We start from the raw sequence: 57671 nt of genomic DNA, 5'->3' as shown, positions 1-57671 counted from the left end.
TGGGAGCGGTCGGCGCAGCTCCCCTTCGGCTGACCGCCGTGGCCGCCGCGCACCGGCGCGGCGCCGCCCGTGGTGGCCACCGCTGTGACGGCGGCCAGGGCCACGGCGCCTAACAGGGTGGACCGTCTGCGGGTCTTCGCGGTGGGGTGCCCCATGGCTTCTCCACTCGGGTAGGGGTTTCTCAGGTATGTCCCGCGAGCGACGCGCTCAGAGGCAGCAGCACGGCACCCTAGAGCAGCGGCGGCGTCTCCACCAGACCTGCGGCGGCACGGGCCGTCCCCCGCCCGGCCACCGTCCGGTCACCGCCCGGCCGGCGACCGGGCCGGGCCGCGCCGCCGAGAGGTGCCGGGCCGTGGAGCCGGTGAACACTGCCGTTCCGGACCGGCTGTCAGTCCCGGCCACTATGGTCGGTCCGGGACATGAGGTTCCGTGTGATCCGCCTTCCCACCCATGACGGGGGTCCTGTGTGAAACGCTCTCTGACGGCCGTTCTGCTGGCGGCCCTCCTTACGGCTGCGGTGCCGACGAGCGCCCTGGCCACGCCGGCCGCCACGAGCGGAGCAGCGGTGGCGCCCAGCTGCACCGCGACCGGCGACTCCATATCCCCGAAGGACGCCTTCGGCAGTCGGCCGGGGGCCCGGGGCGTGGTGATGCTGCACGCGCCGACGACACTGCTTCCGCCGGACGTGCTGCGGATCAGGCCGTACAACACAGCGCTGCCGTACCTCGTCGTGCCCGTGACGTGGGTTCCCGGTGAGGACGCCGAGACCTGGTACACCAGCGAGCCGGTCCAGCTCGACGCCCTGGGCAGATACGAGGTCTACGCCGCGCTGCCCTTCCCGAGCCACCCGGGGACCGCGGTCTCCGCGACCGGGGTTCTGGACTACACCGTCCAGCCGGTGGTCACGGTGGCCCGCACCGACCGGGCCACGGTCGACGCCGACCACAAGGCGGTGACCGTCTCGGGCACGGTCCTGGGCCGGGACCCCCGCGACGGGCAACTCCAGCCCTTCGTGGGCACGGTGACGGTGGCGCGGACGCAGCAGAACAGCGCCGACACCGCGACCGTCGAGGTGCCGATCTCCGACGACGGCTCCTTCCGCCAGAGCCTGACCGTGGCCGGCGGAGCCACCTTCCGGATCACCGCGCACGACGGGTCCGACCCGGCGGCGCAGGTCGTCGGCACCGCCGCCTGCAACCTGTCGGTCGGCCTGGTCGACGGCACCGTGGCACTCACCGCCAAGACGTCCGCCACCCGGGTGCTCTCCGGCGCGACGGTGACCGTCTCCGGGGTCGCCGACTGGCAGGAGAACGCCGCCCCCGGCACCCGGCACCCGCTGGCGGGCCGCACGGTGACGCTGACCTACGACGACGGTGGTGACCTCCCGGCCGCGAAGGCCACCGCCGTCACCGGCGCGGACGGCTCGTTCAGCGCCCGGTTCACCGTCCGGCGGCCCGGCAACTTCAGTGTCAGCACCGCCGCCGAGCAGCCCTATCTGAGCAACGCGTGGGCGTCGGTCCCGCTCCAGGTCCAGCTGCCGGTCGCGGTCACCGGATTCCACGCCGTGCTGGGCGCCGACCACAGGGTCACCGCCACCGGCAAGCTCGCCGCGACGGTGGCCGGCTCGCCCAGGGTGACCGGCCAGAGCGTCGACCTGGAGTACTCGGCCACGGGGAAGACCGGCTGGAAGCGCCTGGCCACCGCCTCGGTGGGCGCCACCGGTTCCTTCAAGGTCTCCGCCACGACCACCCACCTCTCCGGCTGGTACCGCGTCCACCACCGCGCCGGCGCCGCTTTCCAGGACCGGGCCTCGGGCGGCGTCAGACTCGCCCGCACCAACGCCCGCGTGGTCAGCGTGAAGATCTCCCCGCAGCCGGTGGCCAAGGGGAAGAAGGTCACCGTGAAGGGCGTGCTCCAACAGGGCACCACGGCCTGGCGGGCTTACGGCAAGCAGCGGGTGGCGGTGGTCTTCCGGGCCCAGGGCTCCACCGCCTGGCGGACCGTGGCCAAGGCCGTCACGGACCGCAAGGGCCGCTTCAGCGTCAAGGTCAAGGCCACGAAGGACGGCACCTGGGCGGTCTCCTTCGCGGGGGACGCCGGCCATTTCGCGGCCCGCTCGGCGCTCGACTTCGTCGACGTGCGGTGACGGTACGCCAGGTGCGCGGGGCGGGGCCCCGCGCACCTGGTCGTCCGGGTGGGCCTGTTCAGTCGCGGGGCAGCTTGGCGGCGGTGTCGAGGTAGAACGCGTCGATGCTGTGGACGGCCCGGATGAAGTCGTCGAGGTTCACCGGCTTGGTGACGTACGCGTTGGCGTGGCGCTGGTAGGCGCCGGAGACGTCGTCCGGGGCGGAGGAGGTGGTGAGCACGACCACCGGGATGGCCCGCAGCCGCTCGTCCACCTTCAGCACCGAGAGGAACTCGCGGCCGTTCATGCGGGGCATGTTGAGGTCCAGCACGATCAGGTCGGGCCGGGAGGTGGCCGGGTCGCGGAGGTAGTCCAGCGCGGCGACACCGTCCTGCACCTGGGTCAGGCTGCGAGCCGCGCCGCGCTCCAGCAGGGCGTCCTCGATGAGCATGGCATCGGCCGGGTCGTCCTCGACCAGCAGGACGTCATAGGGGCGGGTGGGGGCTGCCATCATGATCTATCGGCTCCGGTCGGTGTGCGTCGTAGGGCGGCTGGGTTGTGCGGTGACCAACCCGGGCCAGCGGCGCCGGGCGCCCTGGCGGCTGATGTTGCAGGCCCGCCCCAGTTGGGGGTATCCGGCGCCGGCCTCGGCGGCCTGCTCGGCCGCCCGGTCGGCGAGGCGCTCCACCGCCTGCTGGAGGTGCACCAGCATATGGAGGTGTGCCAGGGCCTCGGTCGGGCCGCCGTCATGGCCGTCGAGCGGCTGGCAGGCGCGGTCGGCCGCGCGTCGGGTGAGGTCGTCAACCGCCCGCTCCAGGAGCGCGGCGATCTCGACTTCGCTCAGCGAGAGGGAGAAGTGCGTGCCGGGCATGGGCCCACCCTATGGCCCACCCGGAGGTGAGACAACCAGTGTTGTCGGCCGGGCTGTACTGTGAGGCTCTTGCCGCGCCGACGCGGGTCGGCCGGACGGGTTGCTCCCGCTCCCCGGTGGGGCGGGCACGGAGAGGCAGAGACGTGGCGATCGAGACCGCCCCGGCACCGCGCGAGACCGCTGGGGGCGTACGGGTCGAAGACGCGTCCGGCGGCATGCACCGCTGGTCCGGCTGGACGACCAGGCGGTGGCTCCAGACCGGGGTCAGCGCCTCGCTGGCCGTGCTGGCGCTGCTCAGCGGACTCGGGATCTGGACGCTGTCGCGGACCGCGTCGGCCACCAACCAGCTGGTGGACGTCGGCTCGCCGGCGCTCACCTCGGCGGTGCGCCTGGAGGCCGCGCTGGTCGACCAGGAGACCGGCATCCGGGGCTACGGCCTGACCGGACAGCGGGACTTCCTCCAGCCCTACACCCAGGGCCTCCTCGACGAGACGGCCGCCGTCGACCGGCTGCGGCCACTGGTCGGCTCCGCTCCGGCGGCGCGCGCCGATCTGGAGCTGGTGCTGTCCCGGGCCAGGGCCTGGCAGACCAGGATCGCCGAGCCGATCGCCGCCGCACCCGGCGGCGGCCCGATCCCGCTGGCCACCGAGCGCGCCGACGAAGGCCGGGCCGCCTTCGACGCGCTGCGCCAGGCCACCGGCGGCCAGCAGCAGCACCTCCAGGAATCGCGGGCCCGAGCCAGGGCCGACCTCGACCACTCACTGACGCTGCGCAACTGGATCTTCTCCGCCATCGCCGGGGTCATCCTGCTGCTCGCGGTCCTGGTCTTCGAAGGGCTGCGCCGGGGTGTCACCACCCCGCTGGAGCGGCTCTCCACCGACGCCCGTCTGGTGGCGGCCGGCCAGTTCGGGCACGCCATCGCCGGCACCGGCCCCGCCGACCTGCGCCGGCTCGCCGAGGACGTGGAGGCGATGCGGCAGCGGCTGGCCGATGAGCTGGCCTTCACCGAGCACGCCCGGCACCAGCTGGATGAGCAGGCCGCCGACCTGCGCCGCTCCAACGCGGAGCTGGAGCAGTTCGCCTATGTGGCCTCGCACGACCTCCAGGAGCCGCTGCGCAAGGTCGCCAGCTTCTGCCAGCTGCTCCAGCGCCGCTACGCCGGGCAGCTCGACCAGCGCGCCGACCAGTACATCGCCTTCGCGGTGGACGGCGCCAACCGCATGCAGACGCTGATCCACGACCTGCTCGCCTTCTCCCGGGTCGGCCGGGTCCACAACCAGCACACCACCGTCGACCTGGAGGAGACCCTGACCGCCACCCTGGACGCGCTCAGCGTGGCCATCGAGGAGGCGGGCGCCGAGGTCACCCATGACCCGCTCCCCACCGTCGCCGGGGACGGCACCCAACTGGGCATGCTCTGGCAGAACCTGCTGTCCAACGCGGTGAAGTTCCGCAGCCCGGAGCGGCCGCTGCGCATCCGCATCGAGGCCGTCCGGGACGGCGGGTCGTGGCGGTTCGCGGTGACCGACAACGGCATCGGCATCGACCCGCAGTACGCCGAGAAGGTCTTCGTCATCTTCCAGCGCCTGCACACCAAGGACGCCTACCCGGGCAACGGCATCGGCCTGGCCATGTGCCGCAAGGTCGTGGAGTTCCACGGCGGCACCATCGGCATCGACACCGGCCACTCCCCCGGGACCCGCGCCACCTTCACCCTGCCCGCGGCCGAGGAGCCACCGCAGCCCTGAACCCGGCAGCCCTGAACCCGGCAGCCCTGAACCCGGCGGCCCGGGGCCCGTCCGGAGCCCGTACGGCCCTCCGGACGGCCTCGCAGCCACCCCCGCCGGGCTCCGCCCGTGCGGCGTACGGCGGCGGCCGGCACGCCGGTCAGCCCACTGCCGGTGGCGGCCATGGCGGCCTGTCGCGGTGCGGGCTGTCCGGCCCCGCGCCTCACCATGCCTGAGCAACGGTCAGCGCCGCACCCACGGGCCGACCGCCGATGTGATCCCCGTCACGCCGAAGCTCGCGGGTGGTGCGGTGCGCCGGGGCGCCGCCGTCCCGCCGCGCCGTCCAGCGGGGTGCGGGGCGGCCCGGGAGCCGGCCGGGCGGACGCCGCTCCGGAAAGCCGAGCCGGGCCGTCAAGTCTTTTCCGTTCCACGGGCAGACGCCCGACGAGAAACCCCAGGATTCCGTTGCTCATTCAACTTCCCAGCCGACCGGCCATGCCGCCCCCGGCGCCCGATTTCCGGTACCGCGCCATCGGCCGCCACGCCCGCGATACCGCCCGGGAGTTCGGCGCGACGGGCAGCCCGGACGAGATGGACGACACCGGATCGGACCGTCGGCATCCGCCCCGGCGGAACCGTGACCGCTCGATTACCGACCGCTGTGACCTGCGCCACCGCCCACCCCACTGCGGCACTCGCACCAGCGCCCGGCCTGCCGCCGCTCTATGGATATTGTGTGCAGTTCACCAAGAGAGCGTCACATCACATTCAAGGGCTCACCACAGGAACCCTGGCCCGATGAACAGACGGTGCGATAAGCGCCATTGGGCAAAGCCCTGGAAAAGCGGACGCACCCGGAATCGGCGCCCTCCCGCGCATCTCCGGCAGTTGCTGCCATTGCCGACCGGGGCGCGAGGTGCGGAGAACGGCCGGCGCGGCGATGTCGGCCGGGCGTTTCAGAGCAGTTCGCAGCCGATTCGCCAGGCCGTTCCGCCCCTGGTGCCAACGGGTGCACCAAGGGCCCCGAGAGGGGGTTGACCAGCGGCGGACCGGCAACGGAGGCTCGTTTGGGCATGTACCGGTCCGTCAGGTTTGCAGGGGGTTGCGGGGGTCGGTGTTGCGGTAGGCTGCCGCGCAGTCGTCGGCGGCCGCTCGCTTCGGAGCGGGGGTGCTTGGGGGGGCATACGACGTGACCGTGCAGAAGAGGCGTACGGGGCGTCGGCGACACGGGGGATGGTGAAGGACCTTCACGCGGGTGTCACGCCGGTCGGCGTGGTGCTCCGCAACCACACACATCAAGCGCGCACGATGTGCGCGCCTGTGCTCCGAGGGGGGACGCATGGGTCAAAGAACCCGTTTTGCCGCGGCTTGCGCAGCTGCCGGCCTGATCATGGCGCTCGCGCCGACGACCGCCGCCCAGGCGGTCACCGACCAGCCGCGGATCGACCTGCGACTGCTGGTCGTCGACGACGGTGGCGAGGCCACCGGTGCCATCAGGGCCGAACTGGACAGCGCCGGTACGCCCTACACCCGGGTGGACCTGAACGCCGCCGGCCGGCCGACCATCGACGCCGCGTTCCTGAGCGACACGGTGAACGGTGAGGACCGGGCCAAGTTCCAGGCCGTCGTCCTGCCGAACGACAACCCGTTCGGCGCCGGCTCCGCCGAGATGACCGCACTGGCCGGCTACGAGGCGGAGTTCGGCATCCGCCAGATCGACGCCTACACCTACTCGCAGCCCGCGGTCGGCCTGAACTGGGCCCAGGACCCCGGCTACATAGGCTCGCTGGACGGCATAGCGGCCGAGGTCACCACCGCCGGCAAGAGCAACGCGTTCGGCTATCTCAAGGGCAGCGTGCCGTTCGAGGACAACGACCCGACCGTCAGCGAGAGCTACGGCTACCTGGCGACCCCGCTGGCCGGCGCCGCGTTCACCCCGCTGGTGGACGCGCCGATCCCCGGCACCTCCGCGCGCGGCTCGCTGGTCGGCCAGTACGACCACGACGGCCGCAGCGAGCTGGTCGTCAGCTTCGTCTACAACGAGTACCAGCAGCAGTTCCGGCTGCTGGCCCGGGGCATGGTGGAGTGGGCGACCCAGGGCATCCACCTGGGCCAGGACCGCAACTACTTCTCGGTGACCGTCGACGACCTCTTCCTGGCCGACGACCGCTGGAGCACCACGCTCAAGTGCACGCCCGGCGACGTCACCTGCCCGCCCGGCAGCAACACGGACAGCAACCCGATCCGGATGTCGGTCGCGGACGAGCAGTACGCCAAGCAGTGGACGGCCGACCACGACTTCCCGATCACCTTCGCCTACAACGGCGGCGGCAGCGAGGACTACAAGGCGGAGAACGGCGGCAGCGACCCGCTGGCGCAGCAGTTCATCGCCGACCAGACCTCCTTCGGCTGGATCAACCACACCATGAACCACGAGTTCCTGGGCTGCGTCCAGAACGTGACCGTGGTTCCGTGGCAGTGCACCCTGAACGCCTCGGGCAACCCGGTGTGGACCAGCCAGTCCGTCATCACCTCGCAGATCAGCGACAACCTGACCTGGGCGGCCACCAACGGCCTGACCGTGGACGGGTCGGTCCTGGTCACCGGCGAGCACTCGGGCCTGGTGACCACCCCGCAGCAGCCGGCCGACAACCCCTACCTGGCGCCCGCGCTGACCGCCACCGGTGTGAAGTGGCTGGCCAGCGACGCTTCGCGTGAGACGCAGCAGCGCGCGCTGGGCTCGGCGCTGACCGTGCCCCGCCACCCGATGAATATCTTCTACAACGCGGGCACCGCCGAGGAGGAGGTGGACGAGTACAACTGGATCTACACCAGCAGCGCCCAGGGCGGCAGCGGTTCCTGCGAGGGCTCGGCCATCTCCACCTGCCTGCCGGCCCCGCTGAACACCAGCACCGGCTACCAGGACTACATCGTGCCGCTGGAGGCCCGGATCGACCTCGGCCATGTGCTGAAGAACGACCTGGACCCGCACTTCATCCACCAGTCCAACCTGGCTGAGGACCGGATCGCCTACCCGGTGCTGGAGAAGATCCTCGGCGACTACGCCGACCTGTTCGACGCCAACACCCCGGTGGTCTCGCCGACCCAGAAGGAGGCCGGCATCGAGATGCAGCGGCGCGCCGCCTGGGCCGCCGCCGTCGCCGCCGACCAGGTGACCGCGTACCGCGTCGGCGGTGCGATCACGGTCAGCGCCCCCACCGGCGTCGAGGTGCCGTTCACGGCTCCGGCCGAGACCGTGCAGCTGCTGCGCTCCGGCAGCACCGCCTTCGGAACCGCGTACGCCGGCCAGCTGTCCGGCTGGACCCTCCCGGGTCAGCGGCAGACCAGCGTCACCCTGGTGCTCGACCCGGACGCCACGCCGGCCGGTCAGCCGAGCTCCGAGGCGGTCGTCGCGGCCAAGGTCGCCAAGGCCACCGCTGCCGCCAAGACGGCTCCGGCGGCGCGCAGCCTCCCGGTGCCGAGCGGTGTGAGCACCCCGGTGCCGGTCGGCCCCGCCGACCAGGACCGCGTCACCGCCGGCAAGGGCCACGCCGGTTCCGGCAAGGCCCACGGCGCCACCGCCAAGGCCAAGCCGGCCAAGGGCCACGCCCAGGCCAAGGCGTCCAAGGCGTCCAAGGCGTCCAAGGCCAAGCCGGCCCAGGGCCACGGCGCCGCGCAGCACCGCACCGTCAAGAGGTAGCAGGGCCGTACGGCCGGACGGAGTCCGCAGGCTGCGGGGGCAGCCGGGGCCGGGGTGGGAGGGCGCTGAGCCGCCCGACCACCCCGGTGCCCGGCACCCGTGGCGCGCCCTGTCCCACCGGGCGCGCCCGCATCGAACCCCCCCGCCCTCAGGGGAGGAAGAGCTCACCATCATGAACAGACCCCTGCAGAAGCTCGGCAACACCGCTGCCGCCGCCTGGAGCGGCCCCGTAACGATGCTCAGCGAAGGCACCTACCCGCACAGCCACGGCGGTGTCAGCGTCTGGTGCGACCAGTTGGTCCAGGGCATGCCCGAGTTCGACTTCCGAGTGATCGCCGTGACCGGCACCGGCCGCGAGGACCTCGCCTGGGAGCTCCCCCGCAATGTCACCCAGGTGACCTCGGTGCCGCTGTGGGGCCCGGCGCCGACCCGGGGCGCCCCTCGGGGCCGGCAGCTGCGCCGCTTCCTCAAGGACTACGAGCTGTTCCTGCTCTCCCTGCTCGACCCGGAGTCGGAGCCTCACTTCGGCCCGCAGCTGTACGCGCTGGCGGAGTACGGCCGCGCCGGCGAGCTGGGCCCCGCCGTCCGCACCGAGGGCGCGCTCCAGATGCTGACCGACGTCTGGAACCGGCCGCAGCTGGCGACCGCCGCGTCCCGGCCGACCCTGCACGACGCCCTCACCGCCACCGACCTGCTGGAACACGCGCTGCGCCCGCTGAACGCGGAGCCGCCGTCGGAGGGCATCACCCACGCGGTCAGCGGCGGTCTGAGCACGCTGCCCGGTCTGGTCGCCAACCACGCGTACGGCACGCCGTTCCTGCTCACCGAGCACGGCATCTACCTGCGGGAGCGCTATCTGGGCTACGGCGGCGACGGCCACCGCTGGCCGGTGAAGGCGCTGCTGCTGGGCTTCTACCGGATGCTGGCGGCCGAGGGCTACCGCCGGGCCGCCCTGGTGACGCCGGGCAACCGGTACAACCGGCGCTGGGAGGAACGGGGCGGTACGCCGCCGGAGCGCATCCGCACCGTGTACAACGGCGTCGACCCGGCGGCCTTCCCGCCGGCCGGCCCGGAACCGGAGGTGCCGACCCTCAGCTGGGCCGGCCGGGTCGACCCGATCAAGGACCTGGAGACGCTGATCCGCGCCTTCGCCGTGGTCCGGGCGCGAATACCCGACGCCCGGCTGCGGATCTTCGGCGGTGTGCCGCGCGGCGGCGAGGCGTACCGGACGTCGTGCGAGGCGCTGGCCGCCGAGCTGGGGGTGGCGCAGGGCGTCGTCTTCGAGGGCCGGGTGGAGGACATCCGGGACGCCTACGCGGCGGGGAACGTGGTGATGCTGTCCAGCATCAGCGAGGGTTTCCCCTTCACCCTGATCGAGGCGATGTCCTGCGGCCGCGCCACCGTCTCCACCGATGTCGGCGGGGTGCGGGAGGCGGTCGGGCACGCGGGCCTGGTGGTGCCGCCCCGCGAGCCGGAGGCGATGGGCCGCGCCGCGCTGGAGCTGCTGAGCGACCCGGCGCGCCGCGCCCGGCTCGGTGAGCAGGCCCGGCTGCGGATCATCGAGCAGTTCACGCTCCGCCAGACGATCGACGGCTTCCGCGACATCTACACCGATCTGCTGCGGCAGCGGTCGCGCCCGGCCGAGGAGCTGCCCCGGCACCGGGGCGAGACGCCGGTCCTGCCCTGGTGGGCCATCACCGGCGACCAGGTCGACCAGGACGGCCTGGCCGACGGGGAGGCGCAGGCGGCGGGGGGCGGCTGGTGAGCGGCCACCTGCGACTGGTACCGGACGAGCCCGATCCGCTCCCGGACGAGGAGCCGGCGCTGCGGATCCCCCGGGGGCATCTGCACCGCGAGCACCCCCGGCACGACGAGACCCTGGCGCTGCGCATCCCGCGCGGCCTGACCCGCCCCGAAGAGGCCCGCCCTCAGGAGGCCCGTCCCCAAGCGGGCCGTTCGAGCGAGGCCGCCCCGGGCGGCGGCAGCGGGGACGTCCGGCACGACCAGACCCTCGGGCTGCGCATCCCCCGCGAGGCCCTGCACCGCGAACACCCCCGGCACGACGAGACGCTGGCGCTGCGGGTGCTGCGCCCGCCGGGCCGCCCCCAGTGGGTCCCGGAGGACCCGCTGGACGAGCTGGCGGAGCGGCTGGGCGTGATCTGCGCCGCCGCCGTGCACCCGTACGAGATCGCGGCCGTGCTGGAGTCGGACGGCCTGACGGACGAGCAGGCCGCGCTGCGCTACGGCCGGCCCGACTCCTTCGCGCTGGCCGAGGACCTGTTCAACCGGGTGGAGCGCGTCCATCCCGAACCCAAGGCCCCGGCGGTGGACCCCTGGCGCGGCAGCCTGTGGCACTGCCTGCTGCGCGGGGTGGTCTTCGCGCTGCCCGGACTGGCCTATCTGCTCGGCGCCCCGCTGCTGGGCTCCGACAGCGGCGGCGGCGCGCGCAGCACCTCGCCGGGCACCCTGGCGCTGGCCGCCTCGGTGCTCGTCGGGTGGGCCTGGAACCAGGCGCTGTCCCATCGCGCCTACCAGTGGCTGGGCCTGCGGGCCCGGTCCGAGGCGGCCGGCTGCCTGGCGGTCGGCGGGCTGGCGGGGGCCGTGCTGGGCGCGGTCGCGGCCGCGCCGTGGGGGGCGCCGGGCGCCGTGGTCGCCTTCGCGGCCGGGCAGTCGGCGTATCTGTCGGCGGCGACGCTGCTGATGGTGCTGGGCCGGCAGCGGTATCTGCTGGCCGCCCTGGCGCCGACCGGCATCGGTGCGGCGCTGACGCTGGTGGTCGATCTGCCCTCGGTGGCGCGCGCCGCGTTCCTGCTGACCTCGCTCGCCCTCGCGGTGGCGCTGGCCGGCGGCCGGGTGGTCCGGTTCCGGCGGTCCGGGCCGCAGGCCGACGTGGTGCGGCCGACCCGGGCGGCGTCGCTGCCGCACGGGGTGTTCGGGCTGGCCGTGGGCGTGCTGGTGCTGCTGGCGTCGCTGGGCGACAGCTGGCACTACGGTGCCGGCGGTACCGTCAACGGTCCCTCAGCGGTGGCGCTCACCCTCAGCATGGGTGCGGCCGAATGGCTGCTGTATCGTTTTCGCAGCCGCTCCCTGGCGGGCCTTCGGGTCAGCAGGACCAGCGCCGAGTTCCTGGCCCACACCGGCCGCACGCTGCTGATCACCCTCGGCGGCTTCCTCGCCGCGCTCGCCGGGCTGGGCCTGGCCGTCGCACTCCTGTGGCCGCACGCCCCGCTCCCCAACCCGCTGCGGATGGCTGCCCTGCTGCTGCTGGGCGCGGTGCTGTGGACGGCCCTGCTGCTTCAGGCGTTCGGTACGGCCTGGCCGCCCGCGGTGGTCTGCGCCACGGCGGCCCTCTTCGAGGTGGCCGGCTCCGCCGAGCACCTGGCGGGCACCGCGGCGCTCCAGCTCATCGCCTGCGGCTTCGCCGCGCTGCTGCTGGCGGCGGTGGCCCGCTCCCAGCTGAGCCAAGTCACCGCGCACCGCTGACCGGGCCGCCCCGGACCCGCCACCTCTCCCGGCCGGCCGCACCGGCCGCTGCCGCCACGACCGATCACGCCGAGAACCGATCACGCCGAGAAAGGCACCCCATGTCGACCGCCACCACCGGAACCCCGCCGACCGTCGCCGTCACCGGAGCGGAGGGCTTCATCGGCTCGCACCTCGTGGAGGCGCTCGTCGCCCGCGGCCACCGGGTGCGCGCCATGGTGCAGTACAACTCCTTCTCCTCCTTCGGCTGGCTGGAGACCCTGGACGCCGACGTGCTGGACAGCGTCGAGATCGTCCTCGGCGACGTCCGCGACCCCGGGTCGGTGACCGGCCTGGTCAAGGGCGCCGAGGCGGTGTACCACCTGGCCGCGCTGATCGCGATCCCGTACTCCTACCAGGCCCCGCACTCATATGTGGAGACCAATGTCACCGGCACCCTGAACGTGCTGGAGGCCGTGCGGCACCTGGAGATCCCCCGGCTGGTGCACACCTCCACCAGCGAGACCTACGGCACCGCGCAGACCGTGCCGATCAGCGAGGACCACCCGATCAACACCCAGTCCCCGTACGCCGCCTCCAAGGCCGGCGGCGACCGGCTGGCGGACAGCTACCACGCCAGCTTCGGGACGCCGGTGGTGACGCTGCGTCCGTTCAACACCTTCGGCCCCCGGCAGTCGATGCGGGCGGTCATCCCCACGGTGATCGGCCAGGTGGCGGCGGGCGAGCGGGTCATCACCCTCGGCGACCTGCGCCCCACCCGCGACTTCACCTTCGTCAAGGACACCGCCGCGGCCTTCGCCACGGTCGGCACCGCGCCGGCCGAGCAGGTCGTCGGCCGCACCTTCAACGCCGGCACCGGCGGCGAGATCTCGGTCGGGGACCTGGTCGCCCTGGTCGGCAAGCTGATGGGCGCCGACCTGGAGGTCCGCGAGGACGCGGCCCGGCTGCGCCCGGCCAACTCCGAGGTGATGCGGCTGGTCTGCGACGCGTCCCGGCTGCGCGCCGCCACCGGCTGGGAGCCCGGCCACAGCCTGGAGGAGGGGCTGCTGCGGACCATCGAGTTCTTCCGCGACCCGGCGAACCTGGCCCGCTACAAAACCGGCCTGTACAACGTCTGACGTACCATCAAGGAGGGGGTATCACCATGCACGCAGTGATTCTGGCAGGGGGCAAGGGAGTGCGCCTGCGCCCGTACACCACCGCGCTGCCCAAGCCGCTGGTCCCGATCGGTGACCAGCACGCGATCCTGGAGATCGTGATGCGGCAGCTCGCCGCCTCGGGCTTCACCACCTGCACCCTGGCCATCGGCCATCTGGGGCACATCATCCGCGCCTACGTCGGCGACGGCTCGCAGTGGGGGCTGCGGGTCGGCTACGCCGTCGAGGACAGCCCGCTGGGCACCATGGGCCCGCTGCTGACCATGATGGAGCGGCTGCCCGATCACTTCCTGGTGATGAACGGCGACGTCCTCACCGACCTGGACTACGGCGCGGTGCTCAGGCAGCACGCGGAGTCCGGCGCCCCGCTGACGATCGCCACCTACTCCCGCAAGGTCTCCATCGACTTCGGCGTGCTCACCACCACCGACGGCATGGTCACCGGCTTCCGGGAGAAGCCGAGCCTGGACTACAGCGTCTCGATGGGCGTGTACGGGCTCTCCCGGGACACCCTCTCCCGCTACACCCCCGGTCTGCCGCTGGGCTTCGACGACCTGGTGCTCGACCTGCTGAAGGCGGACACCCCGCCGGCCGCCTACGACTTCGACGGCTACTGGCTGGACATCGGCCGGCCGGACGACTACGACCGGGCCAACGCCGAGTTCGCCGGCAACCGCAGCCTGCTGCTCAAGGACGCGTGAGGCGGTGCGCATCCTGCTCCTGGGAGCCACCGGCTTCCTCGGCCGCCACGCCGCCCGGCAGCTGGGCGTCCTGCCCGACGCCCGGCTGTTCACCGGCGGCCGCTCGGCCGACTGCGACCTGCGGGCCGACCTGGCGTCGGCCGACGTCCGCGAGCTGACCGCCGGGCTGCGGCGGCTGCGCCCCGACGCCGTGGTCAACTGCGCCGGGGCGACCTCCGGCGGCGCCCTGCACCTGACCGAGCTCAACGCCCGCTACCCGGCGGTGCTCTGCGAGGCGCTCGGCGCGGCCGCGCCGGAGGCCCGGCTGGTGCACCTGGGCTCGGCCGGCGAGTACGGGCCGTGCGCGCCCGGCTCCTCGCTGGCGGAGTCCGCCCCGGCCCGGCCCGGCGGCGTCTACGGCGCCACCAAGCTGGCCGGTACCGCGATCGTCGCGGACAGCCCGCTGGACGCCGTGGTGCTGCGGGTCTTCAACCCGGTCGGCCCGGGTGCCCCCGCCGCCTCGCTGGCCGGCCGGCTGGCGGCCGAGCTGCGCCGGGCCCACCCGGGCGGCACCGTCCGGGTGGGCGACCTCTCCGCGCACCGCGACTTCGTGGACGTCCGCGACGTGGCCCGCGCGGTGGTGCTGGCCGTGGTCCGGCCGGGCGCGCTGCCCCGGGTGCTGAACGTCGCGGGCGGCGTCGCGCGGCCGGTCCGGGAGGTCGCCCGGGGGCTGGTGGCGGCGGCGGGCTTCGGCGGCCGGATCGACGAGAGCGGCCCCGGCTCCGAGCGCTCGGCGGCCGTCTCCTGGCAGCAGGCCGACATCACGGCCGCCGCCGAGGCGCTGGACTGGCGGCCGCAGCGGTCGCTGGCCGTGTCGCTGGCCGACCTGTGGGCCGAGTACTCCCCCGTCGAATCGGCGGCCTGATGGCGAAGGTGGGAACGACCTGGTGGAAGGGACGGCGGTGACCGCGAACCTGGCGGGGGACCTGCTGGTTCCGATGTATGTGCACCCGGCGGTGGACGGCGAGGCGTGGCGGGCCCTGGTCCGCTGTGCCGACCGGCTGTACGGCGTCGTGCTCAACGCCGCCGACGGCCCCGGCGACGCCCCCGACCACGTCCTCGCGGCGGCGGCCGAGGAGCTGCGCGGGGCCGGGGTGCGGGTCCTGGGGTACGTGGACACCGGCTACGGCAGCCGTCCGCACAGCGCCGCCGTCCAGGACCTGGTGCGCTACCGGGACTGGTACCGGACCGACGGCGTCTACTTCGACCAGGCCGCCACCGAACCGGAGCTGCTGCCCTACCACCGGCGGCTCACCGTGGCGGCCCGCGCGCTGGGCGCCGCCACGGTGGTGCTCGGCCACGGCACCCACCCCGACCCCGGCTACGCCGACCCCGACCTGGGAGACCTGCTGGTGACATTCGAAGGCGACTGGGCGGCGTACCAGGAGGCCGGGGTACCGCGCTGGACCGCCGACCACCCCCCGGCGCGCTTCTGCCACCTGGTGCACGGGGTGCCGGCCGGGCACGGCGGGCTGGTCGCCCGCACCTCCCGGCTGCGCGGGGCCGGGGTGCACTGCGCGGTGCCGGGCAGCGGCGCCAATCCCTGGCAGAGCCCGCCGGACTCGCTGCGGCCGGGCGTGCCGGTGCCGCTGGGAGCGGACCGATGACCGCCCGCCGCCGGACGGCGGCGGTCTCGGTGGCGGCCGGCCTCGCGCTGCTGGCCGTATCCGGCTGCGGCAGCGGCACCGGCGGCACCCCGCCGGACGCCGCCGCGCGCCCGGCCGGGGGCCCGACGGCCACCAGCGCCGGGCACCGGGCGTCCGCTGAGCCGGGCCGGGGGTCCGCCACCCCGGCGCCGACCCGGTCCGGCGCCTCCGGGAGCGCCACGCCCACCGGTGGGCCGTCCAGCGGTGTGCCCTCCACCGGTGCGCCCTCCACCGGTACGTCAGGGGCGGCCAAGCCCCGGGCCACCGAGGGCCCGGCCACCGCGTCCCCGGCCACGGCGCCCGCCGCTCCCCCGGCCGGCGGGCGGTGGCAGCCACGGCCCGGCACCAGCTGGCAGTGGCAGCTCAGCGGCCGGATCGACACCTCGGTGGACGCGCAGGTGTACGACATCGACGGCTTCGAGAACAGTGCCGCCACCGTCGCCACACTGCACGCCCAGGGCCGCCGGGTGATCTGCTACATCAACACCGGGGCCTGGGAGGACTACCGGCCGGACGCCGGGTCCTTCCCGGCGTCGGTCCTCGGCAAGGGCAACGGCTGGGGCGGCGAGAAGTCGCTGGACATCCGCCGCACCGACGTCCTGCTGCCGCTGATGGCCAAGCGCTTCGACATGTGCCGCGCCAAGGGCTTCGACGCGGTGGAGCCGGACCTGGCGGAGAACTACCACGAGGACACCGGTTTCCCGCTCACCGCCGCCGACCAGCTCGCCTACAACCGGGCGATCGCCGCACTGGCCCACCGGCGCGGTCTGGCCGTCGGTCTGAAGAACGACCTCGACCAGATCCCGCAGCTGGTCGGTGACTTCGACTTCGCGGTGAACGAGCAGTGCGCCGAGTACGAGGAGTGCGACGGCCTCACCCCGTTCATCCGGGCGGGCAAGGCCGTCTTCAACGCCGAGTACAACGTGTCGACCGACCACTTCTGCGCGAACGCCCGCCGACTGCGCATCAGCGCGACGGCGAAGCGGCTGGAACTGGGCGCCTGGCGCAAGACCTGCTGATCACCGCCGTGGGCCGCCCCCGCCGGGGGGGGGGCCCGGCGGGGGGGGGGCCGGGCGCCGAGCCCCCCGCCGGCGGGTGGTCCGACGCAGGATCCGTGTATGGAACGCGCCCCCCACGCCCACCCCCCCGACCCCGGCCCCGCCCGCCGGGCGGGGGGGGGGCCGGGCCGGCCCCCCCCCCCCCCCCCGCCGCCCCCGCCCCCCCCCCCGGGGGGGGGGCCCCCCCACGGCGGCGTCGGCGCCGTGCTCAGAGCACGGTCATCCGGTTGTACGGACTCATGATCCTTTTCTGTACCGAGCCGAAGTCGACAAGCACCGCGACCTCGTCCTCGACGGCGATGATCCGGCCGAGGCCGTGCTCATCGTGGGTGACCCGGTCACCTACGGCCACCTGCTTGGGAGGTGGCACGACCGGGCGTGGGAAGGGGCTGGTGGGCAGATGGCGTACCGCTGACTTCCTCATTGACTCCAGTATGCGGCCCCCGGGCCCGATCGTCCCCGCCGCGTCCGCCCACCGCTGCCGGCCGGCCGCCGATGGCGGGGCCGACCGCTCGGTCCTCAAGCAGTACGGGCTCTGCCGGATGCTCTCACATCGGCCTGGCAGCACGGCGCGGGCGGCGCCCGAGCGCGTGCAGAAACCGTGTACAGCCCGGCATTCGCCCACCCAGCCCGGCCGGCCACTGTTAGCATCGACCTCAGCACAGTCCGTGACGGCTGCCGGGGGTGAGGGTGCACCGGTTCCACGACGACGGCTGGGCCCGGCACCGCCCGGGTCCGCCGCACCGGCCGAGCGACACACATGACGCGAGCCAGTGAGGGGAGCACGGTGTGAAGATCGAGAAATGGGTGGTCCGAGAGCATCTCGAGGGCGTCCCGGACGCGGAGCGGATCTACCGGAAGGTCGTGGAGGAGGTCGACGTCCGGCTGGGTGAGGAGGAGATGCTGCTGCGGACCAGGTACGTCTCCGTCGACCCCTACCTCCAGGGCATCGCCCTGGACACCCCGATCGGCGACCACATGGGTGCCGACTCGGTCATGGAGGTGCTGGACGCCGGACCCCGCGCCCCCTTCCGGCCCGGCGACCTGGTGCAGGGCTTCGGCGGCTGGCGCAGCCATGTGATCAGCAACGGCAGGCCGGCGCTCTGGCAGACCGGGACCTTCCCGATGGTCTTCCCCGCCTACCGCAAGCTGGACCGGGCGCACTACGACGACGCGCTGCCGCTCTCCACCGCACTGAGCGTGATGGGCGGCCCGGGGATGACGGCCTGGGGCGCGATGACCAAGTTCCTGACGGTGCGCCCCGGCGACACGGTGGTGGTCAGCGGCGCCTCCGGGTCGGTCGGGACGCTGGTCGGCCAGCTCGCCAAGCGGGCCGGGGCCCGGGTGGTGGGCACCACGGGCTCACCGAGGAAGGCCGAGTACCTGATCGGCTTAGGCTTCGACCAGATCGTCGACTACCGGCAGGGCGACGACGCCGACGCCGTGGCGGACGCGCTGCGCAAGGCCGCCCCGGACGGCGTCGACAAGTACTTCGACAGTCTGGGTGGCGCCATCACCGACGCGGTCTTCACCATGCTCAACGTCGGCAGCCAGGTCGCGGTCTGCTGGCAGTTCGCCAGCCAGGTCGGCTCCGACCATGTGGGGCCGCGCCTGCTGCCGTACATCATGTTCCCGCGCGCCACCATCCGCGGCATCTTCTCCCTGGAGTGGTTCACCCCGGAGAACTGGGCTGCCCTGCACCGCGATCTGGGCGACCTGGTCCGCACCGGGGAGGTGGCCTACCACCACACCGTCCACCAGGGGTTCGACGCCATCCCGGCCGCGTACCAGAGCCTCTACACCGACCGGGACGCCAGCCGGGGCAAGGTGCTGGTCGAGCTCTGACACCGCGTCACGGGTGAGTCGCCCGCGCGGTCGCGGTCAGCGGGCCGCGCCGCGCGGGTGGCGGCGGGTGAAGTCGGCGGCGATCTCCGCGAAGGTCGCCCAGCGCACCCCGTGGTGGCCGCCGATGTACTCGATGAGCCGCTCGTGCATCAGCAGCACCTGGGGGCGGCCGGAGACGTCGGGGTGGACGGTCATGGTGAAGACGGCGTAGTCGTGCTCCCGGTAGACCCAGTCGAACTGGTCGCGCCAGAGCTGCTCCAGGTCGCGCGGGCTGACGAAGCCGTGGCTGTTGGGGCTGGCCTTGATGAACATCATCGGCGGCAGGTCGTCCAGGTACCAGTTGGCCGGGATCTCGACCAGGCCGGTCTCCGCGCCGCGCACCAGCGGCTGCATCCAGGAGTCCGGGGGCCGGTCGTAGTCGATCGGGGTCCAGCTGTCGCCGACCCGGACGTAGTACGGCTCGAAGTCGCGGTGCATCAGCGAGTGGTCGTAGCCGATGCCGCGCTCCAGCAGCAGTTCGGCGGTGACCGGGCTCAGCTCCCACCAGGGGGCGACATATCCGGTGGGCGCGGTGCCGGCCCGGCGGGTGAGCAGGTCAATGCAGCGGTCGAGGACGGCGGCCTCCTGCTCCCGGCTCATGGCGATCGGGTTCTCATGGCTGTAGCCGTGCACGCCCACCTCGTGCCCGGCCGCCACGCAGGCGTCGAACTGCTCGGGGAAGGTCTCGACCGAGTGCCCCGGCCAGAAGAACGTCTGGCGCAGCCCGGCCCGCCGGAACAGCTCCAGCAGCCGGGGGACGCCGACCTCCCCGGCGAACATGCCCCGGGAGATGTCGTTGGGCGACTTCTCACCGCCGTAGGACCCCAGCCAGCCGCCGACCGCGTCGACATCGACGCCGTAGGCCACCAGGATCTCCTTGCCCATGGTCTCCACTCCTCCACGGCTCGCGGCCCGGCCCCGGTGCGGGGCACACCCTCCCGATGGTCCGCCCGGGTAGGGCCGGGCGCGACTCGGGGCGGCCGGCGCGGCTCAGGCCCCCGGGAGCGGCGGGCGGTCGTACGGGTCGTGCGGCTCGGCGGCGACGGCGGCGGCCACCTCCTGGCCGGTCATCGCCAGCCGCACCGCCACGCCGTAGACCAGCAGGCTGTAGCCGACCACGACGGCCAGGTCCCACCAGTCGGGCAGCTGTCCCCCGCCGCCGTAGCGGCCGAACCGGGCGATCAGCACCAGGCCGCCGAGCCATGGCCAGACCCAGCCGGCCGACCGGGCGTGCAGCGCGGAGCGGCCGGCCCGGGGGGCGGCGGCGCGGGTGGCCGCGAAGACGGCGAGGCCGACCAGCAGGGCGGCGCCGAGTTTCCAGTCGGCCTGGTAGCCGGACCAGTAGATGATCAGGTTGGCCGAGACGAAGGCCACCGGGCAGAGCAGCCGCCAAGCCGGCAGCCGGTAGGGGCGCGGCCGGTCGGGGTCCCGCAGCCGCAGGGCGTGCAGCGCGACCGGTGCGTAGCCGTACATGATCGCGGTCGCGGAGGTGACCAGGCCCACCAGCGACTGCCAGCTGGGAAACGGCAGGAAGGCGATCTCCCCGACCACGAAGGCCAGCGCGATCGAGGCCGGCGGGACGCCGCGCCGGCCGACCCACGCCAGGACGCGGGGCAGCGCCCGCTCCCGGCCCAGGGCGTAGGAGAGCCGCGAGGAGGCGGCCACATAGACCAGGCCGGTGCCGGCCGGGGAGATCACGGCGTCGAGGTAGAGGACGGTGGCCAGCCAGCCGGCCCCGGCGGCGGTCGCCAGGGTCGCGTACGGGCCGAAGTCGCCCTTGCCGACCGGGTTGGCCCAGCCGTGCAGCAGCGAGCCGGGGGCGAGGGCGGTGATGAAGGCGACCTCCAGCAGCAGGTAGACCAGCGTGCCGACCACCATGGCGGCGATCACCGCGCGGGAGACGTCCCGCTGCGGGTCGCGGGCCTCGCCCGCCAGCTGGATGGCCTGTTCGAAGCCCTGGAGGGCGAAGACCACGCCGGCGGGCAGCGCCGCGAAGACGCCGTGCGCGCCGTGCGGTGCGAAGCCGCCGCCCGCCGTGAAGTTGGAGCCGTGGAAGCTCAGGGTCAGCAGGACGGCCACGGTGAGCAGCGGGACGGCCGTCTTCCAGACCACGGCGGCGGCGTTGGTGTCCGCGAGGAGTTTGACGCCGACGACATTGACGGCGGTGAAGAGCAGCATGAAGCCGGTGGCGGCGGTCAGCCCGGTGCCGGTGAGGGTGCCGTCGGGGTGCAGCAGGGCGGCGTCGCGCCGTACCCAGTCGATGTGGTCGGAGTAGGAGAGGGTGGCCTCGACCTCGATGGGGGCGATGGTGACGGCCTGCACCCAGGCCATCCAGCCGGCGGTGAAGCCGGCCAGCGGTCCGAAGGCGAAGAACGGGAAGCGGGCGGTGCCGCCGGCGACCGGGTAGGCGGCGCCCAGCTCGGCGTGCACCAGGGCCAGCACGGCGAGCATCACGGCCGCCAGCACCCAGGAGATCAGCGAGGCGGGCCCGGCGATGGTGGCGGCGGTCAGGGCGCCCAGCAGCCAGCCGGAGCCGATGATCGATCCCAGTGAGACGAACAGCAGCCCCCAGAAGCCGACGGACCGGTGGAGCTGCCCGGTGCCGGTGCCCTCGGTCCCGGCGGTGCTCATCCGCTGCCTTCCGCGCCTGCCGCTTTGCCGCTTTCGCCGTGATTCTCCCCCGCCGGGGCCGGTTGCGCCCCGCCGCCTCGCCGTGCTTCCCGCCGCCTCGCCGTGCTTCCCGCCGCCTCGCCGTGCTTCCCGCTGCCTCGCCGTGCTTCGCGCCGCCCTCGCCGTGCTTCGCGCCGCCAGGTCAGCGCGGGGTGGCGGCGCCGGTCAGCCGGGCGCTGATCCAGGGCAGCAGGGTGGCGTACATCTGCTGCCAGGTGCCGAAGTTGTGGCCGCCGGTGGGCAGCACCAGTGTGCTGACCCGGGTCGGCCCGCGGGCGGCGCGCTGGAAGCGCCGGAGGTCGGCCGGCCGGCTGTTCCGGTCCTGGTCGGTGGTGGCCAGGTAGAGCGCCACCGGTGGGTGGCTGCGGCGGATCAGCTCCTGGGGGCTGTTGCGGGCCCGCACCGGCGGGTCGGGCAGCACGTCGGGGTCGCCGTCGAGCGGGTCGGGGGACATCGCCGCGCCGGTGGCGTAGACGCCCGGGTACTGCAGGGGCAGCTTGACGGCGCAGAATCCGCCGGTGGAGTAGCCCAGCAAGGCCCGGCTCCGGGCGGTGGTCAGGGTGCGGAAGTGCCGGTCGACCAGGGTGGGGACGTCATGGGTGAGCCAGGTCGCCGTCCGGGTGCTGCCGACGTCGCTGCAGTCGGTGTTGACGCCGCCGGGGTCGATGGTCGGCATCACCAGGATGAAGGGGCGGATGCGGCCCGCGCTGAGCAGCTGCTGGACGGCCTGGGGCATGCCGCCGACGTCGGTCCAGGTCTCCGGGGAGCCGGGCACCCCGTGCAGCAGGGTGAGCACCGGGAAGCGGGTGTGCCGGTAGCGGGCCTGGCCGTACTCGGGGGGCGTCCACACCAGGACCTGTCCGGCCAGCTTGGAGGCGTCGCCGCGCACATAGGTCTGGAGGACGCCGCCGGCCGGGCCCGGGGAGAAGGTGGCGGTGCGCTCCGGCGGTCCGGCCATCGGGCCGGTGGCGGTCTGGGCGCCGGTGCCCAGCAGGTCCGACCAGGAGGTGTAGAGGCCGAAGCTGTTGTTGATCCACACCGCGACGGTGGCGACCGCGACCAGCTGGCAGAACGCGACCAGCACCACCCGCCCCAGCACCGCCACCGGGCGCGGGCCCGGAATCCGCGGCGCCAGCAGCACGGTCGCCGCCACGGCGAGCACGCAGAGCGCGATCAGGGTGCTGAGGAACGCGCCCCCGGTCAGGCTCATCCGGCGTCCGCTCGCCGGGCGGCGGTCCGGGCGTCCCCCGGGCACTGTGGCGGCATGGCTCCATCGAACCCCGAGCCGCCGTCGGCCGCATCAGCACGGCGGGTTCGCCTGCTCAGCCGTACGGCGCGAGCGACCAGGCCGGATGGGTGGGGGCCGGGCCCCGGGCCCGGTCCGCGGCGTCGGCGGTGCGGCCGGCGGCGTACTGCGCGGCCGGCCGTACCGTGAAGCGGTGGATGACCTCATCGGTCGCCATCTCCAGGACGTAGGTGGAGCCGTCGCGGAGGGCGGTGAGGGCGCGGAGGTACTCCCCCGCGTCGCGTAACTCGCCCCAGACGGCGTGCAGTCCCTCCCCGTCGAGCTGCACTCCCACGTCGAGCGCGCGGGCGAGTAACCAGTAGGCGGCCGCCGCGGGCGACGCGGCCTCGACCCGGGCCAGCAGCCGGGGGCGGCTGTCGGCGGTGCGGGCGGTCTGCTCGCAGACGAAGCGTAAGCCGCGGTCAGCCACCGTCGGCCCGCCGGGGTGTCGGTGCCGCCCGGCGGGGGCGGAGCGGGCCGTGACGTCCGTGCTGGTGCCCATGCTGGTGTCCGGTCACATGCTGAACCCCCCAACCCGGTGTGGGGGCACACCGGATCACGTAGCACTCCGGAGCCACCGGAGAGCCCTCTGTTACCAGACTGACCCATCGTGACCCGTGGGGCAAGGGCCACTGAGGCATCCATGCCAACGAAGTGCGCGCACGAGCCGCCGACGGGGAGCCGACGGGCAGCCGACGGGCGGGGCGGGTACGTTGCGTCGTACGGCCGCGACACCGGCTGCCACCGTGCCACACCACCGTGCCACACCACCGCGCCGCGCCACCGTGCCACGCGGCGGTGCCACGCCGCGCAGGGAGGAGCCCGAGGACATGTGCCGCCTCTTCGGCATGAGCAGCGCGCCCCGCCGCACGCACGCCACCTTCTGGCTGCTGGAGGCGCCCGACAGCCTCAGCGAGCAGAGCCACCGCGACCCGGACGGCACCGGGCTGGGGTACTTCGACGCCGCCGGACGGCCCCAGCTGCACAAGGCGCCGCTGGCCGCCTACCAGGACCGGGCCTTCGCGCAGCAGGCCCGGCACGTCGAGTCGGCCACCTTCGTCGCCCATGTGCGCTACGCCTCGACCGGCGGGCTGGTGGCCCGCAACACCCACCCGTTCCGCCAGCACGACCGGCTGTTCGCCCACAACGGCGTGATCGAGGGCCTGGACCTGCTGGACGCCCGGCTCGGCGGTGATCTGGCGCTGGTGGCGGGCGACACCGACTCCGAGCGGTTCTTCGCCCTGATCACCCGGGAGACCGCGGCGCGCGGCGGCGACGTCGGCGCGGGCATCGCGGCGGCCGCGCGCTGGATCGCGGAGCACCTTCCGGTCTACGCGCTCAACCTGGTGCTCACCACCCCGGACGGCCTGTGGGCGCTGCGCTATCCGGACACCCACGCGCTGTACGTCCTGGAGCGCGCGGCCGGCGGACAGCACGGCGACCGCCAACTCGCCCACACCGGCAGCGGCGGGCGGCTGCGGGTGCGCGCGGCGGAGCTGGCCGGCGCGCCCGCCGTCGTGGTCGCCAGCGAGCGGCTGGACGAGGACCCGGGCTGGCGGCCGCTGGGGCCGGGCGAGCTGCTGCACGTGGGCCCGGACCTGGCGGTCAGCTCGACGACCGCCCTGCCGCAGCCGCCCGCGCACCGGCTGACCCTGGCCGACCTGCGGCCGGAGGCCGCCGCCTCGCAGACGCCGTCCTGAAGCGGCCCGGACCCCGAGGGGGCGGGCGACGCAGGTGCGCGCGCCCCCGTGCACCGGTGCACACCAGCGGTGCGCCGCAAGCGGCGGCTCGGCGCCCGGAATCGCTGCGCGGCACCCGGGGCGGCGGACACACTGGGTGCATGGATCACAACGGTGAGCAGACCGCCGCGCACCGGGTCATCCGGGTGACAGCACAGGATTCTCCCGTGGCCGACCTGGTGGACCTGGAAGCGTGGGAGGCCCGCAGCGGCTATCCGGAACTGCGGGCCAGGGGGCCGCTGTTCGCGGTGGGGCGGCGGCGGGCGGACGGCCTCTGGGAGATCGTCCTGATGGAGGAGGGCAATCCCCAGGCGGCCCGCGACGCGCTGATGTGGCGGCTGCGCGAGATCTCCCGCGAGGCGCAGGACCCCGTGGTGCGCGACGCCCACGCGGCGGCGGTCACCCGGCTGGAGTGGGAGACGCTGAACGAGCTGTCCGTCGCCGGGACTGACTACCGGATCATCCGGGGCGATCTGGTGGCGCGCTTCGGGCCGGACGGCCCCGAGCCGCCGCGCCCGACCGACCCCGATCCGATCCCCTCCGCGCAGAGCCCCCGGCCGCGCCCCCGGGCCGAGGGGTTCGTCATCGACGCCGGTGCGGGCACCGGCATGTCCGAGGCCATCCTGCGGGCCGAGCTGACCCGGTTCGCGTACTCCCGCGACGCGGTGCCGCCGAAGGTGTACGCCGACTCCTGCCGGGTCCGCCGGACGCACCCCAATGTCGTCATCCTGCCGGCCACCTACGCCGTCGCGGAGCAGTACCCGGACGGCCACTGGGAGACGATCATGGGGTCGTGCGCCACCCCGCAGGAGGCCCGGGACACCCTGGCCGTCTATCTGCGCGACCTGCTGCCCGCCACCCGGGGGGTGGCCAAGGCCGACCGCTCCGCGTACGCGCGGGCCGCCGACCGGCTGAAGGCGTCGCGCGGCTGCGAGGCGCAGGTGGACGGGCGGCGCTTCCGGCTGGTGCGGCTGGACGGCATCGTCCGGGTCGGTCCCGACGGCCCGGAGAAGCCCCGGGACTCCGACTGGGTCCCCTACCCGCCCTCCGCCGTGCACGATCAGCAGCTGCGCGCCGAGGAGGCTGCCGAGAAGGCCGCTGAGCAGGCAGCCGAGCAGGGCGCGGGCGGCGACGCGGCGGATCTGGCGGGCTGACCCCCGGCCCGCCCACCCCCCGGTGGGCGGGCCGCCATCCGGGTGCCCGGCCGCGCACGACCGGGGCCGGGTGCCAACCGATGCTCGTCCGGCGGTGCATTCACCGTGCGACTGTAGGAAAATGGCCTTATCAGAGATAAAGGTCATCTGGTCGATGAGCGAGCACGAGCAGCGGGAAGAGACCGGGGCGCCGGGCGTCGCCGCCCCCGGCCGGCCGAGCAATGTGCTGGACCAGGTGCGCCTCGCCACCTGGCTGATCGGATCGGACGGCCGGACGGTCGTGGCCTGGGGCGAGCCCGCCGTCGAACTGCTGGGCTACCGCGCCTCGGAGGTGCTGGGCCGGGACGCCACCCAGGTGCTGGTCGCCGAGCGCGACCGGGCGGCCGCGGCGGCGGTGCTGGACCGGGTGCTGGCCGGTGAGCGCTTCGCCGAGGTCTTCCCGATGCTGCACCGGGACGGGCGGCGGGTACCGGTGGAGTTCCGCACCGAGCCGCTGGTCGGCAGCGACGGGCAGATCACCATCCTGTCGGTGGCCACCGACGCCCTGGCCGTACGCGGCGTCGAGGGCGGCCTGACCGTCCTGGACGCCTTCTTCTCGCAGTCGCCGGTCGGGCTGGCCGTCTACGACACCCAGCTGCGCTGCGTCCGGGTGAACGGCGCGTTCGCGGCGATGGCCGGGCGGCCACCGGGACAGCTGATCGGCCGACCGGTGTCGCAGGGGCTGCTCGGGACCGCCGCCACCGAGGTGGAGCGGATCGCCAAGCAGGTCGTCAGCACCGGCCTGCCGGTGGTGGACTTCCATGTCATCGGCCGGACGCCCGCCGACCCGGAGCACGACCGGGTCTGGTCGCTGTCCCACTTCCCGCTCCAGGACGCGGCGGGCCGCGTCGTCGGCACCAGCTCCTCGATCATCGACGTCACCGACCAGCACCGGGCCCGGCAGCGGCTGACCCTGATGAACGAGGCGAGCATCCGCATCGGCACCACCCTGGACGTGGACCGCAGCGCCCAGGAGCTGACGGACGTGGCGGTGCCCCGACTGGCCGACGCCGCCGCCGTGGACCTGCTCGACGCGATCCTGCACGGCGCGGAGCCGACCCCCGCCTCGGTCGGCCCGACCCCCGCGCTGCACCGGCTGGGCGTGTCCACCGCGCACCGGCCGCCGCCCCGGGGCGACCCCGCCACCGGCCTCGGCCATCTGCGCGGCGCGGTCTTCGCCGCCTCGCCGCTGTGCAGCCGCTGCCTGGCGACCGGGCAGCCCGTCCTGCTGACCCACCTGGACGAACCCGGTCCCCCGGCGGCCGACGGGGGCCGGCGGCGGGCAGCCGGCTTCCATGAGCACGGCGTGCACTCGGTGATGGTGGTGCCGCTGGTCTCGCGCGGCACGGTGCTGGGGGCGGCCTCCTTCACCCGCAGCGGCGGCCGCGAGCCCTTCGACGAGGACGATCTGGCGCTGGCCGCCGACCTGGCCGCTCGGGCCGCCGTCTGCATCGACAACGCCCGCCGCTACGCACGCGAGCGCACGGCCGCGCTGGCGTTGCAGCGCAGTCTGCTCCCGGGCGACCTGCCGAAGCAGACCGCGCTCGAGGTCGCCCACCGCTATCTGCCGGCCGGGGCGCGGGCCGGGGTGGGCGGCGACTGGTTCGACGTCATCCCGCTGTCCGGGGCCCGCGTCGCCCTGGTGGTCGGTGATGTCGCCGGGCACGGCCTGCACGCCGCCGCCACCATGGGGCGGCTGCGCACCACGGTCCGGGCGCTGGCCCAGCTGGACCTGGCCCCCGACGAACTGCTCACCCATCTGGACGACCTGGTGGGCCGGCTCGCCGACGAGCAGGCCGGTTCGGACGGGCAGCTGGCCTCGGACCAGACGATCGGGGCGGCCTGCCTGTACGCGGTATACGACCCGGTCACCCGGCGCTGCGTGCTGTCCCGGGCCGGGCACTTCCCGCCCGCGATCGTCACGCCCGACGGCACGGTCACCTTCCCCGAGCTGCCCGCCGGGCCGCCGCTGGGCCTGGGCGGCCTGCCGTTCGAGGCGGTCGAGCTGGAGCTGCCGGAGCACAGCCTGATCGCGCTGTACACCAACGGCCTGGTGGAGAACCGGTCGGGTGATGTCGACGTGGGGCTCGCCCGGCTGAGCAGCGTCCTGGCCCGGCCCGGCCAGACGCCGGAGCAGCTCTGCGGGCAGGTGGTCGACGCGCTGCTGCCCAACGGGCCGTTCGACGATGTGGCGCTGCTGCTGGCCCGGACCCGGGCGCTGACCGCCGACCAGGTCGCCACCTGGGAGCTGGCCACCGACCCGGCGGTGGTCGGCCGGGCCCGTACGCTGGCCACCGAGCAGCTGGCCGCCTGGGGGCTGGCGGACACCGCGTTCACCACCGAGCTGGTGGTCAGCGAGCTGGTCACCAATGCCATCCGGCACGCGCACGGCCCGATCCGGCTGCGGCTGATCCGCGACCGCAGCCTGATCTGCGAGGTCTCCGACGCGGGCCACACCTCCCCCAATCTGCGGCGGGCCCGGACCACCGACGAGGGCGGGCGGGGGCTGTTCCTGGTCGCGCAGCTCTCCCAGCGCTGGGGGACGCGCTACACCCCGGACGGCAAGGTGATCTGGACCGAGCAGCCGCTGTGAGCGGCGGGCCGTCCGGCGGCGCTCCGCCCCCGTGCCGGGCAGCGCACCGCCGGAGCGGCCCGGCCGGTCAGGGCTGGGGGGCCGTGGTGCGGATGCGCAGCGCGCGGGCGAGGTCGTCCAGCTCGTCGGCCAGCGTGCGGCGCAGGGCCGGGGTGGGTCCGTCGCCGCGCAGGCACTCCTCGCCCAGCCGCAGGGTGTCGGGTTCGACGGCCTGGGCGGGGAAGGCGTGGCGGCCGGCGGCCTCGGCGAGGGCCGGGCCCCGGCGGGCGGCGACCGCGACGGCGGCGGGGTAGTAGCGGGGGACGAAGGGGCGGAGCAGGTCGAGCTGCTCGGGCTGCCAGAAGCCGCGGGCGGTGGCGGCGAACAGGGAGTTGGACAGGTCGTCGGTGTCGAAGAGGGCGCTCCAGGCGGCCTCCTTGGCCGCCGGGTCGGGCAGTGCCGCGCGGCAGCCCGCCGCGTTCCGGCGGCCGGCCGCGCTGGGGTCGCGGGCCAGCTCGGCGTCGATGTCGCCGGGGCCGGCCGCGCCGAGGACGGTGCGGCGCAGCAGCAGCTGCCAGCGGAGTTCGGGGTCGAGGTCGGGGCCGCCGGGGACGCGTCCGGCGGTGAGCCAGTCGCCCAGTTCAGCGGGGTCGGTGGCGACGGTGATCAGGGTGCGGGCCGCGGCGAGCCGCAGGCCGCCGCCGGTGCGGGAGAGCAGGTCGCGGGTGAGGGCTTCGAGGGTGGCCAGCGCGGCGGGCCGCTGGTCGGCGGGGAGGTACCGGTCGGTGATCCGGACCCGGGCGAAGCCCAGCACGCCCTGGACGACGGCAAGGTCGGTCTCGGCCGGGAGGTGGGCGCGGGCGGCGTCGAGGTACGCGGTGGGCGGCAGCAGGCCGTCGAGGACCAGGCCGCGCGCGGCGTTCCAGACCAGGGCGCGGGAGGGGGCGTCGGGCAGACCGCTGAGGGCGGCGGCGACGGTGTCCCAGGAGTGGGGGTCGAAGCGGGTCCTGGCGTAGCTGAGGTCGTCGTCGTTGAGCAGCACCAGATCGGGGCGGGGGCCGGGGAGGTGGTGGGTGGTCGGCGTGGCGGCGGCGGGCAGGTCGGTGCGGAAGCGGTCGCGCAGCAGCAGCCGGGCGGGGTCGCCGGGGTCGCGGTCGTACAGGCCGACGGCGATCCGGTGCGGTCGGCCGCCGGTGTGGTGGACGTCGAGCCGCCAGCCGGTGGCGTCCTGGTCGACGGCCGGTTCCAGGATGTCGGCGCCGGTGGTGCGCAGCCAGCGGGCGGACCAGGCGTGGACGTCGCGGTCGGTGGCCTGGGCGAGGGAGTCGAGGAAGTCCGCGAGGGCGGCGTTGCCGAAGCGGTGGCGGGTGAGGTGGTGGTTGACGCCGGCGAGGAAGTCGGGTTCGCCGAGCCAGGCGACGAGCTGGCGCAGGGCGGAGGCGCCCTTGGCGTAGGAGATGCCGTCGAAGTTGAGCAGTGCGGAGGCGGTGTCGGGGACGGCTTCGGGGGCGACGGGGTGGCTGGAGGGCCGCTGGTCGGCCTCGTAGCCCCAGCTCTTGCGGGTGACGGCGAATTCGGTCCAGGCGCCGGTGTAGCCGGTGGCTTCGGCCAGTACCTGGTAGCCCATGTACTCCGCGAAGGACTCGTTGAGCCAGATGTCGTCCCACCAGCGGAGGGTCACCAGGTCCCCGAACCACATGTGGGCCATCTCGTGGGCGATGACCACGCCTCGGGTCTGGCGCTCGGTGTCGGTGACGGCGGAGCGGAAGACGAACTCGTCGCGGAAGGTGACCAGGCCGGGGTTCTCCATGGCGCCGGCGTTGAACTCGGGGACGAACGCCTGGTCGTAGGAGTCGAAGGGGTACGGCTCGTCGAAGAGCTGGTGGTAGCGGTCGAAGCAGCGCCGGGTGATCTCCAGCAGTTCGGCGGCGTCGCTGTCCAGGTGGGGGGCCAGGCTGCGGCGGCAGTGCAGGCCGAAGGGGAGCCCGGCGTGCTCGGTGCGGATCGAGTGCCAGGGGCCGGCGGCGACCGCCAGCAGGTAGCTGCTGATGGGCGGGGTGGCGGCGATCCGCCAGCGGGCGCCCCCGGTCGGCCCGGCGGTGCCGGTCGGCCCGGCGGTGCTGGTCGGCCCGGCGGTGCTGGTCGGCCCGGCGTCGGCCGGTTCGTCGGTGCGTTCCGCGATGCCGTTGCCGAGGACGGTCCAGGCGGGCGGGGCGGTGACGGTGACCGCGAAGACGGCCTTGAGGTCCGGCTGGTCGAAGGCGGCGATGACGCGCTGCACGTCGTCCAGGAAGAGCTGGCTGTAGACGTAGCTCTCGCCGTCGGCTGGGTCGGTGAACCGGTGCATGCCCTCGCCGGTGCGGGAGTAGCGCATGTCGGCCTCGACGCGCAGCCGGTGCTCGCCGGGGGTGAGGGCGAGCGGCAGCCGGTTGCCGCTGAGGGTGCCCGGGTCGAGGTCGCGGCCGTCCAGGACGGCCCGGTGCAGGGTGGCGGGCTTGAGTTCGACGAAGGTGTCGCAGGCTTCGCGGGCGGTGAAGGTGATCACCGTGGTGGAGCCGAACACCTCGTCCCCGCGGGTGAGGTCGAGTTCGACGGCGTAGTGCCGGACGTCGATCTGGCGGGCGCGGGTCGCGGCCTCGGTGCGGGTCAGTGCAGGCATGCGGCCCATGCTGCCGTACGTCGGGCGCGGGGGCACCGGTGGGTGACGGCCCGGCGGGTGACGGCCCGGCGGGTGACGGGCCGGTGGGTGACGGCCGGTGGGTGACGGCCGGTGGCCCGGTCCGGCGTACGGCAGCCGGTGTGTCGGTCAGGCGGCGGCCTGCTCGGACATCAGCCGCAGCACCTCCGCCCGCAGGCGGTCGCGGTCGATCCCGGCGTCGGTGAGCAGCCGGGCGGCCGGGCCGTCGTCCTGGCGGAGCAGGCCGATCAGCAGGTGGCCGGAGCCGATGTGGCGGTGCCTGTGGGCCATCGCCTCCCGCAGGGCGGTCGCCAGCACCTGCTTGCCTCGGTCGCTGAAGGGCACGTGCCGCAGCTTGCCGGGCCGGGGCGCCGGGTTGGCGAGCGCGCCGGGGCCGAAGCTCGCCTCGGCGGCCTCGCGCACCTGGTCCAGGTCGATGCCCAGGGTGGCCAGTGCCTCGGCGTCCAGCGCGCCGCCGATGGCGTCGGCGGTGCGGCGGCGCAGCTCGGCGGGGTCCACCCCGTGCTCGCGCAGGGCCTGGGCGGCGGGGCCGGTGGGCTGGTCCAGCAGGGCGGCCAGCAGGTGGTCGGTGTCGACGCGGGGGTGGTGGTGCTGTCGGGCCTCGTCGACCGCGAGGACCACGGTCCGGCGTGCGGTGTCGGTGAACCGTTCGAACATCGTCAGTGCTCCCTGTCGAGAATCCGCCGGCCGCCGCCGTGCTTCTTGTGGACCGCCTGTCGGCTGACGCCGAGGCAGACGGCGATGTCCTGCCAGGACCAGCCCTGGTCGCGTGCGCTGCCGACCTGGAGGGCTTCCAGTCGGTCGGCCAGTTCGCGCAGTGCGCGGACGGCCCGCAGGCCGATCGCGGGATCTCGACTGCTCGCCTCCTGGGCGAGTTGGACTCCATCGCTCATGACGTCAATCTAGGTTGACACCCGGGCGGATGTCAACCCAAGTTGACGAACGGATACGGCGGCCCGGGGTGCCCCGGGTCACCTGGCCGGTCGGCTGCCCCTGCGCCGCCCGTACCGCACGGCCATGAAGATCAGGTCGAGCACGAAGACCACGATGCCGATGATCAGCAGATAGAGCAGGCCCTTGGCGACCACGCCGATGATGCCCAGCGCGATGGCCACGATGATGAACAGCAGGAAGAGCGCCATGCCACCCTCCGATGGTGTGCGTATGCGGTCGGTCTCAACGGCGGGCGAGCCGCCGTTCCCCGCCGGCGCCGGGCTCGTAGGGCAGTTCGTAGTGGGAGAACAACGCCGGCTCCGCGTCGGCCGGCAGCTCCCCGTCGGTGTCGATCCAGGGCGCCTCCCGTACCAGGCGCTTGTCGTACAGCACCTTGAGATACCCCGGGCCCACGGTCGCGCCGAACAGCGGGACGAATGCCAGTCTGCGGCGGGTCGGTAGCCCGACCGTCACCGTGGCGAACGCGGGCTGGTCGGTCGCGGTGTCCACATAGACGGACTCCAGGGTGCCGATCTTGTGGTCTCCACCGTCGACGACGCTGTGACCCCGCCATTCCCGGATGTCTCCAGCTTCGAACACATGCCCTCCTTCGTGGCGGCCAACGGGCTGCGCCTACCCGCAGCTCCCGCTTTCAGCCACCGGCCCCGCCGTCGGCCACCAGAGGCACCGGCGGCCACTCGTCCATTGGAACCGTCTGCGGCGACCGCAGCGGCGCGGCTCCGCCGCCCCGCCGACGGCGCTGCCTACTGTCCGGAGGCGGCGTGCGGCAGCGATGGCTCCGCGCCCGCGCCCCAGCCCCCGGAACGCGTGCGGATCAGCAGCACGTGCGAACAGAGGATCGAGCGACCATGGGAACAGCGACGACGGACGACTTCGTCCTGGACGTCACCAGAATCCGCGAGGAGGCCCGGCTGAAGATGGAGGCCGGCCCGGTCACCGACACCTACGGCCTCGACAAAGGCCGGGTGATCGCCCTGCTCAACGATGTGATCGCCACCGAGGTGGTGTGCTGGCTGCGCTACACCAGGCACGCCATCTCCGCGACCGGCATCGACCGGACGCAGGTGTCCGCCCAGTTCACCGAGCACGCCGCCGAGGAACTCCAGCACGCCCTGCGGGCGGCCGAGCGGGTCTCCCAGCTCGGCGGCGACCCCGACTTCGACCCCGGCACACTCACCCAGCGCGCCCACACCGACTACACCATGCCGGCCGACCGGGACCTCAAGGAGATGCTGCGCAGCAATCTGCTCGCGGAGCGGATCGTCATCTCCAGCTACCAGGAGATCATCCGCTGGCTGGGCGAGCACGACCCCACCACCCGCCGGGTGATGGAGTCCATCCTCGAAGAGGAGGAGGACCACGCCGACGACCTGGTCGACCTGCTCGGCGTCTGACCGCGCCGCCGACCGTGGACGACGCGGACGTGGTGATCATCGGCGCCGGGGCGGCCGGGCTGTCGCTGGCCCGGCGGCTGGCCGCTCTCGGTCCGGCCGGCCCGGCGGCGGCGCTGGTGCTGGAGCCGCCCGCCGGGCCGCTGCGCAGCCCGCAGCGCACCTGGTGCTGGTGGGAGGCGGCGCCGGGCGGCGAGTACGACGCGGCGGTCCGGGCCTCCTGGGACCGGGTCGCGGTGTACGGCCCCGGCGGCGGGCGGACCGAGGCGCCGGTGGCGCCGCTGCGCTACAAGATGCTGCGGTCGGATGACTTCGCCGCGCTGGTGGCCCGCGAGCTGGCGGACCGGCCCGCCGTACGCCGGCTGACCGCCGCCGTCACCGCCGTACGCGACGGCGGCCGGTGGGCCGAGGTGGACGCCGACACCCCCGCCGGGCGGCTGCGGCTGCGGGCCCGCTGGGTGTTCGACTCCCGGCCGCCCGCCGTGCTGCCGCCGGCCCGCACCCGGCTGGTGCAGCACTTCCGGGGCTGGTTCGTCCGGACCGCCCGGCCCGCCTTCGACCCGGCGGCGGCGCTGCTGATGGACTTCCGCGTCCCGCAGCCGCCCCGGGGCCTGGCCTTCGGCTATGTGCTGCCGACCGGGCCGGGACAGGCCCTGGTGGAGTACACCCGGTTCTCCCGGGCGCCGCTGGGCCGGGAGGCGTACGACGCGGAGCTGGACCGGTACACCCGCGAAGTGCTGGGGCTCGGGCCGTTCGAGGTGACCGGCAGCGAGCAGGGGGCGATCCCGATGACCGACGCCGTCTTCCCGCGCCGCACCGGCGCCCGGGTCTTCCGGATCGGCACCGCCGGGGGCGCCACCCGCCCGGCCACCGGCTACACCTTCAGCGGCATCCAGCGGCAGACCCGGGCCATCGCCCGCGCCTACGCCGCCGGACGGGTCCCGCTGCCGCCCCCCGCGCACCGGCGGCGGCACCTGGTGATGGACGCCGCGCTGCTGCGGGCGCTGGACCGGGGCCGGCTGGACGGCGCCGCGTACTTCGCCGGGCTGTTCGCCGGCCATCCGCCGGGGCGGCTGCTGCGCTTCCTGGACGGCCGCTCCCGGCTGCGCGACGAACTGCTGATCGGGCTGCGCGGCCCGGTGCTGCCGATGGCGCTGAGCTGCGCCGAACTGGCACTGCTGCGCCGCCGCGCCGGTCATCCGGGGTAGCGCGGCACTGCGGTGCGGCGTGCCCGCCGGGCGCGGGCACCGCGCGGACGTACGGTCGGCCCGCCGCCGAACCGCCTGGGAGGCTTCCCGATGACGCTGCTGCACGGCCCGGGGCTGGCCGACGCCTTCGACCGCTCCGCCCCCGCCTACGACCTGCTGGTGGCCGCCAACCCCGGCTACCACGCCCAGCTGCGGCTGGCCGCCCGGCGGCTCGCGCTGCCCGGCGGCGGCGCCGGGCAGCACCTGCTCGACCTGGGCTGCGGCACCGGCGCGTCCACGGCGGCGCTGCTGCGGGCCGCGCCACGGGCCCGGATCACGGCGGTGGACGCCTCGGCCGGGATGCTGGCGCGGGCGCGGGCCAAGCGCTGGCCGCCGGGCGTCGACTTCGTCCACGGCGCGGCCGAGTCGCTGGCCGGAGCGGGGGTGACCGGGCCGTTCGACGCGGTGCTGGCCGCCTACCTGGTCCGCAACACCGCCGGCCCGGACGCGGTGCTGGCGGCGGTCCGGGGGCTGCTGCGGCCCGGCGGGCGGCTGGCCGTCCACGACTACACGCTGACCGGCGCCCCGGTGCACCGGGCCGTGTGGTCGGCGGTCTGCTGGGGCGTGGTGATCCCGCTCGGGGCGGTCGGGCCGGGCGGCCCCGGCCTCTACCGGCACCTGTGGCGCAGCGTGCTGGAGTTCGACACCGCGCCGGCCTTCCGGGACCGGCTGCGGCGGGCGGGCTTCGCCGACGTACGGGTCTCCCCGGTGGGCGGGTGGCAGCGGGGCATCACCCACACCTTCACCGCGCGGCGCCCGGCGGCCGACCGGTGAGCGGCGGCGCGCCCCGCCGGGGCCGGGACCGCCGCGCCCACCGCCGGCCCGGTCCGCCCGGCCGGGAGCGGGTCGGCTCCCCCGCGCCCCGGGCCGCCGTGGTCGGCGGCGGGATCGCCGGACTGGCCGCCGCCACCGCGCTGGCCGAGCGCGGCGTCCGGGTGGACCTGCTGGAGCGGCGGGCGACGCTCGGCGGGCGGCTCGCCGGGTGGCCGACCACGCTGGCGGACGGTTCGGCGGCGACCATGAGCCGGGGCTTCCACGCCTTCTTCCGGCAGTACTACAACCTGCGCGGCCTGCTGCGCCGGGCCGACCCGGGGCTGACCGCGCTGGTCCCGCTGCCCGACTACCCGCTGCTGCGGCGCGGCGGCGCCCGGGACAGCTTCGCCCGGGTGCCCCGCACCCCGCCGTGGAGCGCGCTGGGGTTCGCCGCGCTCAGCCCGACCTTCGACCTGGCCGGGCTGGCGGCGATCAACGCCAGGGCCGCGCTGCCGCTGCTGGACGTACGGGTGCCGGAGGTCTACCGGCGGCTGGACGGGACCAGCGCGCTGGACTTCCTGCGGGCGGTGCGGTTCCCGGAGCAGGCGCGGCACCTGGCGTTCGAGGTGTTCTCGCGCAGCTTCTTCGCCGACCCGGCCGAGCTGTCCGCCGCCGAACTGGCGCTGATGTTCCACATCTACTTCCTGGGGTCCAGCGAAGGGCTGCTGTTCGACGTGCCGGCCGAGCCGTACCCGCAGGCGCTGTGGGACCCGCTGGCGGACTACCTGCGCGGCCACGGGGTGCGGGTGCGCACCGGCACGGCGGTCGAGCGGGTGCGTCCGCTGGCCGGGGCGGGCTTCGAGGTGGCGGCCGGGCGCGGCGGGCCCGAGACGTACGACGCGGTGGTGCTGGCGGCCGACACCGGCGGGCTGCGCGGCCTGGTCGCGGCCTCCCCCGGGCTGGGCGACGGCGCCTGGCGGCGCCGGATCGCCGCGCTGCGGCAGGCGCCCCCGTTCCTGGTCTCCCGGCTCTGGCTGGACACGCCGGTGCGGCCGGACCGCGCCGGGTTCCTGGGCACCAGCGGCTGGGGGCCGCTGGACAACGTGAGCGTGCTGGAGCGCTGGGAGGGCGAGGCGGCGCGCTGGGCGGCCCGCACCGGCGGCTCGGTGGTCGAGCTGCACGCGTACGCCGTCGACCCGGCCGCCGACCGGGAGCGGGTGCGGCGGCGGCTGACGGCCGAGCTGCACCGGGTGTACCCGGAGACGGTCCGGGCCCGGGTGGTGGACGAGCGGCACGAGTGGCACGACGACTGCCCGCTCTTCCCGGTGGGCGGCTTCGACGGCCGCCCCGAGGTGCACACCCCCCACCCCCGGCTGATGCTCGCCGGGGACCTGGTCCGCTGCGAGCTGCCGGTGGCGCTGATGGAGCGGGCCGCGACCACCGGCTTCCTGGCCGCCAACGGCCTGCTGGCGAGCTGGGGCGTACGCGGTCAGACGCTCTGGTCCGTCCCGGTGGCGGGGCGGTCGGCGCCGCTGCGGGCGCTGGCGCGGTACGGGTGAGGGCGCACCCGGGGCCGGGGGGGCGAGGCGGGGCGGGTCAGCCGGGGAAGCGGTCGGAGGCGCGGAGCTGCCAGCGGCGTTCCGCGTACGCCAGGTCGTCGCGCCAGAGGCGGGCGGCGGTCCGCCGGATCAGGGGGCGCAGCAGGGGCGCGGCTCGGCGGGCCGCCGCGAAGCCGGGGCGGTCGGAGTGGGCGGCCACCGCCTCGATCACGGCGGTGCGGGGGCGGTCATGGCCGGTCGGGGTCAGCGGGGTGGCGTGCGTCTCCACCACGCTGCCCTCCCCCTCCCCCGCGACGATCCGCATCACCACGGTGCGCGGCCCGGGGGCGGTGAAGACGGCCCGTACCGGCACCCCGACCCGGCCGCGCAGCCGGAACGCCACCTCCACGGTGAAGCGGTCGGCGTCCGGGGCGGGGGTCTCGACGACGGTGAGGTCGGCGAAGGCGTACGGGTGCAGCCAGGCGCCGTGCCAGGGGTCGAGGCGGTTGGCGACCACGTCCTGCGGCTCGCAGCCGCCGACCGCCGTGGTGACCGCCGTCAGCGACGCCGCCGGGGCGGGGCGGGGCGGGACCGGCGGCGTGGGGGTCGGCGGCTCGCCGCCGGCGGCGTCCAGCCGGACCCAGGCGAGCAGCCCGTCGTCATGGGCGGGGAAGGGCTGCCAGCCGGGGAAGCCGTCGGGGCCCAGGGCCAGGCCGTGCCAGCGGCAGACCAGACGGCCGCGCAGGACCGGGGCGTCGCACAGCGGGGCGCCCAGGTGCGGGCAGGCGCCGGGGCCGGCGTGCAGGCGGCCGTCGGTGCCGCGCCAGGCGACGAGTTCGGTTCCCGCGATCGTACGGCCGAGGGGGCGGCCGGGGCGGACCTCGTGGCCGGCCGCCAGGACGAACCAGTTGCCCGTGGGGCGGGCGCGGGCGCGGGCCAGGGCGCCGGCGATGAGGGCGGGGCGGGCGTCGCGCCAGGTGGGGGGTTGGTCGGCCCAGCCGGGGCCGCGCAGCAGGTCCAGTGGGACGCGGCGGCGGGCGCGGGGCGGGGGCATCGGGCTCCTCGGGGGCGTTTGGGCGTCGGTTGCGGGGGTGGTCGTGGCGGGCGTGGCCCTGGCGGGCGCGCCCCTGACGGGGCGGTGGGTGGCTGTGGGGTTGGTGGGTTACGGGGGGCGGGGGTTGGGCGCGCAGTTCCTCGCGCCCCTGACGGGGCGGCCGGTGGCGGCGGGATGGGTGGGTTACGGGGAGGTCGGGGGCTGGGCGCGCAGTTCCTCGCGCCCCTGACGGGGCGGCCGGTGGCGGCGGGATGGGTGGGTTACGGGGAGGTCGGGGGCTGGTCGTGGCGGGCGTGGCCCTGACGGGGCGGTGGGTGGCTGTGGGGTTGCTGGGTTACGGGGGGCTGGGTGCGCCGTTCCTCGCGGTGCGGGTGCGGGTCAGGGTGAGGCGGGCCAGGGCGGTGAGGGCGGTGGTGGCGCGGCGGGTGCGGCTGACGGTGACGCGGTGGTTGAGGATGGCGTAGTCGGCGGCCTCGATCCGGTCCAGGATGCCGCCGTACAGCGTCAGCGCCGTGGCGACGCAGGGCCGTGAGAGCGGGTCGAGCATGGGAATGCCCAGGGCGGCGTAGCGGTAGGCGCGGCGGGTGGCGTGCAGCAGGTCGCGCAGGGCGGCGCGGACCCGGCGGTCGGTGCGGCCGGTGTCGCGGCACCACTGGAGGAGCGCCCGGTCGGCGCCGTACGCGGCGAGCCGGTCGGCGGGCAGGTAGACGCGGTCCCGGTCCAGGTCCTCGCCGACGTCACGGAGGAAGTTGGTCAGCTGGAAGGCGATGCCGAGCGCGGCGGCGTGCGGGGCGGCCTCCTCCTGCGGCGCGGCGGTGCCCAGGACCGGCAGGACCTGGAGGCCGATCACGGCGGCGGAACCGTACATGTAGCGGTGCAGCTCGGTCCAGTCGGCGTAGTCGGTGACGGTGAGGTCCATCCGCATCGAGGCCATGAAGGCGGCGAAGTGGCGGTGGTCGATGCGGTAGCGGGCGGCGGTGTCGCTGAGCGCCGCGACAACGGGGTGGTCGCTGCGCCCGGTGGCCAGCCCGTGGGCCAGCCGCTGCTCCAGGTCGCGCAGCACGCGGTCGCGTTCGGCGGGGCGGGCGTCGGTGGCGAGGTCGTCGACGATGTCGTCGGCCAGCCGGGCGAAGCCGTACAGGGCGTGGACGGCGGGGCGCCGGGCGGGGGTGAGCAGCCGGGTGGCCAGGTAGTAGGTGCGGCCGTGCCGGGCGTTGAGTCGGCGGCAGCGCAGGTAGGCGGCGCGCAGGGCGGGGTCGGTGATGCCGGCGCGGTCCAGGTCCCGGTCGGCGGTGGGCGGGGGCGTCATCCGTGGGCCCGGGTGCGGCGGTGCAGGCCGGTGATCCGGGCGGCGGCGAGTTTCCCGGAGAGCAGCACGGTGGGGACGCCGACGCCGGGTACGGTGCCGCAGCCGGCCAGGACGGCGTTCTCGGTGCCCCGGACCAGGTTGCGGGAGCGGAACGGGCCGGTCTGGGCGAGGGTGTGGGCGGCGGAGAAGGGGGTGCCGGCGGCGTGGCCCTGGGCCGCCCAGTCGGCGGGGGTGACGACGCGTTCCGCCCGGACGGCCGTGCCGAAGCCGGTCAGGCCGCGGCGTTCCAGCTCGGTGACCAGCCGGTCCCGGTAGCGGGGGCCGACGCGCGCCCAGTCCAGCGGCGCGGACCGCAGGTTGGGGCAGGGCGCGAGGACGTAGTGCAGATGGCGGCCCGGCGGTGCGAGGGTGGGGTCGGTGGTGGTGGGCCGGGTGATCAGCACCGAGGGGTCGCTCATCAGCGTCCCGGTGCGGGTCAGCTCCTCGAAGGTGCGTTCCCAGGCCGCGCCGAAGAGCAGGGTGTGGTGGCCGAGCCCGTCCCAGGTGCGGTCGGTGCCCGCGTGCAGCAGGAACGCCGAGGGCGCCCAGCGCAGCCGGGTCGGCCGCAGCGGGGCGGCGCCGAGCAGCCGGTGCACGGCGGGCAGGTCGGGGGTCAGTACGACGGCGTCGCAGGCGATCCGCTCGCCGTCGGCGGTGCGGACGGCGTGGACGCGGGTGCCGCCCGGGGAGCGTTCCAGGGCGGTGGCCTCGGCGCCGTGGCGCAGTTCGGCGCCGGCGCGGCGGGCGGCGGCGGCGAGTGCGGTGGGGACGGTGTGCATGCCGCCGCGCGGGAAGTAGACGCCCGCCACGGTGTCCATGTAGGCGATGACGGCGTACGCGGCCAGGGCCCGCGCGGGTGGCACGCCCGCGTACAGGGACTGGAAGGAGAAGACCCGGCGCAGCCGCTCGTCGCTGAGGAAGCGGCCGATCCGGGGTCCGAGTCGGCCGAAGCCGCCGAGCGCGGCGAGCCGGGCGAGGTCGGGGCCGAGCAGGCCGAGCGGGGAGTCGAAGTTGGCGTCGATGAAGCTGCGCATCTGCACCCGATACAGCGCGGTCAGCCAGCGGCGCAGCCGCCGGTAGCCGATCGCCTCGCGGGCGCCGGCGAACCGCTCGACCTCGGCTTCCATGGCGGCCGGGTCGGTGTGCACGTCCAGCCCGGAGCCGTCGGCGAACCGGGCGCGGTAGGCGGGGTGCAGCGGGACCAGGTCCAGGTGTTCGGCGGCGGAGGTGCCGACGGCGGCGAACGCCTCGTCCAGCAGGTCGGGCATGGTCAGCACGGTGGGGCCGGTGTCCAGCCGGTAGCCGGCCAGGTCTTCCCGGCCCGCCCGGCCGCCGGGCAGCGGGCCGCGTTCCAGCAGGGTGACGCGGCGGCCGGCGCCCAGCAGGTGCAGGGCGGCGGAGAGGCCGGCCAGGCCGGCTCCGATGACCACCACGTGGTCGGTGCGTCCGGGGACGGTCCTCATGGCCGGGGCCTTTCGTCGTGTTCGGGTCGGCGGCCCATGGCCGTCAGCCGCGCACGATCGCGGCGGCGAGGTCGTCGAGGGCGGCGGCCGCCGCGGGGTCGAGGCGGGCGGTGGCCAGCAGTCGGCGGCCGTCGTCGGTCAGCCGGGCGATCCGCTGCTCGACGGTGCGGACGGCGCCGAGGGCGGCGAGCAGGTCGCGGAAGCGGTCGAGTGCGGGCGCGTCGGGGGCGGGGGCGGCGAGCAGCCGGTGCAGTTCGTCCTCGGCGGCGCGGTCGCCCCGGTGGCGGGCGGCGGCCAGGGCCACGGTGACCAGGTAGGTGCGTTTTCCGGCCCGCAGGTCGTCGCCGTTGGGTTTGCCGGTCACCCGGGGGTCGCCGTACACGCCGAGCAGGTCGTCGCGCAGCTGGAAGGCGAGGCCGACCCGGCGGCCGAAGGCGCGCAATGCGGTGACCTGGGCGGCGTCGGCTCCGGCGGCGGCGGCGCCGAGGTGCAGCGGGCGTTCCACGGTGTAGCGGGCGGTCTTCAGTTCGGCGGCGCGCAGGGCGGCGGCCGGGGAGTCGGACCGGTCGGCTTCCAGGCGCAGGTCCAGGGCCTGGCCGGTGACCAGTTCGGTGCGCAGGGCGCGCCAGGGTACGCGCAGTCGGCGGCCGGCCGCCTCGTCGTGGGCGCAGGCGCTGGTCAGCAGGTCCTCCGCCCAGACCAGGGCGAGGTCTCCGGCGAGTACGGCGTGTGCGGTGCCGTGCGGCCGGGGGTCGCCGTGCCGTCCGGTCGCGCGGTGCCGGCGGGTGAACTCCTCGTGCAGGGCGGGTGCGCCGCGCCGGGTGCCGGAGCCGTCCATGACGTCGTCGTGGATCAGGGCGCAGGCGTGCAGCAGTTCCAGGGCGGCGCCGAGCAGCAGCGGCAGCCGGGCGGCCCCTTCGGTGTCACTGCCGGTGTCACTGCCGGTGTCACTGCCGGTGTCGCTGCTGGTGGCGCCGCCGGTGGCCGCCCAGCCGTACCAGGCGAAGCGGGCGCGGATGCGGCGGCCGCCGCGTAGGACGAAGTCGCAGAGGGCGTCGGCGAGGTCGGCGCCGGCTCCGGTGCCGCACTCCTGGCGGCGCCGGTGGAGGTAGCGGGTGAGTTCGGCCTGCACCCGGGCCTCGATCCCGCTCCGCAGCGGCCCGGCCCGCAGCGGCCCGGCCGGCAGCTGCCCGGACGGCAGCTGCCCGGACGGCGCGGCGGCAGCGGGCCCGGCGGCGGGCGGGCAGCCCGGTTCGCCGGGTGCCGGAGCGGCCCGGGAGGCGGGGGCGGCGGGCCGCCGTACGGGGAGAGCGTCGTGCACGTCTGCCATCGCTACCCGGCGGCGGGCGGGCCAATCGACGGCCCACACGGACGGCCCACACGGCGGCGCGGCGGCGGCCCGTACGGTGGCGCGAGGGCGGCCCGTACGGTGGCGCGAGGGCGGCCCGTACGGTGGCGCGGCCACGGTCGGCGGCCCGGCCGGGGCCGGGGTTACCGTGGGGTGGGGGCCGAGTACGGGAGGCGTCATGCCGGGATCTGTCACCATCAGCCGCCATCAGGAGACACCCACGGTCGACCACGCCGACGCCGAGCGGCTCGCCTCGGTGCTGGAGGAGTGCGCCCGGCTGCTGACGGACTCCGGTGCCGACCGGCTCACCGAGGCGCAGGCCGCTGCGGTGTGCGGCGGCCGGGCGCGCCGTGCGGAGTTCGCGCACTGGGCGCGGGGGCTGGCGGCGCAGCTGCGGCACTCGGCCTGAGGCCGGTGCGGGGTCGGCGGCGCGCGGCGGCGCCGCCGGGACGGGGTGTCCCGGCGGCGCCGCAGCCTGCTGGTCGCAGGGTCAGGGGTTGACGTTGATGGTGAAGGTCGAGGTGGTGTTGCGCACGTCGACCGCGTTGCCGCTCAGCTTGAGGTTGTTGAAGGTGACCGAGCCGACCGCCGGGCCCTGGCCGGACTCGGGCATCTCGTTGGCCCAGAGGCCGAAGCCGGACTTGGCGTCGTAGGCGTCACCGCTCTTGCGGGCGCCGGTGATGGTGACGTTGGTGAAGACGGTGTCCTTGATCGGGTTCTGGGGCTGTCCTCCGACGTAGTTGGTCTGGAACATGACGCCGCTGTAGGTCGGGTCGGTGATGTCCACGTCGCTGACCCGGATGCCCTGGAACACCTTGGAGGCGGAGAAGACCCAGATGCCGGGGAAGGTCTGGCTGCCCCAGAAGTGGCCGCCGGCCCGGACGATCGAGATGTTCTGCAGGTTCGTCGGGTCGGTGCCGAAGCCGTTCATGGCGTAGCCGAAGTCCAGCGAGCTGATGGTGATGCCCGCGTACACCAGCGTGTCCGCGATGTAGATGTTGCGGAAGGTGTTGGCGTACCCGCCGTAGACCGCGACACCGGCGGCGCGCCAGGTCAGCTTGGCGGTGAGGTTCTCGAAGACGTTGTTCTTCTCGTCGGCGCCGCCGGCGTCGATCGCGGAGAACAGCGCGAAGCTGTCGTCACCGGTCGAGCGGGCCTCGATGTTGGTGATGTGGTTGTCGGTGCTGCCGTTGGTCATGTTGATGCCGTCGGCGAAGGTGTCGCGGATGCGCGAGTTCTTGATGGTGATGTTGTCGGTGTTGGCGCCCCAGTAGAGGCAGACCGTGTGCTCGTTCCACACGTTGTCGATGGTGACGTCGGTGATGTTGGAGAAGTCGAAGACCTTGCCCGGTCCGTCGATGCGCGAGGTGTAGTTGCCGAAGTAGGCGAAGTTGGCGAAGGTCGAGCCCTTGGCCGTCCCCTCGGCGCGGAAGCCGACGTCGGTGTTGTCCTGGGTGGTCGGGGCGTAGAACCGGGTGTACCAGGGTCCGGCGCCGATGACCTTGACCGCCTTGCCGTACACCTGGAACTTGCTCGACGTCTGGTAGTCGCCCGGGGGCAGGTAGACGCCGACCAGCTTGCCGGTGGTGTCCATCCGGACCTTGTCCAGGGCGTTCTGCACGTCCTGCTGGGCGAAGCCGGCGGGCACCGCGTAGGAGGCGGGGTCGGGGTTGTCGATCTGGGTGACCTGCTCGAGGTCGATGAAGTCGATCGCGTAGGTGGAGGTGTTGGCGGCGTCCTTCTGGAGCTTGATCTTGCTGCCGGCCGGGACGGTCGTCCCGAGCATGATGTTGGCCTCGTCGTAGATGTGGCGCGGGCCGCCGGAGCCCGGCGAGTTGCCCGGGGAGGTCTCGTCGCCGTACAGCCAGGCGTACTTGGAGGTAAGGTTGATCGGCTTGAGCAGGGTGCCGTTGACGTAGATGTCCAGGGTGGCGTTGATGCCGCCGCCGCCCGGGGCGTCCGGGATGGAGAACCGGGTGACCAGGGTGTTGGTCGCGGCCCGGGTGGTGAACTCCACCGAGCTGCCCGTGGTGTTGAGGGTGACGGCCTTGCGGCCGGACGCCTCGCCGGCCAGGTCGCCGACGGTGCGGTTGGGTCCGACGACGGCCGCGCCGCCGGCCAGGACGCCGTCCTCGGCCTCGTAGGTGTCGTACGGCATGTTGGCGCCGCGGCCGACGAACAGCGGCTGCGAGCTGGTGTTGTTGGTCCGCTTGACCGGCAGCTCGTTGGTGTCGTCCGCGATGACGGTCTTCACGGTGTACTTGCCGTTGGCCGCCGTCCAGGTGCCCAGCGAGACCGGGTTGGTGGTCGCACCGGGGGCGATGGCGCCGCTGTAGGAGCCGGTCAGCGTCTTGAGGGTGCTGCCGGAGGTGGCGTCCACGATGGTCAGCGTGATGGCGTGGGCGCCGCCGGCGGAGGCCACGGTGCCCTGGTTCTTGAGGGCCACCGAGAAGGTCACGGTGTTGCCGGCCGACGGGTTGCCGGGCGTCCAGCTGACCGGCGAGGCCACCAGGTCGGAGCTGTCGACCGGGCGGACGACCAGCGGGGAGGGGCTGTTGTAGGTGTTGTTGGTCTCGTTCTGCTCGATGACCTTGCCGGACTCGTCCACCTTGGCGCTCAGCGGGTAGCTGCCCGCGTCACGGGCGCCGATGGAGGCGGAGACGGTGGTGGAGGCACCGGCGGCCAGCGCGCCGACCGGGGCGGTGGCGACCAGCGAGTCACCCAGGTAGAAGGTGACGTCGGTGGCGCCGGAGCTCTCCGTGCCGATGTTCTTCACGGTCGCGGAGAGGGTGACCGTGTCGCTCTCCACCGGGGAGGCGGGCGAGGAGGTGATGCCGGTGACGGTCAGGTCCGGGTTGGGCGCGGGGGTGCCGATGACCTGGAACTCGGCGATCTGGCCGCCGCCCGCTCCGGTGTTGGAGGCGATCTTCAGCTGCACCTTGGACACCCGGGCGGTGACCGGGATGGTCACGGTGTTGCCCGAGGCCGGGTTGAAGGTGTAGTTGGCCGCGGCCGAGAGCGAGGTGAACGACGAGCCGCTCTGCTCCTGGCCCAGCACCTGGATGTTCTGGGTGCGGGTCGACCAGGCGCCGTCCGGGTTGAGCTTCAGCACGATCGAGGAGACGTCGGCGTTGGCGCCGAGGTCGACGGTCAGCGTGCTGGGGAAGCCGGCGCCCTCCCAGTAGGTGCTGGTGCTGTTGTCGTTGGCGTTGGCCGCCACGAACGTCTGGGTGGTGGACGACGCGGTGATCGGCTTGCCGACGGCCATGTTGGAGCCGTTGCCGCTGGTGGTGCCGTTGCGGGTCACGGTGTTGCTGTTGATGGACTGGTTGCCGGCCGCGTCCTTGGCCCGCACGAAGTACGACACCGTCGCACTGTCCGGCTGGCTGTCGGTGTACGTGGTGACATTGCCCGCCACGCTGCCGCGCAGCACGTTGTTGGCGTAGATGTCGTACCCGGTCACGCCGACGTTGTCGGTGGACGCCGTCCAGGTCAGCTTGATCTGGCCGGAGGCCGGCTGGGTGTAGGCGAGGTTGGCCGGCGCGGTGGGCGCCTGGGTGTCGCCGGTGGCGCCGGTCCGGGTCACGGTGTTGCTGTTGCCCGACTGGTTGCCGGCCGCGTCCTTGGCCCGCACGAAGTACGACACCGTCGCACTGTCCGGCTGGCTGTCGGTGTACGTGGTGACATTGCCCGCCACCGAGGTGCGCAGCGTGCCGTTGGCGTAGATGTCGTACCCGGTCACGCCGACGTTGTCGGTGGACGCGCTCCAGGTCAGCTTGATCTGGCCGGAGGCCGGCTGGGTGTAGGCGAGGTTGGCCGGCGCGGTGGGCGCCTGGGTGTCACCGGTGGCGGGGCCGTACGCCTCGAACTGCGAGAGCTGGGCCGCGGTCCATCCGGTGTTGCCGGTGAAGTTCAGCCGCAGGTAGCGGGTGGTGGTGGCGGCGTCGAAGTTGACGGTGACGGTGTTGGCGGCGGCGGGGTCGAAGACGTAGCCCTTGGACGCGACGATGTCGCTGAAGTTGCTGCCGTCGGTGGAGCCCTGGATCGCGAGGGTCTCGGTGCGCTTCTCCCAGCCGGTGGGGAGCTTCAGCACGACCTTGCTGACGCTGACCGAGGCGCCGAGGTCGGCCCGCAGCCACTGCGGGAAGCTGCCCGCGCTCTCCCAGTAGCTGCCCTGGTCACCGTCGCCCGCGTTGCCGGGGGTGTAGGGGGAGTTGGAGGAGCTGGCGGTCAGCGTGCCGTTGGCGACCAGGTCGGTGCCGGAGGTGGTGGCGCCGTAGACCTCGAACTCGGAGATCTGGGCGGCGGCCCAGCCGGTGTTGGCGGTGATGTTCACCCGGACGTACCGGGTGCTGCTCGCCGGGAAGTTGATCTTCACCGTGTTGCTGGAGGCCGGGTCGAAGACGTACCCGGCGGAGCTGACGAGGGTGGTGAAGCTGGTGCCGTCGGCGCTGCCCTGGACCGCGAGGGTCTCGGTGCGCTTGGCCCAGTCGGCGGAGGCGGGGAGCTTCAGCACCACCTGGGAGATGCTGGTGCTGCTGCCCAGGTCGACCTGGGCCCACTGCGGGAAGCTGTTGTTGGCGCTCTCCCAGTAGCTGGCCTGGTTGCCGTCGTTGAGGTTGCCGGCCGGGTTGTTGCCGTTGGTGCTGCTGACCGAGACCGGTCGGCCGGAGGCCAGGTTGGCGCTCGCCGCCACGGCGGGCTGGACCACCGGGCCGGCGAGGAGCAGCAGTGTGGTGGAGAGCAGGGCTGCGAGGAGCCTTGGTACGAGGCTTCTCATTCTCATGGTCGTCCTCTGTCTCTGGTGGATGGACAGGCTGGGACTGGCGAAGTGGAACTGGGTGCGGCCCGGCCCGTCCGCCCGGCGAGGGGCCGAGCGGACGGGATCGGGGGGATGCTCAGGAGGTGTACGCCTGGAGCTCGGAGAGCTGGGCCGCGGGCCAGCCGGTGTTGCCGGTGAAGGTGACCTTCAGATACCGGGCGGTGCCGGCCGGGAAGGTGATGGTGGCGCTGTTCCCGGAGGCGGGGTCGAAGGTGTAGTCCGCCGACGCCTTGAGGTTGCTGTAGCTGTTGCCGTCGGTGGAGCCCTGGACCTGGAGGGTCTGGGTGCGCTTGGCCCAGCTGCTCGCCGGCGGGACCTTCAGCACCAGGCGCCCGACGGACTGGTTGGAGCCGAGGTCGACGCGGAGCCACTGCGGGAAGGCGTTGCTGTTGGACTCCCAGTAGCTGTTGGCGTCACCGTCGGTGGCGTTGCCCGGCACATAGGTCTGCACGCTGCTGGACGCGGTGGCGGCCTTGCCCTGGGCCAGGTTGGTGTTGGCCGGGGGCGAGGTCGGCGGCGGGGTGGTGGGCGGGGTGGTCGCCGGGGTACCGAAGACCTGGAGCTCGGAGAGCTGGGCCGCCGGCCAGCCGGTGTTGCCGGTGAAGGTGGCCTTGACGTAGCGGGCGTTGCCGCCCGTCAGGGTGACGGTGGCGCTGTTCCCGGTGGCCGGGTCGAGGGTGTAGTCGGCGCTGCCCTTGAGGCTGGACCAGCTGTTGCCGTCGGTGGAGCCCTGGACCTGGAGGGTCTCGGTGCGCTTGCCCCAGGCGCTGGACGGCGGGAGCTTCAGCACCAGGTGGTCCACGTTGACGGTGCAGCCGAGGTCGACCGTGATGGACTGCGGGAAGGCGTTGCTGTTGGACTCCCAGTAGCTGTTGGCGTCACCGTCGGTGGCGTTGGCCGCCGCGTAGGTCTGCACGCTGCTGGTGGCGGTGGCCGCCTTGCCCTGCGCCAGGTTGCCGGTGCCCGACGGGCAGGTCGGCGGGGTGGTGGGGGGCGTGGTGGGCGGGGTGGTCGGCGGCGTCGTCGGCGGAGTCGTCGGCGGGGTGGTGGGGGGCGTGGTCGGCGGGTTGGTCGGCTGGGTGCTGCCGCCGGCCGGGCGGCCGCCGTAGGTCCACTGCGGGGCCGGCCAGTTGCCGGTGCAGGTGGAGCCGGTGTTCCAGCCGGAGTTGCCGCCGCCGTCGGCGATCACCAGGCCGGCGCCGATGCAGTTGTGGATCGGGGTGGCGCTCTGCGCGATGTTCTTGGCGGTGACGTTGGTGAACTTCATCGAGGCGTTGGCCTGGGCCTGGATGGCGTAGGTGCCGGCACCGTCGATGTTGACGTTGGTGAGGTTGATCCCGCTGACGGCGCCCTCGATGGACTGGATGGCCTCGTAGGAGCTGTCCAGGATGTCGGTGTCGCTGACGTTCACGGTGGCGCCGGTGATCGGCTCGTTGAGGCCGTCGAACCAGATCGCCCCGACACCGAAGTTCCAGTTGTAGTCACTGTTGCCGGTGCGGATCAGGGTGTTGCGGGCGGCGGTGATGGTGCCCGCGACGGCGGTGCCGCTGCCGGAGTTGACGCCCGGGTAGCGGTTGGCGATGTGCAGGCCGCCGCCGTTGGAGATGGTGTCCGCCATCACGTTGTCCGAGATGGTGAAGTCCCGGCCGCCGTAGGTGACGATGTTGTTCGCCAGGATCGGCAGCACCACGGTGTTGTGGGTGAAGCTGTCGTTCACGTTGGGCTTGTCCTGCGGCCAGGACGCCAGGCCGTCGTCACCGGTGTTGCGGACGAAGGTGTTGGTGACGGTCGAGTTGGTGACGCCGGTGTGGAAGTTCACGCCGTCGGCCGTCTGGTCCAGGATGCGGCTGTTCTTGATGGTGAAGTGGTCCATCGGACCGTCCATCCAGGCGCCGACCTTGGTGTGCTGCAACCAGAGGTTGTCCACCGTGGAGTTGGACATCGCGCCGCCGAGCGCGTTGACCTGGTCCTCGTCCACCCGCTCCTGGATGTCGCCGATGATGGCGAAGTCCTTGAGGGTGACGTTCTGGCTGGGGCCGCCGTCGCTGACGTACTTGCCGTAGATGCCCGCCGCGTGGCTGCGGACGTTCGGGTCGCGGCCGCCGAGCACGCTGTACCAGGGGCCGGCGCCCGCGAGGGTCACCTTGTCCACGATCACATGGCTGTACAGGGTGAAGTTGCCCTGCGGGATGTAGACCGTCTTGCCCTGTGCCGCACCGGCGTTGACCGCGGCCTGGAACTTGGCGGTGGAGTCGGTGGCGCCGGTCGGGTCCGCGCCGAAGTCCGCGACCACGTCGAGGGCGCCGGCCGGCTTGGCGATCGGGTCCGCGACCTTCTCGAAGTCCGCCAGGTCGATGGTGAAGGTGGGCGACTGGGCGGTGGACGACACCTGGAGCCGGATCTTGGTCCCGGCGGGTAGCGTCGAGCCGAACATCGTCCGGGCCTCGTCGTAGAAGTGGTGCGGGTTGGTGTCACCCGGGTTGTTGTTGAACGGGTAACCGCCGTAGTACCAGCTGTACTTGGAGGTGACGTCGACACTCTTCAGCTTGGACCCGTTGACCAGTAGGTCGATCGAGGCGTTGCGCCCCTTGCCGTCCGGGGAGTCGGGCAGGCTGTAGCGGAAGTCCACCGCGTTGGCGGGCTGGGTGAGCGTGAACTCGACGTACTGGCCGACGGCGTTCAGGGTGACGGCCTGCCGGCCGGACGCCTCGGAGGGGAGGTGTCCGTACTGGCGGTCGGGGCCGATCACCGTGCCGTTGGTGGCGGCGTACTCCGCCTCCTGCTCGACGAACGGCACCGTGGCGCCGCGGCCGCTGACCGCCAGCGGCGACAGGGTGCTGACACCTGCGGCCTGGGCGGTGCCGGCGCTGGTGACGACGGCGGTCAGTACGCCTGCGACGCCGAGCGTGCCGGCGGTGAGAGTGGCCAGACTGCGGCGAAGCCGACTTCTGGGTGGTGACTGCATCGCGGATGCACATCCTTGCTGGTCGTGGGGGGCACGAAGTGGTGGACCAGAGGAGCTCTGCACCCCCCTCCGCGCGGGCAGCCGTACGGGCCGCGTTACGCGGAGGTTTCGGGGGAGCGTGGGAAGACTATGAGGGCCGCCGGATGAAAGTCCATAAGCAGGAGCAAATTTTTGACAGTGTGCTTGCAAGTCTTCGATAGACGGCTCACAGATCGGCTCCTGACCCGCCGGTCAGCGGGCCGGGCCTGCCCGACCGCCGGCGGCGATCAGCCGCCGAATGGGCTGCGCCCGCCCACACCCGTTCGCAAGGAATCGACATCTATTTGTAATGAGTGGACTGACCCCTGGTACGCAGAACGGCGAGGGCCGCGGACTCATCGAGTCCGCGGCCCTCGCCGTCGGGGGGGGTGTGCGGGGTCAGCCGGCCTGGCGCAGCCAGACAGCGGTGTCCGGGGGCAGCTCGCCGTCCAGCGGCCCGGCACTGCCGAGCAGCACGGTGGCGTCGCCGGGCAGCGGTACGGGAGCGTCGGAGAGGTTCACCACGCAGCTGAACCCGTCGCCGCGGTGGAAGGCCAGCACGCCCGGCGCACCGGGCAGCCAGCCGAACTCCGCACTGCGCAGCCCCGGCTCGCTGCGGCGCAGCCGCAGGGCCGTGCGGTAAAGCGACAGGATGGAGTCGGGGTCGGCGGACTGGGCCTCGACCGTGAGGGCGGCCCAGTCGTCCGGCTGCGGCAGCCAGGGTTCGACGCCGTCGGGGCTGAAGCCGTACGGCTGGGTGGTGCCGCTCCACGGCAGCGGCACCCGGCAGCCGTCCCGCCCGGGGTCGGTGCCCCCGGAGCGGAAGTGCATGGGGTCCTGGAGCCGGTCCAGTGGCAGGTTCTCCACCTCCGGCAGGCCCAGCTCCTCGCCCTGGTAGAGGTAGACCGCTCCCGGCAGCGCCAGCGAGAGCAGCGCGCCGGCCCGAGCGCGGCGCAGCCCGAGTGCCAGGTCGGTGGGGGTGCCGAACGCCTTGTCGGCGAAGTTGAAGCGGGTGTCGGCGCGGCCGTAGCGGGTGACGGTGCGGGTGACGTCGTGGTTGCAGAGCACCCAGGTGGCGGGGGCGCCGACCGGGGCGTGCAGGCCGAGGGTGGTGTCGATGGAGGTGCGCAGCTGCTCGGCGTCCCAGGCGCGGGCCAGGAAGTCGAAGTTGAAGGCGGTGTGCATCTCGTCGGGCCGCAGATAGCGGACGAAGCGCTCGGCGTCGGGCAGCCAGACCTCGCCGATCAGCACCCGGGGGTCGTCGTAGGAGTCCGCGATGGCCCGCCAGGAGCGGTAGATGCCGTGCAGTTCCTCGCGGTCGACGAAGGGGTGCGGGTCGACGCCCTTCTCGAAGTCGGGCAGCTGCGGGTCCTTGGCGCACAGCGCGGCCGAGTCGATCCGTACGCCCGACACGCCCCGGTCGAACCAGAAGCGCAGGATGTCCTCGTGCTCGGCGCGGACCTCGGGGTGGTCCCAGTTGAGGTCGGGCTGCTGGGTGGCGAACAGGTGGAGGTACCACTCCCCCGGGGTGCCGTCCGGGTTGGTGGTGCGCGTCCACGGCACGCCGCCGAACTCGGAGACCCAGTTGTTCGGCGGCTCGCTGCCGTCCGGGCCGCGTCCGGGGCGGAAGTGGAAGCGCTCCCGCTCGGGGCTGCCGGGCGGCGCGGCCAGGGCGGCGCGGAACCACGGGTGGGTGTCGGAGATGTGGTTGGGGACGACGTCGACGATGGTGCGGATGCCGAACTGGAGGGCCTCGGTGATCAGCTTCTCGGCGTCGGCCAGGGTGCCGAAGGCGGGGTCGATGTCGCGGTAGTCCGCGACGTCGTAGCCGCCGTCCGCCATCGGTGAGGGGTACCAGGGGTTGAACCAGATGGCCTCGATGCCCAGGTCCGCGAGGTAGGGGAGCTTGGCGCGGACTCCCGCCAGGTCTCCGGTGCCGTCGCCGTTGCCGTCGGCGAAGCTCCGCGGGTAGACCTGGTAGATCGCGGCGTCGCGCCACCAACCCGGACGCTGGGGCTGGGGCTGGGGCTGCTGTACCACGGTGGAGGGTCCTTTCGACCGAGAGCGGGATGAAGTCCGGGCGCGGGCCGGGCCGCCGGCCGTTCCGCGGGGACGGAATGGGCTGGGCCGGCGGCTGCTCGGGGGCGCGACTGGGGCCGTACGGGGGTCAGCCCTTGAGGCTGCCTGAGGTGAGCCCGGACATGATGTTGCGCTGGAAGATCAGGAAGAAGACGATCGTCGGCGCGGAGGCGATGGCCAGCGCCGCGATGATGACGTTCTGCGGCACGCCGGTGGCGAGCGAGTTGATGCCGATGTTGAGCGTCTGGTTGGCCGGGTCCGGCTCGACCAGCAGCGGCCAGAGGAAGTCCTTCCAGACGTTGACCACCGCGAAGATCGAGACGACACCGAGGATCGGCCGGGACATCGGCAGCACGATGGAGCGCAGCGTCCGCAGCGGGGAGGCGCCGTCGATGGCGGCGGCGGCCATCAGGTCCTCGGGGATCGAGTCGAAGAAGCGCTTCAGCAGGAAGATGTTGAAGGCGTTGGCGATGGTCGGCAGCCAGATCGCCCACGGCTTGTTGATCAGGCTGATGTGCAGGATCGGCAGGTCCAGCACGGTGAGGTACTGGGGGACGATCAGCACGGTGGCCGGGATCATCAGGGTGGCGAGCATCAGGCCGAGGATCACATTGCCCAGCACCGGCCTGAGCTTGGAGAGCGAGTAGGCCGCCGCGACGTCGAAGACCAGTTGGAAGGCCAGCGCGCCGAAGGCGTAGTACAGGGTGTTGAAGAGCAGCTTGCCGATGTGCAGCTGGGTCCACGCCTGGCTGTAGGTATCGGTGTGGATCTTCTTGGGGAAGATCGTCGGCGGGTTCTGGATGACCTCGCTGGTGGACTTGAGGCCACCGGTGACCAGCCAATACAGCGGGCCCAGGAAGATCAGGGTGAACCCGAGGACCACGATGGTGAGCACGGTCCAGTAGACGGCCTTGCCGACCGGGCGGTTCAGCTGGGTCTGCGATATCAGGGTGCGGGTTTGTCCGGCGTTCGCTGCCATGGTTGCGGCTCCCGTCCTCAGTCGGAGTTGCGGCTCAGCCGCACGTACACGGCGGAGAACCCGGCGAGTACCAGCAGCATGACCAGACCCAGCGCCGAGGCGCTTCCGTAGTTGTTGAAGTTGAAGGCGTACTGGTAGACGAGGTAGACCACGGTGGTGGTCGACCCCTGGGGGCCGTTGCCGCCGGTCAGCAGGAAGGGTTCGACGAAGACCTGCATGGTGGCCACGATCTGGAGCAGCAGCAGCAGCGAGAGGATCAGCCGGGTCTGCGGGATGGTGACGTGCCAGATCCTGCGCAGCAGGCCGGCGCCGTCCAGCTCGGCCGCCTCGTACAGCTCGCCGGGGATGGTCTGGAGCGCCGCCAGGTAGATCAGGGTGGCGCTGCCCATGTTCATCCAGGTCGAGGCGATGACCACCGAGATCATCGCGGTGCTGGCGGAGTTGAGCCAGAGCGAGGTGGGCAGGTGGAGCGCCGAGAGGATGTGGTTGAAGAGGCCGAAGTCCGGGTCGTAGAAGTACTTGAACAGCAGTACCGAGGCGACCGGCGGCAGCATCACCGGCAGGTAGACCAGGATGCGCAGATAGGACTTGGCGTGCCGCAGCTCGTTCAGCAGGATCGCGACGAAGAAGGGGATGGCGAAGCCGAGGACCAGGGCCAGGCCGGTGTAGAGCAGGGTGTTGCGCCATGCCTGCCAGAAGGCCGGGTCGGCGAAGATCTTGTCCAGGTTCTCCAGGCCGACCCAGCTGGTCTCGCCGCGCTTGGTCTTCTGGAAGCTCATGATCACTTCGCGGACCATCGGGTACCAGGTGAAGAACCCGAAGCAGAGCAGCGCGCCGAGCAGGAAGCCGTGCGCCGAGATGTTCCGCCGCACCTTCCTCCGCAGGCCGCCGCGCTCCTGGTCGCCGGCGGCACCCCGCTGGCCGGGACCCCATCCCCTGGGGCCCCGCCTGGTCTTGTCTTGGGAGACGGTGATCGCTGCCATCGCTTCTCCTGGTTCAGCTGCTGATCGGTCGTACCGGGGCTGCGCGGGGGGCCGGCCGCCGGACCGGCCCCCCGGTTGCCGTTACTGCAGGGACGCGAGGACCTGGTTGACCTGGTTCTCGGCCTCGGAGAGCAGCTTGTCGATGTTGGCGTTCTTGTCGGTCAGCACGGCGGAGACCGGGTTGTCGAGCACCTTGTAGATCTGCTGGGCGTTGGCGGGCTCGGTCACACCGGGCACCGACTTGGCCAGGTAGGGCGCGTAGTTGGCGACCGGCACGGTGGCGCTGGCGGCCTTGGCCTTGTTGTCCGCGTCCAGGGTGGCGCCGCCGAAGAAGAACGGCTCCGGCAGGCCCACGGGCAGGCCGTCGGCCTTGGTGCGGGCGTAGTCGAACTGGCCCTTGCCCATGGTCAGGTACTTGAAGTTGATCCAGGCGATGCCGGCCTTGATCTGGTCGGGCGTGGAGCCCTTCTTGAACATGTAGTCGTCGCCGCCGAGCAGGGCGCCCTGCTCACCCGGCATCGGGCCCATGCCGTAGTCCTCGTAGTTGCCCTTGAGGGTCTGCACCATGTACGTGATGTCGTCCGGCGCGCCGACGTACATGCCGAGCTTGTTGGCGGCCATCTGCGTCATCAGGTCCGGCCACTTCAGGCCCTGCGCGGCGGCCATGCTCTTGTCGGTCCAGCGCATGTCGTACAGGTTCTGCAGGACCTGCTTGCCCTCGGGGGTGTTGAAGGTCGCCTTGGTGGCGTCGTCGTTCACCATCTTGCCGCCGAGGCCGTACAGCTCGGCGGTGTAGTGCCAGCCGCCCTGGTTGGTCGCGCTGTACTCGCCGTAGCCGTAGACGCCGCCGCCCAGCGCCGCGATCTTCTTGGCGTCGGCGCGGATCTCGTCCCAGGTCGTCGGCGGCTGGTCCGGGTCCAGGCCGGCCTGCTTGAAGAGCTTGCGGTTGTAGAGCAGGCCCATCTTGTAGTTGGACTTGGGCAGGCCGTACAGCTTGCCGTCCGACTTCAGGGTGTCCAGCACCGAGGGGTCGATGTCCTTGAGCGCCGGGACGGTCTCGTCGTTGACGTACTGCGAGATGTCCTCGGCGCCACCGGCGTCCAGCACCTGGTTGAGGTCGGTGAAGTAGGTGTAGAAGACGTCCGGCTGGGTCTTGCCCTGAAGCTGGGCGGTGAAGCGGGCCGGCTCCTCGCAGGGCGAGGTGTCCTTGGAGTTGATGGTGACGTTCGGGTACATCGTCTTGAACGCCGCGATGTCCTCCGCCCACTCCTTGCGCTCGGCGGTCTTGGTGGTCGGCGGCTGACAGTCGATGCTGATCGTCACCTTGGCGTTCGGGTCGAGCTTGGCCGAGGACGCGTCGCCTGCGGCCTTGGTGCTGCTCCCCGAACCGGCCTTGCTCTCCTCGCCGCTGCTGCCGCTGCTGCCGGAGCTGCTGCACGCCGCGGCCGAGAGGGCGAGGCCGGCGACTGCGACGGCGGAGACCGCTCTGCGGAGCAGCCGGGTTCTGTTCATGCGGGTGGACCCTTCTTCAAGCACGGTGGACAGTATTCGCGCGGAGGGCGCGCGGTCCGTGTGATCCAGTGGGGGCCCGCTCCGTCCGTCGGACCGGGGCGGGGAGTTCTGCAAGGTCATGCTTTCGGTGGCTCGCCGGACCGCTGGATCGTGGCTGATCGCGGGCCCGGCGGGGCCGGTGCGCGTGGCGGAGCACCTGGTACGGGGCTCCGTTGCCGCGCATTGCCTGCTGGCGCGAGTCACTTAACCATCCGCGACAGATGTCCACAAGATGTCGACTGGATTTCGCAAAAACTCGATACTCAGTCGTGACTCAGCGGTCCGTGGCTGCTGGTTAACGCACCGTGGACGACTGTGCGACGGGGCCGCTGCTGGCCCGCGCGACCAGCTCGGGTTCGAAGAAGATCTCGCCGTGGTCGCCCCAGGTACCGGCGATCTCGGCGGTCAGCAGGTCGACCACCGCCCGCCCCATCGCCTCGATGGGCTGGCGCACCGTGGTCAGCGGCGGGTCGATGCACGTCATGAACGAGGAGTCGTCGTAGCCGACGACGGAGACATCCCCGGGGACCGACAGGCGGTGGCGGCGCACCGCCCGGATCGCCCCCAGGGCGAGCGGGTCGCTGGCGCAGACGATCGCGGTGACACCGTGGCGCAGCAGGCGGGTGGCCGCCGCGTGGCCGCCCTCCAGGGAGAACAGCGCCCGCTCGACCAGCTCGTCCGGCAGCTCGCGGCCGACGGCCGCCGCCTCGACGCGGGCGGCGGCCAGCTTTCTGCGGGACGGGACGTGGTCCTGCGGGCCCAGGACCATGCCTATCCGCTCATGGCCCAGCTGCCGCAGATGCCCGAAGACCTGGGTCACCGCGACGGCGTCGTCGCAGGCCACCCGGGGGAAGTCCAGCCCGTCGACGGCCGCGTTCAGCAGCACGGTGGGCAGGCCGCGCTCCGACAGCAGGTCGTAGTGGCCGTGCGGGGCGTCCTCCTGCGCGTAGGCGCCGCCGAAGAAGACCACACCGGAGACCTGCTGCTGGAGCAGCAGGCCGACGTAGTCCGCCTCCGAGACACCGCCGGCGGTCTGGGTGCACAGCACGGGGGTGAAGCTCTGCTGCGCCAGTGCCGCCCCGACCACCTCGGCGAAGGCGGGGAAGATAGGGTTCTGGAGTTCGGGCAGCACCAGCCCCACCAGCCGGGAGCGCTGCCCCCGCAGCTGGGTGGGCCGCTCGTAGCCGAGGACGTCCAGCGCGGTCAGGACTGCGGCGCGGGTGTTCTCCGAGACGCCCGGCCGGTTGTTGAGCACACGGCTGACCGTGGCCTCGCTCAAGCCGACCTTCTTGGCCACTTCCGCAAGTCGTCGTGTCATACCTGCGATCGTAGGACATCCTAAGCGTGCAATTTTCAGTTGGGTGCTCTCATTTTCCGAAAGCTTGCAAGTCACTGCTCCGGGCCGGGAGTTGCGCCTGGCGGCGGGCAGGGGGTACGGGGGCAGGCTTCGGGGGGCCGCCTGCGGGGTCCGCGCCTGGCGGCGGGCCGGGGACGGGTACGGAGGCTTACGGCGAGCTGCCCCCGGGGACGGGAGTTGCGCCGGGCTGCGGGCAGGGGGCGCGCGGGCAGGGCCCGGGGGCACCGCCTGCGGGGACACGCGCGGCGGCAAGCCGGGGACGGGTACGGAGGCTTACGACGGGCTACCCCCCGGCCGGGAGCCGCGCCAAGCTGCGGGCAGGGGGTGCGCGGGCAGGCTCCGGGGGGCCGCGCGCGGCGGCAAGCCGAGGACGGGTACGGAGGCTTACGGCGGGCTACCCCCCCGGACGGGAGCCGCGCCGAGCTGCGGGCAGGGGGCGCGCGGGCAGGCTCCGGGGGGCCGCCTTCGGGGTCCGCGCCTGGCGGCGGGCGAGGACGGGCACGGAGGCTTACGGCGGGCTACCCCCCGGCCGGGAGCCGCGCCGAGCTGCGGGCAGGGGGCGCGCGGGCAGGGCCCGGGGGCACCGCCTGCGGGGACGCGCGCGGCGGCGGGCGAGGACGGGCACGGAGGCTTACGGCGAGCTGCCCCCGGGGACGGGAGTTGCGCCAGGCCGCGAGCAGGGGATGCGCGGGCAGGGCCCCGGGGGCACCGCCTGCGGGGACACGCGCGGCGGCAAGCCGGGGACGGGAAGGTACGCAGGCTTACGCGGGCTACCCCCTGGCCGGGAGTTGCGCCGGGCTGCGGGCAGGGCCCCCAGGGGCGGCCTGCGGGGTCACGCCTGGTGCCGAGAGGGGCAAGGGCAGGGCAGAGGAGGGCGCGGGGCCACTGCTGCGTTGGACTGCGGCGGGCCGCTCCGGTACGGGAAATGCGCCCGGCTGCGCGCGGGCGGGGTCCGGGGGCGCCGCCTGCGGGGTCGCGCCTGGCGGGGCGGGGCGGACGTACCGGGGCGGGAGAGGGGTCGGGCCGGCGGCGGGCCGGGGACGATCGGGCGGGCGTGTTGGTGGGGTGGGGGTCCGGGGCCGCTGCCTTGCGGCAGGGCGGTAGGAGGACTGCGGCGGGCTGCTCCGGGGTGGGACGTGCGCCGGCGGTGGGCAGGGCGGAGCGGGTAGGCGCAGCCTGGGGGTGCCTCTATGTCTTTCGTCAAGGCGCTCCTGTCGGGTTTGGGGTGGTTCGGGGTTGCTGAGGTTATGCGGCGAGTTCGACGTCCTTCGGT

43 protein-coding genes (1 of these 43 running past the window's edge) are annotated in these 57671 nt (G+C 73.7%); 19 read left to right on the top strand and 24 right to left on the bottom strand.

Translation table 11 applies throughout. The features are described 5' to 3' along the window. On the bottom strand, positions 1 to 155 hold the start of the coding sequence (locus ACIQGZ_RS27720; RefSeq protein ID WP_402606958.1) for a hypothetical protein. 703 nt of this gene lie to the left of the window's left edge; 155 of the gene's 858 nt are visible here — the first part of the coding sequence; it begins with the start codon at positions 153 to 155; its stop codon lies off the left edge, out of view. A 311-nt stretch (positions 156 to 466) separates the two neighbouring features. On the opposite strand from ACIQGZ_RS27720, the gene ACIQGZ_RS27715 reads away from it, so the two are divergent. Beyond that, positions 467 to 2146 carry a hypothetical protein gene (locus tag ACIQGZ_RS27715; RefSeq protein WP_402606955.1) on the top strand — a complete coding sequence of 560 codons (1680 nt, stop codon included), beginning with the start codon at positions 467 to 469 and terminating at the stop codon, positions 2144 to 2146. A 58-nt stretch (positions 2147 to 2204) separates the two neighbouring features. Here ACIQGZ_RS27715 and ACIQGZ_RS27710 read toward each other — a convergent pair whose 3' ends face one another. Further along, a complete protein-coding gene (locus ACIQGZ_RS27710) occupies positions 2205 to 2639 on the bottom strand; it encodes a response regulator (protein ID WP_402606953.1) in 435 nt (144 codons plus the stop codon). Between the two features lie 3 nt (positions 2640 to 2642). Next, positions 2643 to 2996, bottom strand: a complete 354-nt coding sequence (locus ACIQGZ_RS27705) for a hypothetical protein (protein WP_402606951.1) — start codon at positions 2994 to 2996, stop codon at positions 2643 to 2645. Positions 2997 to 3211: 215 nt separating this feature from the next. Here ACIQGZ_RS27705 and ACIQGZ_RS27700 point away from each other — a divergent pair, with 215 nt between their 5' ends. The 9 genes from ACIQGZ_RS27700 (at position 3212) to ACIQGZ_RS27660 (ending at position 16468) form a co-directional block, all read left to right on the top strand. Then, a complete protein-coding gene (locus ACIQGZ_RS27700; protein WP_402607029.1) occupies positions 3212 to 4744 on the top strand; it encodes an ATP-binding protein in 1533 nt (510 codons plus the stop codon). A 1369-nt stretch (positions 4745 to 6113) separates the two neighbouring features. Further along, positions 6114 to 8423 carry a hypothetical protein gene (locus tag ACIQGZ_RS27695; protein ID WP_402606949.1) on the top strand — a complete coding sequence of 770 codons (2310 nt, stop codon included), beginning with the start codon at positions 6114 to 6116 and terminating at the stop codon, positions 8421 to 8423. Positions 8424 to 8595: 172 nt separating this feature from the next. Next, on the top strand, positions 8596 to 10188 hold the full coding sequence (gene pelF / locus ACIQGZ_RS27690; protein WP_402606947.1) for a GT4 family glycosyltransferase PelF: 1593 nt from the start codon (positions 8596 to 8598) through the stop codon (positions 10186 to 10188). Next, a complete protein-coding gene (locus tag ACIQGZ_RS27685; RefSeq protein WP_402606944.1) occupies positions 10185 to 11906 on the top strand; it encodes a hypothetical protein in 1722 nt (573 codons plus the stop codon). The genes pelF and ACIQGZ_RS27685 overlap by 4 nt, the downstream gene beginning before the upstream one ends. Positions 11907 to 12007: 101 nt before the next feature. Beyond that, complete coding sequence (locus ACIQGZ_RS27680; protein ID WP_402606942.1) at positions 12008 to 13024, top strand: SDR family NAD(P)-dependent oxidoreductase; 1017 nt, start codon at positions 12008 to 12010, stop codon at positions 13022 to 13024. Between the two features lie 26 nt (positions 13025 to 13050). Beyond that, positions 13051 to 13764: a sugar phosphate nucleotidyltransferase gene (locus ACIQGZ_RS27675; RefSeq protein ID WP_402606939.1), complete on the top strand. Its 714-nt coding sequence runs from the start codon at positions 13051 to 13053 to the stop codon at positions 13762 to 13764. 4 nt (positions 13765 to 13768) lie between these two features. Beyond that, positions 13769 to 14668: an NAD-dependent epimerase/dehydratase family protein gene (locus ACIQGZ_RS27670; RefSeq protein WP_402606937.1), complete on the top strand. Its 900-nt coding sequence runs from the start codon at positions 13769 to 13771 to the stop codon at positions 14666 to 14668. A 73-nt stretch (positions 14669 to 14741) separates the two neighbouring features. Continuing rightward, positions 14742 to 15410: a spherulation-specific family 4 protein gene (locus ACIQGZ_RS27665; RefSeq protein WP_402607027.1), complete on the top strand. Its 669-nt coding sequence runs from the start codon at positions 14742 to 14744 to the stop codon at positions 15408 to 15410. A 245-nt stretch (positions 15411 to 15655) separates the two neighbouring features. Next, a complete protein-coding gene (locus ACIQGZ_RS27660) occupies positions 15656 to 16468 on the top strand; it encodes an endo alpha-1,4 polygalactosaminidase (RefSeq protein ID WP_402607025.1) in 813 nt (270 codons plus the stop codon). Between the two features lie 247 nt (positions 16469 to 16715). Here ACIQGZ_RS27660 and ACIQGZ_RS27655 read toward each other — a convergent pair whose 3' ends face one another. Then, positions 16716 to 16931, bottom strand: coding sequence for a hypothetical protein (locus tag ACIQGZ_RS27655; protein WP_402606935.1), 216 nt, complete (start codon positions 16929 to 16931; stop codon positions 16716 to 16718). Positions 16932 to 17296: 365 nt separating this feature from the next. Here ACIQGZ_RS27655 and ACIQGZ_RS27650 point away from each other — a divergent pair, with 365 nt between their 5' ends. Beyond that, positions 17297 to 18352 (top strand): MDR family NADP-dependent oxidoreductase, encoded by a 1056-nt coding sequence (locus ACIQGZ_RS27650; protein ID WP_402606932.1) that lies wholly within the window; start codon positions 17297 to 17299, stop codon positions 18350 to 18352. Positions 18353 to 18388: 36 nt separating this feature from the next. Here ACIQGZ_RS27650 and ACIQGZ_RS27645 read toward each other — a convergent pair whose 3' ends face one another. The 4 genes from ACIQGZ_RS27645 to ACIQGZ_RS27630 form a co-directional block, all read right to left on the bottom strand. Continuing rightward, positions 18389 to 19276 (bottom strand): polysaccharide deacetylase, encoded by an 888-nt coding sequence (locus ACIQGZ_RS27645; protein ID WP_402606929.1) that lies wholly within the window; start codon positions 19274 to 19276, stop codon positions 18389 to 18391. A 105-nt stretch (positions 19277 to 19381) separates the two neighbouring features. Continuing rightward, positions 19382 to 21022, bottom strand: coding sequence for an APC family permease (locus ACIQGZ_RS27640; protein ID WP_402606926.1), 1641 nt, complete (start codon positions 21020 to 21022; stop codon positions 19382 to 19384). A 181-nt stretch (positions 21023 to 21203) separates the two neighbouring features. Then, positions 21204 to 22271, bottom strand: a complete 1068-nt coding sequence (locus ACIQGZ_RS27635; RefSeq protein WP_402606923.1) for an alpha/beta hydrolase — start codon at positions 22269 to 22271, stop codon at positions 21204 to 21206. Positions 22272 to 22383: 112 nt separating this feature from the next. Beyond that, positions 22384 to 22848, bottom strand: coding sequence for a hypothetical protein (locus tag ACIQGZ_RS27630; protein WP_402606920.1), 465 nt, complete (start codon positions 22846 to 22848; stop codon positions 22384 to 22386). A 328-nt stretch (positions 22849 to 23176) separates the two neighbouring features. On the opposite strand from ACIQGZ_RS27630, the gene ACIQGZ_RS27625 reads away from it, so the two are divergent. The 3 genes from ACIQGZ_RS27625 (at position 23177) to ACIQGZ_RS27615 (ending at position 27871) form a co-directional block, all read left to right on the top strand. Beyond that, complete coding sequence (locus ACIQGZ_RS27625) at positions 23177 to 24046, top strand: class II glutamine amidotransferase (protein ID WP_402606918.1); 870 nt, start codon at positions 23177 to 23179, stop codon at positions 24044 to 24046. A 140-nt stretch (positions 24047 to 24186) separates the two neighbouring features. Further along, entirely contained in the window at positions 24187 to 25239 is a 1053-nt protein-coding gene (locus tag ACIQGZ_RS27620) for a DUF5954 family protein (protein ID WP_402606915.1), read from the top strand. 121 nt (positions 25240 to 25360) lie between these two features. Then, on the top strand, positions 25361 to 27871 hold the full coding sequence (locus ACIQGZ_RS27615; RefSeq protein WP_402606912.1) for a SpoIIE family protein phosphatase: 2511 nt from the start codon (positions 25361 to 25363) through the stop codon (positions 27869 to 27871). A gap of 67 nt (positions 27872 to 27938) precedes the next feature. Here the strand turns inward: ACIQGZ_RS27615 and pepN are convergent, their stop codons facing one another. The 5 genes from pepN to ACIQGZ_RS27590 form a co-directional block, all read right to left on the bottom strand. Next, entirely contained in the window at positions 27939 to 30509 is a 2571-nt protein-coding gene (gene pepN / locus ACIQGZ_RS27610) for an aminopeptidase N (protein WP_402606910.1), read from the bottom strand. 147 nt (positions 30510 to 30656) lie between these two features. After that, the gene (locus ACIQGZ_RS27605; protein WP_402606908.1) at positions 30657 to 31205 is read right to left on the bottom strand and encodes a Clp protease N-terminal domain-containing protein; all 549 of its coding nucleotides are present in this window, start codon (positions 31203 to 31205) and stop codon (positions 30657 to 30659) included. Between the two features lie 2 nt (positions 31206 to 31207). After that, positions 31208 to 31441 carry an RNA polymerase subunit sigma-70 gene (locus ACIQGZ_RS27600; RefSeq protein WP_402606906.1) on the bottom strand — a complete coding sequence of 78 codons (234 nt, stop codon included), beginning with the start codon at positions 31439 to 31441 and terminating at the stop codon, positions 31208 to 31210. A gap of 78 nt (positions 31442 to 31519) precedes the next feature. Next, positions 31520 to 31690 (bottom strand): hypothetical protein, encoded by a 171-nt coding sequence (locus tag ACIQGZ_RS27595; protein WP_402606904.1) that lies wholly within the window; start codon positions 31688 to 31690, stop codon positions 31520 to 31522. Positions 31691 to 31724: 34 nt separating this feature from the next. Beyond that, positions 31725 to 32081, bottom strand: coding sequence for a PRC-barrel domain-containing protein (locus tag ACIQGZ_RS27590; protein WP_402606901.1), 357 nt, complete (start codon positions 32079 to 32081; stop codon positions 31725 to 31727). A gap of 269 nt (positions 32082 to 32350) precedes the next feature. Between ACIQGZ_RS27590 and ACIQGZ_RS27585 the strand changes: the two genes are divergently transcribed. From ACIQGZ_RS27585 to ACIQGZ_RS27570, 4 genes are all read left to right on the top strand, one after another. Beyond that, positions 32351 to 32896, top strand: a complete 546-nt coding sequence (locus ACIQGZ_RS27585) for a bacterioferritin (RefSeq protein WP_402606898.1) — start codon at positions 32351 to 32353, stop codon at positions 32894 to 32896. A 14-nt stretch (positions 32897 to 32910) separates the two neighbouring features. Next, positions 32911 to 34101, top strand: coding sequence for a lycopene cyclase family protein (locus tag ACIQGZ_RS27580; RefSeq protein WP_402606895.1), 1191 nt, complete (start codon positions 32911 to 32913; stop codon positions 34099 to 34101). 90 nt (positions 34102 to 34191) lie between these two features. Further along, complete coding sequence (locus ACIQGZ_RS27575; protein WP_402606892.1) at positions 34192 to 34914, top strand: methyltransferase domain-containing protein; 723 nt, start codon at positions 34192 to 34194, stop codon at positions 34912 to 34914. Further along, a complete protein-coding gene (locus ACIQGZ_RS27570) occupies positions 34911 to 36452 on the top strand; it encodes an FAD-dependent oxidoreductase (protein ID WP_402606890.1) in 1542 nt (513 codons plus the stop codon). Before ACIQGZ_RS27575 ends, ACIQGZ_RS27570 begins: the two co-directional genes overlap by 4 nt. A gap of 37 nt (positions 36453 to 36489) precedes the next feature. Here ACIQGZ_RS27570 and ACIQGZ_RS27565 read toward each other — a convergent pair whose 3' ends face one another. The 4 genes from ACIQGZ_RS27565 to ACIQGZ_RS27550 form a co-directional block, all read right to left on the bottom strand. Further along, the gene (locus ACIQGZ_RS27565; protein WP_402606886.1) at positions 36490 to 37485 is read right to left on the bottom strand and encodes a DUF5914 domain-containing protein; all 996 of its coding nucleotides are present in this window, start codon (positions 37483 to 37485) and stop codon (positions 36490 to 36492) included. 334 nt (positions 37486 to 37819) lie between these two features. Continuing rightward, entirely contained in the window at positions 37820 to 38794 is a 975-nt protein-coding gene (locus tag ACIQGZ_RS27560) for a phytoene/squalene synthase family protein (RefSeq protein ID WP_402606883.1), read from the bottom strand. Then, on the bottom strand, positions 38791 to 40296 hold the full coding sequence (gene crtI / locus ACIQGZ_RS27555; RefSeq protein ID WP_402606880.1) for a phytoene desaturase family protein: 1506 nt from the start codon (positions 40294 to 40296) through the stop codon (positions 38791 to 38793). Before crtI ends, ACIQGZ_RS27560 begins: the two co-directional genes overlap by 4 nt. A 43-nt stretch (positions 40297 to 40339) precedes the next feature. Then, the gene (locus ACIQGZ_RS27550) at positions 40340 to 41617 is read right to left on the bottom strand and encodes a polyprenyl synthetase family protein (protein WP_402606877.1); all 1278 of its coding nucleotides are present in this window, start codon (positions 41615 to 41617) and stop codon (positions 40340 to 40342) included. A 205-nt stretch (positions 41618 to 41822) separates the two neighbouring features. On the opposite strand from ACIQGZ_RS27550, the gene ACIQGZ_RS27545 reads away from it, so the two are divergent. Next, entirely contained in the window at positions 41823 to 42053 is a 231-nt protein-coding gene (locus ACIQGZ_RS27545) for a hypothetical protein (RefSeq protein ID WP_402606874.1), read from the top strand. A gap of 81 nt (positions 42054 to 42134) precedes the next feature. Here ACIQGZ_RS27545 and ACIQGZ_RS27540 read toward each other — a convergent pair whose 3' ends face one another. From ACIQGZ_RS27540 to ACIQGZ_RS27510, 7 genes are all read right to left on the bottom strand, one after another. After that, positions 42135 to 46424 carry a discoidin domain-containing protein gene (locus ACIQGZ_RS27540; protein ID WP_402606871.1) on the bottom strand — a complete coding sequence of 1430 codons (4290 nt, stop codon included), beginning with the start codon at positions 46422 to 46424 and terminating at the stop codon, positions 42135 to 42137. 118 nt (positions 46425 to 46542) lie between these two features. Then, positions 46543 to 49431 (bottom strand): discoidin domain-containing protein, encoded by a 2889-nt coding sequence (locus ACIQGZ_RS27535; RefSeq protein WP_402606868.1) that lies wholly within the window; start codon positions 49429 to 49431, stop codon positions 46543 to 46545. Positions 49432 to 49848: 417 nt separating this feature from the next. Further along, positions 49849 to 51489, bottom strand: a complete 1641-nt coding sequence (locus ACIQGZ_RS27530; RefSeq protein ID WP_402606865.1) for a glycoside hydrolase family 13 protein — start codon at positions 51487 to 51489, stop codon at positions 49849 to 49851. 127 nt (positions 51490 to 51616) lie between these two features. Next, positions 51617 to 52507: a carbohydrate ABC transporter permease gene (locus ACIQGZ_RS27525; RefSeq protein ID WP_402606863.1), complete on the bottom strand. Its 891-nt coding sequence runs from the start codon at positions 52505 to 52507 to the stop codon at positions 51617 to 51619. Positions 52508 to 52524: 17 nt separating this feature from the next. Further along, a complete protein-coding gene (locus tag ACIQGZ_RS27520; protein WP_402606860.1) occupies positions 52525 to 53490 on the bottom strand; it encodes a carbohydrate ABC transporter permease in 966 nt (321 codons plus the stop codon). Positions 53491 to 53571: 81 nt separating this feature from the next. Further along, complete coding sequence (locus tag ACIQGZ_RS27515) at positions 53572 to 55002, bottom strand: extracellular solute-binding protein (protein ID WP_402606857.1); 1431 nt, start codon at positions 55000 to 55002, stop codon at positions 53572 to 53574. 334 nt (positions 55003 to 55336) lie between these two features. Further along, positions 55337 to 56359: a LacI family DNA-binding transcriptional regulator gene (locus ACIQGZ_RS27510; RefSeq protein WP_402606854.1), complete on the bottom strand. Its 1023-nt coding sequence runs from the start codon at positions 56357 to 56359 to the stop codon at positions 55337 to 55339. Positions 56360 to 57671 lie beyond the last annotated feature (1312 nt).

The organism is Streptomyces sp. NPDC092296, assembly GCF_044755465.1.
Taxonomy (GTDB): Bacteria; Actinomycetota; Actinomycetes; order Streptomycetales; family Streptomycetaceae; genus Peterkaempfera.
Note: the sequence above shows the minus strand (reverse complement) of the source record. Positions and strands in the feature narration are given on the sequence as shown.

Coding starts and splice junctions, on each gene's coding strand:
- ACIQGZ_RS27640 (WP_402606926.1), bottom strand. CDS start 21,022: ATGAGCACCGCCGGGACCGAGGGCACCGGCACCGGGCAGCTCCACCGG.
- ACIQGZ_RS27675 (WP_402606939.1), top strand. CDS start 13,051: ATGCACGCAGTGATTCTGGCAGGGGGCAAGGGAGTGCGCCTGCGCCCG.
- ACIQGZ_RS27585 (WP_402606898.1), top strand. CDS start 32,351: ATGGGAACAGCGACGACGGACGACTTCGTCCTGGACGTCACCAGAATC.
- ACIQGZ_RS27695 (WP_402606949.1), top strand. CDS start 6,114: ATGGCGCTCGCGCCGACGACCGCCGCCCAGGCGGTCACCGACCAGCCG.
- pepN (WP_402606910.1), bottom strand. CDS start 30,509: ATGCCTGCACTGACCCGCACCGAGGCCGCGACCCGCGCCCGCCAGATC.
- ACIQGZ_RS27540 (WP_402606871.1), bottom strand. CDS start 46,424: ATGAGAAGCCTCGTACCAAGGCTCCTCGCAGCCCTGCTCTCCACCACA.
- ACIQGZ_RS27510 (WP_402606854.1), bottom strand. CDS start 56,359: ATGACACGACGACTTGCGGAAGTGGCCAAGAAGGTCGGCTTGAGCGAG.
- pelF (WP_402606947.1), top strand. CDS start 8,596: ATGAACAGACCCCTGCAGAAGCTCGGCAACACCGCTGCCGCCGCCTGG.
- ACIQGZ_RS27595 (WP_402606904.1), bottom strand. CDS start 31,690: ATGGCGCTCTTCCTGCTGTTCATCATCGTGGCCATCGCGCTGGGCATC.
- ACIQGZ_RS27560 (WP_402606883.1), bottom strand. CDS start 38,794: ATGACGCCCCCGCCCACCGCCGACCGGGACCTGGACCGCGCCGGCATC.
- ACIQGZ_RS27515 (WP_402606857.1), bottom strand. CDS start 55,002: ATGAACAGAACCCGGCTGCTCCGCAGAGCGGTCTCCGCCGTCGCAGTC.
- ACIQGZ_RS27655 (WP_402606935.1), bottom strand. CDS start 16,931: ATGAGGAAGTCAGCGGTACGCCATCTGCCCACCAGCCCCTTCCCACGC.
- ACIQGZ_RS27710 (WP_402606953.1), bottom strand. CDS start 2,639: ATGATGGCAGCCCCCACCCGCCCCTATGACGTCCTGCTGGTCGAGGAC.
- ACIQGZ_RS27665 (WP_402607027.1), top strand. CDS start 14,742: ATGTATGTGCACCCGGCGGTGGACGGCGAGGCGTGGCGGGCCCTGGTC.
- ACIQGZ_RS27565 (WP_402606886.1), bottom strand. CDS start 37,485: ATGCCCCCGCCCCGCGCCCGCCGCCGCGTCCCACTGGACCTGCTGCGC.
- ACIQGZ_RS27520 (WP_402606860.1), bottom strand. CDS start 53,490: ATGGCAGCGATCACCGTCTCCCAAGACAAGACCAGGCGGGGCCCCAGG.
- ACIQGZ_RS27625 (WP_402606918.1), top strand. CDS start 23,177: ATGTGCCGCCTCTTCGGCATGAGCAGCGCGCCCCGCCGCACGCACGCC.
- ACIQGZ_RS27620 (WP_402606915.1), top strand. CDS start 24,187: ATGGATCACAACGGTGAGCAGACCGCCGCGCACCGGGTCATCCGGGTG.
- ACIQGZ_RS27575 (WP_402606892.1), top strand. CDS start 34,192: ATGACGCTGCTGCACGGCCCGGGGCTGGCCGACGCCTTCGACCGCTCC.
- ACIQGZ_RS27635 (WP_402606923.1), bottom strand. CDS start 22,271: ATGAGCCTGACCGGGGGCGCGTTCCTCAGCACCCTGATCGCGCTCTGC.
- ACIQGZ_RS27700 (WP_402607029.1), top strand. CDS start 3,212: ATGCACCGCTGGTCCGGCTGGACGACCAGGCGGTGGCTCCAGACCGGG.
- ACIQGZ_RS27645 (WP_402606929.1), bottom strand. CDS start 19,276: ATGGGCAAGGAGATCCTGGTGGCCTACGGCGTCGATGTCGACGCGGTC.
- ACIQGZ_RS27545 (WP_402606874.1), top strand. CDS start 41,823: ATGCCGGGATCTGTCACCATCAGCCGCCATCAGGAGACACCCACGGTC.
- ACIQGZ_RS27615 (WP_402606912.1), top strand. CDS start 25,361: ATGGCCTTATCAGAGATAAAGGTCATCTGGTCGATGAGCGAGCACGAG.
- ACIQGZ_RS27525 (WP_402606863.1), bottom strand. CDS start 52,507: ATGGCAGCGAACGCCGGACAAACCCGCACCCTGATATCGCAGACCCAG.
- ACIQGZ_RS27680 (WP_402606942.1), top strand. CDS start 12,008: ATGTCGACCGCCACCACCGGAACCCCGCCGACCGTCGCCGTCACCGGA.
- crtI (WP_402606880.1), bottom strand. CDS start 40,296: ATGAGGACCGTCCCCGGACGCACCGACCACGTGGTGGTCATCGGAGCC.
- ACIQGZ_RS27630 (WP_402606920.1), bottom strand. CDS start 22,848: ATGGGCACCAGCACGGACGTCACGGCCCGCTCCGCCCCCGCCGGGCGG.
- ACIQGZ_RS27705 (WP_402606951.1), bottom strand. CDS start 2,996: ATGCCCGGCACGCACTTCTCCCTCTCGCTGAGCGAAGTCGAGATCGCC.
- ACIQGZ_RS27535 (WP_402606868.1), bottom strand. CDS start 49,431: ATGCAGTCACCACCCAGAAGTCGGCTTCGCCGCAGTCTGGCCACTCTC.
- ACIQGZ_RS27605 (WP_402606908.1), bottom strand. CDS start 31,205: ATGTTCGAACGGTTCACCGACACCGCACGCCGGACCGTGGTCCTCGCG.
- ACIQGZ_RS27600 (WP_402606906.1), bottom strand. CDS start 31,441: ATGAGCGATGGAGTCCAACTCGCCCAGGAGGCGAGCAGTCGAGATCCC.